Origin of the sequence: Burkholderia sp. MBR-1, assembly GCF_013822785.1 — a bacterium.
Classification (GTDB): domain Bacteria; phylum Pseudomonadota; class Gammaproteobacteria; order Burkholderiales; family Burkholderiaceae; genus Burkholderia; species Burkholderia vietnamiensis.
This window is the reverse complement of record NZ_CP053610.1, coordinates 1-56,966: the sequence shown is the minus strand read 5'-3', so window position 1 is coordinate 56,966 and position 56,966 is coordinate 1. Positions and strand designations below refer to the sequence as shown.

At 69.2% G+C, this 56,966-nt stretch carries 49 protein-coding genes; 13 read left to right on the top strand and 36 right to left on the bottom strand.

Annotated features, from left to right (window positions below):
• Nucleotides 1-154: 154 nt before the first annotated feature.
• The 4 genes from MBR110_RS15170 to MBR110_RS15155 are packed head-to-tail and all read left to right on the top strand — an operon-like array spanning nt 155 to nt 3,792.
• Nucleotides 155-1,195 (top strand): LysR family transcriptional regulator, encoded by a 1,041-nt coding sequence (locus tag MBR110_RS15170; protein ID WP_059668419.1) that lies wholly within the window; start codon nt 155-157, stop codon nt 1,193-1,195.
• Nucleotides 1,192-2,676: an NAD(P)-binding domain-containing protein gene (locus MBR110_RS15165; protein WP_059735662.1), complete on the top strand. Its 1,485-nt coding sequence runs from the start codon at nt 1,192-1,194 to the stop codon at nt 2,674-2,676. The genes MBR110_RS15170 and MBR110_RS15165 overlap by 4 nt, the downstream gene beginning before the upstream one ends.
• A complete protein-coding gene (locus MBR110_RS15160; RefSeq protein WP_011881386.1) occupies nt 2,669-3,199 on the top strand; it encodes a CMD domain-containing protein in 531 nt (176 codons plus the stop codon). The genes MBR110_RS15165 and MBR110_RS15160 overlap by 8 nt, the downstream gene beginning before the upstream one ends.
• Complete coding sequence (locus MBR110_RS15155; RefSeq protein ID WP_034194900.1) at nt 3,196-3,792, top strand: peroxidase-related enzyme; 597 nt, start codon at nt 3,196-3,198, stop codon at nt 3,790-3,792. Before MBR110_RS15160 ends, MBR110_RS15155 begins: the two co-directional genes overlap by 4 nt.
• Nucleotides 3,793-3,846: 54 nt before the next feature.
• Here the strand turns inward: MBR110_RS15155 and MBR110_RS15150 are convergent, their stop codons facing one another.
• The 4 genes from MBR110_RS15150 to MBR110_RS15135 all read right to left on the bottom strand — a co-directional run bounded on the left by MBR110_RS15150 (nt 3,847) and on the right by MBR110_RS15135 (nt 10,278).
• Entirely contained in the window at nt 3,847-6,585 is a 2,739-nt protein-coding gene (locus MBR110_RS15150; RefSeq protein ID WP_059735632.1) for an Hsp70 family protein, read from the bottom strand.
• Nucleotides 6,586-6,590: 5 nt separating this feature from the next.
• Nucleotides 6,591-8,432, bottom strand: coding sequence for an Hsp70 family protein (locus tag MBR110_RS15145; RefSeq protein WP_011881383.1), 1,842 nt, complete (start codon nt 8,430-8,432; stop codon nt 6,591-6,593).
• Nucleotides 8,429-9,046 (bottom strand): DUF2760 domain-containing protein, encoded by a 618-nt coding sequence (locus MBR110_RS15140; protein WP_181709390.1) that lies wholly within the window; start codon nt 9,044-9,046, stop codon nt 8,429-8,431. Before MBR110_RS15140 ends, MBR110_RS15145 begins: the two co-directional genes overlap by 4 nt.
• Nucleotides 9,047-9,930: 884 nt before the next feature.
• Nucleotides 9,931-10,278 (bottom strand): DUF4148 domain-containing protein, encoded by a 348-nt coding sequence (locus MBR110_RS15135; protein ID WP_011881381.1) that lies wholly within the window; start codon nt 10,276-10,278, stop codon nt 9,931-9,933.
• A gap of 226 nt (nt 10,279-10,504) precedes the next feature.
• On the opposite strand from MBR110_RS15135, the gene MBR110_RS15130 reads away from it, so the two are divergent.
• The 3 genes from MBR110_RS15130 (at nt 10,505) to MBR110_RS15120 (ending at nt 13,756) form a co-directional block, all read left to right on the top strand.
• Nucleotides 10,505-11,449 (top strand): LysR family transcriptional regulator, encoded by a 945-nt coding sequence (locus tag MBR110_RS15130; protein ID WP_014724475.1) that lies wholly within the window; start codon nt 10,505-10,507, stop codon nt 11,447-11,449.
• Between the two features lie 93 nt (nt 11,450-11,542).
• Entirely contained in the window at nt 11,543-12,673 is a 1,131-nt protein-coding gene (locus tag MBR110_RS15125) for a DSD1 family PLP-dependent enzyme (RefSeq protein ID WP_059462052.1), read from the top strand.
• Between the two features lie 180 nt (nt 12,674-12,853).
• Nucleotides 12,854-13,756: an ornithine cyclodeaminase family protein gene (locus tag MBR110_RS15120; RefSeq protein ID WP_230948589.1), complete on the top strand. Its 903-nt coding sequence runs from the start codon at nt 12,854-12,856 to the stop codon at nt 13,754-13,756.
• A 310-nt stretch (nt 13,757-14,066) separates the two neighbouring features.
• On the opposite strand, the gene MBR110_RS15115 is transcribed toward MBR110_RS15120, so the two are convergent.
• Nucleotides 14,067-14,684 carry a glutathione S-transferase family protein gene (locus MBR110_RS15115; protein WP_059735626.1) on the bottom strand — a complete coding sequence of 206 codons (618 nt, stop codon included), beginning with the start codon at nt 14,682-14,684 and terminating at the stop codon, nt 14,067-14,069.
• A gap of 101 nt (nt 14,685-14,785) precedes the next feature.
• On the bottom strand, nt 14,786-15,154 hold the full coding sequence (locus tag MBR110_RS15110) for a YciI family protein (RefSeq protein ID WP_014724471.1): 369 nt from the start codon (nt 15,152-15,154) through the stop codon (nt 14,786-14,788).
• A gap of 82 nt (nt 15,155-15,236) precedes the next feature.
• Here MBR110_RS15110 and MBR110_RS15105 point away from each other — a divergent pair, with 82 nt between their 5' ends.
• Nucleotides 15,237-15,704, top strand: a complete 468-nt coding sequence (locus MBR110_RS15105; protein ID WP_041494070.1) for a MarR family winged helix-turn-helix transcriptional regulator — start codon at nt 15,237-15,239, stop codon at nt 15,702-15,704.
• A gap of 95 nt (nt 15,705-15,799) precedes the next feature.
• Here the strand turns inward: MBR110_RS15105 and MBR110_RS15100 are convergent, their stop codons facing one another.
• Nucleotides 15,800-17,011: an MFS transporter gene (locus tag MBR110_RS15100; protein WP_011881374.1), complete on the bottom strand. Its 1,212-nt coding sequence runs from the start codon at nt 17,009-17,011 to the stop codon at nt 15,800-15,802.
• A 70-nt stretch (nt 17,012-17,081) separates the two neighbouring features.
• Between MBR110_RS15100 and MBR110_RS15095 the strand changes: the two genes are divergently transcribed.
• Complete coding sequence (locus tag MBR110_RS15095) at nt 17,082-18,116, top strand: AraC family transcriptional regulator (RefSeq protein WP_014724468.1); 1,035 nt, start codon at nt 17,082-17,084, stop codon at nt 18,114-18,116.
• A gap of 89 nt (nt 18,117-18,205) precedes the next feature.
• Here the strand turns inward: MBR110_RS15095 and MBR110_RS15090 are convergent, their stop codons facing one another.
• Nucleotides 18,206-20,119, bottom strand: a complete 1,914-nt coding sequence (locus MBR110_RS15090) for a DUF3857 domain-containing transglutaminase family protein (RefSeq protein WP_181709389.1) — start codon at nt 20,117-20,119, stop codon at nt 18,206-18,208.
• Between the two features lie 427 nt (nt 20,120-20,546).
• Between MBR110_RS15090 and MBR110_RS15085 the strand changes: the two genes are divergently transcribed.
• Complete coding sequence (locus tag MBR110_RS15085) at nt 20,547-21,410, top strand: crotonase/enoyl-CoA hydratase family protein (protein ID WP_011881371.1); 864 nt, start codon at nt 20,547-20,549, stop codon at nt 21,408-21,410.
• Between the two features lie 54 nt (nt 21,411-21,464).
• Here MBR110_RS15085 and pdeR read toward each other — a convergent pair whose 3' ends face one another.
• The 4 genes from pdeR to MBR110_RS15065 all read right to left on the bottom strand — a co-directional run bounded on the left by pdeR (nt 21,465) and on the right by MBR110_RS15065 (nt 30,054).
• Nucleotides 21,465-23,468, bottom strand: coding sequence for a cyclic di-GMP phosphodiesterase (pdeR, locus tag MBR110_RS15080; RefSeq protein ID WP_046425905.1), 2,004 nt, complete (start codon nt 23,466-23,468; stop codon nt 21,465-21,467).
• A 672-nt stretch (nt 23,469-24,140) separates the two neighbouring features.
• On the bottom strand, nt 24,141-27,785 hold the full coding sequence (locus MBR110_RS15075; RefSeq protein ID WP_181709388.1) for a hydantoinase B/oxoprolinase family protein: 3,645 nt from the start codon (nt 27,783-27,785) through the stop codon (nt 24,141-24,143).
• 117 nt (nt 27,786-27,902) lie between these two features.
• Nucleotides 27,903-29,210 carry an MFS transporter gene (locus tag MBR110_RS15070; RefSeq protein ID WP_059623024.1) on the bottom strand — a complete coding sequence of 436 codons (1,308 nt, stop codon included), beginning with the start codon at nt 29,208-29,210 and terminating at the stop codon, nt 27,903-27,905.
• 70 nt (nt 29,211-29,280) lie between these two features.
• Nucleotides 29,281-30,054: a putative hydro-lyase gene (locus MBR110_RS15065; RefSeq protein ID WP_011881367.1), complete on the bottom strand. Its 774-nt coding sequence runs from the start codon at nt 30,052-30,054 to the stop codon at nt 29,281-29,283.
• 205 nt (nt 30,055-30,259) lie between these two features.
• Between MBR110_RS15065 and MBR110_RS15060 the strand changes: the two genes are divergently transcribed.
• Nucleotides 30,260-31,192: a LysR family transcriptional regulator gene (locus MBR110_RS15060; RefSeq protein WP_011881366.1), complete on the top strand. Its 933-nt coding sequence runs from the start codon at nt 30,260-30,262 to the stop codon at nt 31,190-31,192.
• Nucleotides 31,193-31,355: 163 nt separating this feature from the next.
• On the opposite strand, the gene MBR110_RS15055 is transcribed toward MBR110_RS15060, so the two are convergent.
• Nucleotides 31,356-32,309: a LysR family transcriptional regulator gene (locus MBR110_RS15055; protein ID WP_181709387.1), complete on the bottom strand. Its 954-nt coding sequence runs from the start codon at nt 32,307-32,309 to the stop codon at nt 31,356-31,358.
• A 126-nt stretch (nt 32,310-32,435) separates the two neighbouring features.
• Here MBR110_RS15055 and MBR110_RS15050 point away from each other — a divergent pair, with 126 nt between their 5' ends.
• Nucleotides 32,436-33,455 (top strand): zinc-dependent alcohol dehydrogenase family protein, encoded by a 1,020-nt coding sequence (locus tag MBR110_RS15050; protein ID WP_059668425.1) that lies wholly within the window; start codon nt 32,436-32,438, stop codon nt 33,453-33,455.
• 150 nt (nt 33,456-33,605) lie between these two features.
• Here the strand turns inward: MBR110_RS15050 and MBR110_RS15045 are convergent, their stop codons facing one another.
• Complete coding sequence (locus tag MBR110_RS15045; RefSeq protein ID WP_014724456.1) at nt 33,606-34,754, bottom strand: porin; 1,149 nt, start codon at nt 34,752-34,754, stop codon at nt 33,606-33,608.
• Between the two features lie 208 nt (nt 34,755-34,962).
• Here MBR110_RS15045 and MBR110_RS15040 point away from each other — a divergent pair, with 208 nt between their 5' ends.
• Complete coding sequence (locus MBR110_RS15040; protein ID WP_059739688.1) at nt 34,963-35,577, top strand: LysE family transporter; 615 nt, start codon at nt 34,963-34,965, stop codon at nt 35,575-35,577.
• 43 nt (nt 35,578-35,620) lie between these two features.
• On the opposite strand, the gene MBR110_RS15035 is transcribed toward MBR110_RS15040, so the two are convergent.
• The 22 genes from MBR110_RS15035 to MBR110_RS14930 all read right to left on the bottom strand — a co-directional run bounded on the left by MBR110_RS15035 (nt 35,621) and on the right by MBR110_RS14930 (nt 56,966).
• Nucleotides 35,621-36,412, bottom strand: a complete 792-nt coding sequence (locus MBR110_RS15035; protein WP_059623068.1) for an alpha/beta fold hydrolase — start codon at nt 36,410-36,412, stop codon at nt 35,621-35,623.
• Between the two features lie 81 nt (nt 36,413-36,493).
• A complete protein-coding gene (locus tag MBR110_RS15030) occupies nt 36,494-36,853 on the bottom strand; it encodes a DUF4148 domain-containing protein (RefSeq protein WP_059623070.1) in 360 nt (119 codons plus the stop codon).
• Nucleotides 36,854-37,128: 275 nt separating this feature from the next.
• Entirely contained in the window at nt 37,129-37,656 is a 528-nt protein-coding gene (locus MBR110_RS15025; protein WP_176322037.1) for a cytochrome P460 family protein, read from the bottom strand.
• Complete coding sequence (locus tag MBR110_RS15020; RefSeq protein WP_059623030.1) at nt 37,653-38,696, bottom strand: alpha/beta fold hydrolase; 1,044 nt, start codon at nt 38,694-38,696, stop codon at nt 37,653-37,655. The genes MBR110_RS15025 and MBR110_RS15020 overlap by 4 nt, the downstream gene beginning before the upstream one ends.
• Before the next feature lie 246 nt (nt 38,697-38,942).
• Nucleotides 38,943-40,220, bottom strand: a complete 1,278-nt coding sequence (locus MBR110_RS15015) for an epoxide hydrolase family protein (RefSeq protein ID WP_011881357.1) — start codon at nt 40,218-40,220, stop codon at nt 38,943-38,945.
• A gap of 191 nt (nt 40,221-40,411) precedes the next feature.
• Entirely contained in the window at nt 40,412-41,008 is a 597-nt protein-coding gene (locus tag MBR110_RS15010) for a pyridoxamine 5'-phosphate oxidase family protein (protein WP_059735869.1), read from the bottom strand.
• Nucleotides 41,009-41,098: 90 nt separating this feature from the next.
• On the bottom strand, nt 41,099-41,284 hold the full coding sequence (locus tag MBR110_RS15005; RefSeq protein ID WP_069224512.1) for a hypothetical protein: 186 nt from the start codon (nt 41,282-41,284) through the stop codon (nt 41,099-41,101).
• 10 nt (nt 41,285-41,294) lie between these two features.
• On the bottom strand, nt 41,295-42,494 hold the full coding sequence (locus tag MBR110_RS15000; protein WP_045578268.1) for an aminotransferase-like domain-containing protein: 1,200 nt from the start codon (nt 42,492-42,494) through the stop codon (nt 41,295-41,297).
• A 371-nt stretch (nt 42,495-42,865) separates the two neighbouring features.
• On the bottom strand, nt 42,866-43,054 hold the full coding sequence (locus MBR110_RS14995) for a hypothetical protein (protein ID WP_014724447.1): 189 nt from the start codon (nt 43,052-43,054) through the stop codon (nt 42,866-42,868).
• 60 nt (nt 43,055-43,114) lie between these two features.
• Entirely contained in the window at nt 43,115-44,299 is a 1,185-nt protein-coding gene (locus MBR110_RS14990) for a thiolase family protein (protein WP_011881353.1), read from the bottom strand.
• A gap of 169 nt (nt 44,300-44,468) precedes the next feature.
• Nucleotides 44,469-44,654, bottom strand: coding sequence for a rubredoxin (locus MBR110_RS14985; RefSeq protein WP_011881352.1), 186 nt, complete (start codon nt 44,652-44,654; stop codon nt 44,469-44,471).
• Nucleotides 44,651-45,574, bottom strand: a complete 924-nt coding sequence (locus tag MBR110_RS14980) for an alpha/beta hydrolase (RefSeq protein ID WP_059462061.1) — start codon at nt 45,572-45,574, stop codon at nt 44,651-44,653. The genes MBR110_RS14985 and MBR110_RS14980 overlap by 4 nt, the downstream gene beginning before the upstream one ends.
• A complete protein-coding gene (locus tag MBR110_RS14975; protein WP_011881350.1) occupies nt 45,574-46,671 on the bottom strand; it encodes a fatty acid desaturase in 1,098 nt (365 codons plus the stop codon). Before MBR110_RS14975 ends, MBR110_RS14980 begins: the two co-directional genes overlap by 1 nt.
• Before the next feature lie 13 nt (nt 46,672-46,684).
• Nucleotides 46,685-47,005: an acyl carrier protein gene (locus MBR110_RS14970; RefSeq protein ID WP_011881349.1), complete on the bottom strand. Its 321-nt coding sequence runs from the start codon at nt 47,003-47,005 to the stop codon at nt 46,685-46,687.
• A 55-nt stretch (nt 47,006-47,060) separates the two neighbouring features.
• Complete coding sequence (locus tag MBR110_RS14965) at nt 47,061-48,044, bottom strand: acyl-CoA desaturase (RefSeq protein WP_011881348.1); 984 nt, start codon at nt 48,042-48,044, stop codon at nt 47,061-47,063.
• Nucleotides 48,045-48,069: 25 nt separating this feature from the next.
• Nucleotides 48,070-49,029, bottom strand: a complete 960-nt coding sequence (locus MBR110_RS14960; protein ID WP_034194882.1) for an acyl-CoA desaturase — start codon at nt 49,027-49,029, stop codon at nt 48,070-48,072.
• Between the two features lie 60 nt (nt 49,030-49,089).
• Entirely contained in the window at nt 49,090-50,889 is a 1,800-nt protein-coding gene (locus tag MBR110_RS14955) for a fatty acyl-AMP ligase (RefSeq protein ID WP_258569984.1), read from the bottom strand.
• A 78-nt stretch (nt 50,890-50,967) separates the two neighbouring features.
• Complete coding sequence (locus tag MBR110_RS14950; RefSeq protein WP_011881345.1) at nt 50,968-52,386, bottom strand: MFS transporter; 1,419 nt, start codon at nt 52,384-52,386, stop codon at nt 50,968-50,970.
• A gap of 4 nt (nt 52,387-52,390) precedes the next feature.
• On the bottom strand, nt 52,391-53,308 hold the full coding sequence (locus tag MBR110_RS14945; RefSeq protein WP_176322033.1) for a hypothetical protein: 918 nt from the start codon (nt 53,306-53,308) through the stop codon (nt 52,391-52,393).
• On the bottom strand, nt 53,305-54,309 hold the full coding sequence (locus MBR110_RS14940; protein WP_045578272.1) for an aromatic ring-hydroxylating dioxygenase subunit alpha: 1,005 nt from the start codon (nt 54,307-54,309) through the stop codon (nt 53,305-53,307). Before MBR110_RS14940 ends, MBR110_RS14945 begins: the two co-directional genes overlap by 4 nt.
• 80 nt (nt 54,310-54,389) lie before the next feature.
• The gene (locus MBR110_RS14935; protein WP_059475666.1) at nt 54,390-55,472 is read right to left on the bottom strand and encodes a fatty acid desaturase family protein; all 1,083 of its coding nucleotides are present in this window, start codon (nt 55,470-55,472) and stop codon (nt 54,390-54,392) included.
• Nucleotides 55,473-55,580: 108 nt separating this feature from the next.
• Nucleotides 55,581-56,966, bottom strand: coding sequence for an NAD(P)/FAD-dependent oxidoreductase (locus tag MBR110_RS14930; RefSeq protein WP_175999693.1), 1,386 nt, complete (start codon nt 56,964-56,966; stop codon nt 55,581-55,583).

Sequence of the window (56,966 nt, the reverse complement as noted above, 5' to 3'; positions counted from 1 at the left end):
GCGGCCGTGCGGGACCGGCACGCATGCACGTAATCGAACTCCGCGCGGTGCGCCCGCGCTTCGCACTTTTCGCGCTGTCGATAGCGAAAATCATTATATGAATCACGCATGCTTGCGCTCCTACAATGCGCACATTGCATCATCGGAACGCGCCATGGAGTTGCATCAACTCGAAGCATTTTCGGCGGTCATGTCGGCCGGCAGCGTCACCGGCGCGGGCGAACTGCTCGGCCGTTCGCAGCCGGCCGTCACGCGGCAGATCCAGGAGCTCGAAGCCGATCTCGGCTATGCGCTGTTCGACCGGCACGGCCCCCGCGTCACGCCGACGCGCCGCGCGTTCCTGCTCTACGACGAAGTCGAGCGTTCGCTCGTCGGCCTGCGCGCGATCGAAGCGCGGGCGCGCGCACTCGGCGACGAAACGGCCGAGCCCGTGCGCATCGCGGCCACGCCTTCGCTCGCGGCCGCGCTCGTGCCGGCCGCGCTCGCCGCGCTGCCCGACGGCGCGCACGCGCCGCATTACCAGCTGCGCAGCGAATCGGCCGAACACGTCGTGCACGAAGTGCTGGCAGGCACCGCCGATATCGGCGTCGTCACGTTGCCGATCGCGCATGCCGGGCTCGACGTGCACTGGATCGCGCAAGCCCGTTGCGTCGCCGTGCTGGCCGCGGCCGATCCGCTCGCGACCAAGCCGCGTATCGCACTGCGCGATCTCGCGCGGCGCCGCATCGTGACGGTCGCGAACCGGCACCGGCTGCGCCAGCGCATCGATGCGGCGTTGGCCGCAGCACGTGTCGACGTCCGTGTATTCGTCGAGACCAACGCATCGCTGAATGCCGTGATGGCCGCGCGCGCCGCGCTCGGGATCGCGATCGTCGATCCGGCAACGGGCGTCGCACTGCCGGTCGAAGGCGTCGTCGTACGCCCGCTCGATGCGGACATACCGTTTGCGTTCGGCGTCGCGACGCCGGCCGGCAAGCCGCGCACGGCCGCCGTCGACGCGCTGCTCGACGCGCTGCAGCGCACGACGCGCACACTCCTCGACGGCGTGATCTTTCACGATGCATCTGTGCACGACGCGTGGATGCGCGGCGACCGGCCGCGCACCGACGGCGACGCGCGCCCGGCTTGCGCGACGCGCCCTACCCGATCGACCCGAACCGCGCACGCGCGCGGCGCCCGCAAGGAGGCCGCATGACGGCGACGCCCGACACACTCGCGGCACTGGAAGCACGTGTCGCGCAGGACCTGCGCTGGCTCGACCTGCCCCCGCCGTCGTGGGTGCCGCCGCGCGAGGTCGACGGTGCGCGCGTACTCGACGTCGCGATCGTCGGCGGCGGCATGGCAGGGCTCGCGGCGTCGGCCGAGCTGCGTCTGCTCGGCATCGACAACCAATGCGTGATCGACCGCGCGCCGGCCGGCTACGAAGGCCCGTGGGTCACCTTCGCGCGGATGGAGACGTTGCGCTCGCCAAAGCAGCTCGCCGGCCCCGCGCTCGGGCTCCCCGCACTGACCTTTCGCGCGTGGTTCGAAGCCTGCCACGGCCACGACGCATGGGATGCGCTCTACAAGATCCCGCGCACGCAGTGGATGGACTATCTGCGCTGGTACCGCCGCGTGCTCGACCTGTCGGTGCACAACGACACCACGCTCGTCGCACTGCGCCCGCGTGACGACGGCCTGCTTGCGCTCGACTTGCAAGCGAGCGGCGCAACGCGGACGGTGCTCGCGCGTCACGTCGTACTGGCGACCGGCCGCGACGGACTCGGCGGCCCGTACGTTCCGCCCGTCGCGCAACGCGTGCCGCGCACGCGCTGGGCGCATTCGTCCGAGCCGATCGATTTCGCGGCGCTCGCCAGCAAGCGCGTCGGCGTGGTGGGCGCGGGCGCGTCCGCGTTCGACAATGCCGGTACCGCACTCGAGGCAGGCGCCGCTCGCGTCGACCTGCTGTTCCGTCGCGCGGACATTCCGCGCATCAACAAGCTGACCGGCATCGGCAGCCCGGGCCTCGTGCATGGCTTCGCCGCGCTCGACGACGCGACGAAGTGGCGCTTCATGCACTATGCGCTGACGTCGCAGACACCGCCGCCGCGCGAGAGCGTGCTGCGCGTGTCGCGGCACCCGCACGCGTACTTCCATGCGGCCAGCCCGATCGAAACGCTGGTCGACGCTCATGACGGGCTGCAGGTCGTCACGCCGCGCGGTCGCTACACGGTCGATTTCCTGATCTTCGCGACGGGCTTCCATTCCGATTGGACCACGCGCACGGAATTCGCATCGTTCGGGCCGCATGTGCGGCGCTGGAAGGATCGCTACCAACCGCCGCCCGGCACCTGGCTCGACGAACTCGCCGAGTCGCCCGATCTCGGTCCCGCGTTCGCGTTCCAGGAACGCGAGCGCGGCGCATGCCCAGCCGTCACGCGCATCCACTGCTTCAACAATGCGGCGAGTCTGAGCCACGGCAAGCTGTCCGGCGACATCCCCGCGATCAGCGCGGGCGCGGGACGGCTCGCGCGCGGCATCGCGAGCCGGCTGTTCGACGACGATCGCGACCGCCACTACGACGCGCTCGTCGCGTTCGCCAACGCGGAGCTGCATGGCGACGAATGGCGCGACGCCGACGCGTGGACGGCGCCTTCCACGACACCCGTGACCACCGGAACCCACCACGATGATTGATACCCAACCGCCGGCCGCCGCGCCGGATACGATCGACGCGGTCGCCGGGCTGCGCGACGACAGTCCGGTCGCCGCACTGCGCCGCGCGCGCGAGAAGGTGCTGCGCCATACGCAGTTGAGCGAAGCCGCGCTGTTCGATGCCGCGCTGCCCGATCTTTCGCTCATCGAGCGTCTGCATGCGGCGCGCTACGTCGCGCAGCGATCGAGTGCGCACGCACTCGCCGCGACCTACCACGCGCGGCTGATCGAGGCGGGCGGCACGCCGGACGACATCGCGCGCGCCGACGCCGACGCATTCGATGCGCTGCCGCGCCGTCTGGGTGCGCTGCTCGCGCATGCGCGGCGCCTGACGCTGTCGCCCGTCGACGCACACGCGTCCGATCTCGCCGCACTGAAGTCGGCGGGATTCACGACGGCGGCAATCGTTGCGTTGTCGCAGCTCGTCGCGTTCGTCGCGTATCAGCTGCGCGTCGCGGCGGCGGCCAGCGCGTTGCACACGCGCGTCGCGCGGGAGGCCGCATGACCACGGTCACCTCCCACGGCTTCACGTCCGACACGCTCGGCTGGCGTGCGTGGCTCGATACGGTGCCGCTCGAACGCGCCACCGCGGAGCAGCTCGACGTGCTCGAGGCGAGCCATCCGCACGCAAAGACGTCCGACTATTACCTGCTGCTCGTGCATCAGCCCGAGATCCTGCGGCAACGCTCGGCCGTGTTCAACGCGATCATGTACGGCCCCGGCGGACTGTCGCGCGCGGAGCGGGAACTGGCGAGCACGGTGGTGTCGCGTGTGAATGGCTGCGTGTACTGCGCATCGGTCCATGCGCAACGCTTCACGCAGCTCGCGAAACGCAGCGATTCGATCGAGCAGGTATTTGAAGACCCATCGACGGCGGGGACGAACGCGCGCGAACGCGCGATCGTCCGCTATGCGATCGCGCTAACCGAGCGGCCCGACACGGTGGACGACAGCGACATCGCCGCGCTCGAGGCCGCGGGACTCGCTCATGACGAAATACTCGACCTGTCGCATGCGATCGCGATCTTCGCGTGGGCGAACCGCTTGATGCTGACGCTCGGCGAACCGGTGTTTCCGCAGGCCACGACGAACACTTGACGGTGGCGCTGCTCGCCGGCCGGCGAGCCGTCGATGCGGCGCCCGGCCGTTCGCTCAACCCTCCAGCAGCTTCAACCCCGCCGGCAACGTCTCCCCGAACACGCGCGCCGTGTCCGCTTCATCGAACGCGATCGCTTCGCGCACCATGTCGATCCAGGCGGCCGACGCGTTCGCCGCCGACAGCCGCTTGATCACCGCCGCACGCGTGTCGTCCGGCAGATCGCGTTCGCGATCGCCCGTCATCCGCGCGATCTGCGCGACCGCGAACGCCGCCGGTTCGACCTGCTTCCAGTCGAGCGCGAACAGCGCATCGAGCCAGCGCTGCGCGACGTCGGCCGGCACGACGCTGTGCGCGCTGCCGTAGAACGGCCGCCGCGCACCGATGCGCCCGAGCGCCCACGCGCACAGCGTGCGCTCGGCCGGCTTCTGCAACTGCGCGATCAACCGCTCGCCCAGTTCCACCTTGCGCTCGACCGGCAATCGCTCGAGCGACGCGGACAAGCGCGTCATGTCGGCCGGCCCGACCTTGGCCGGGTCGAACGGCAGCTTGCGGCGCTTGTCGTCGGACGGTTCGAGGAACGCGATCGCGTCGCGCACCTGCGCCTGCGCATCGTCGTCGAGGCCGCCGGCCGCACGCCGCCACAGCGTCCACCATTCGGACCACACCTGCGCGTCGTTCACGTACTGGATCCCGTCGTCGAACAGCGGCCACAGCTGCTCGATGCGCCACGCGTCGAGCGGATGGCCGAAGCCAGGACGCACGCAATAGCCGGCGAGGTTCAGCCACGCGCGCTCGTGATCGGCCGAACGGCGGCGGCGACGCGCACGCGCGAGCAACGCGTCGAACAGCTCGCGCGCGAGCGCGACGTCCCACTCGTCGCGCGGGCCGAGCACCTGCTCCAGTTGCGCGCGCAACCGCCGCGTGTCCTTCGGCTCGACGTTCGCTGCCTTGCCGCCGAACGAGCGGTCGATCAACTCGATCGCCTGATCGAGCCGCGGATGGCGCGCGGGCCCGTCGACATCGCCGGGGCTGGGCGCATCGCCGCGCAGCTGGAATTCGAGCCGCCAGCGCCGCGACGCATCATCGGTCGCGATGCAGTGCATTTCGAGCGTGCCGACCTCGGTCAGCGACGCGGTGAGCTTCACCGGTGTTTCGCGTGCGCCGCCGCCCGCCTGCCGGTCGATGACCGTCGCAATCGGCGGCAGCCGCACGAAGTCGCCGCCGGCGAGTTCGACGAGATCGCCGGGCCGATAGACCGTGTCGGCGACCGTCGACACCAGATGGAACCGCACCGGCTGTCCGAGCTGCAGCGCGAACGTGCGCGCATCGAGCCGGAGCTCGCGGCCTTCGTCGGTGCCGCGCGGCAACAGACACACGCCGCGCGGCGCGGCGGCGGCATCGCCGCCGTCGTCCAGCACGAGGAAATAGCTGCGCGCGGAGCCGCCGCCGATGCGCGGTGCATGCCCGCCGCGCGCGAGCCCATAGGCCACCGCGCCGCGTGCGACCGCCACGTCCGGATGCGCGTTGTGCAGCACGTCGAGCGGCGCGCCGCGCCATGCGCCGAGCGTCTGCGCGAGGCGGCCGGCGAGCGCGTCCGCGCGGAACACGCCGCCGTTGAGCAGCAGCGTGTCGGGCAGCGGCCCCTGCGCGTGGCGATTCAGGAACGCGGCGACGTGGCGCGTGACGGCCGGATCGCTCGCGTACGGCAAGCCGAACTCGACGATCGCGGCGCGCGTGCGGCGCGGCATGTCGTTCGCGTCGACCTGCGGAAAGAAACCGTCGACGACGATCTGCTCGACCTCCGCGCGCGTCAGCTCGGTCGAACGCGCGCCGCCGACGAGCCGGCTGCCCGCGCCGAGCAGCGTCACGGTGACGGACGCCGGCGCAGCGGCGCCGAGCAGCCGCTCCTTGGCCGCGCGGCAGCGTTCGACGAGCTGCGACAGGCTCGCGGCCGACAGCCGCGTGCCGAGCTCGGTCAGGCGCGGCTCGACCAGGCGCGCGAGCGCGAGGTCCATGTTGTCGCCGCCGAGCATCAGGTGATTGCCGACGCCCACGCGCGTGAAGGTCGGTTCGCCGTCGTCGCCCGGTGCGACGTCGACGAGCGTCAGATCGGTCGTGCCGCCGCCGACGTCGCAGATCAGCACGCGCCGCGGCGCGGCGAAGGTAGCGCGCAGCGTCGCGCGCTGACCGTACAGCCAGTCGTAGAATGCGGCCTGCGGCTCTTCCAGCAAGCGCAACGCCGGCAGTTGCGCGCGCCGCGCGGCTTCGACCGTCAACGCACGCGCGCCGTCGTCGAACGACGCGGGCACGGTCAGAATGACGTCCTGCTGCGCGAGCGGCGCATCGGGGAAGTGCGCGTCCCAGGCCGCGCGCACGTGCGCGAGGTAGCTCGCGCTCGCATCGACCGGCGACACCTTGGCGACGCCGTCGGCGCCGCCCCACGGCAGGATCGCCGCGAGCCGGTCCACCGCTGCGTTCGACAGCCAGCTCTTCGCGCTGCTGACGAGCCGGCCCGGCACCTGTGCGCCGAGCGTGCGCGCGTAGCGGCCGATCACGGCCGGCACGGCGTCGGCCGCTTTGCCGGCCGTCCACGGCAGCGCGATCGCGTCGGCCGGCAGTTCGCCGGCCGCCGGGTGATAGCGCACCGACGGCAGCAGCGGCTGCGCAGCCACCGCGCCGGGGCCGACCAGCTGCTCGACGTCGAACACGCGGATCGCGTCGGAGCCGGCCTCGACGTACGCGACGACGGTGTTGCTGGTGCCGAGGTCGATACCGACCGTATAGCGCTTCATCGCGCTCAGGCGGCGCCGCGCACGTCGAACTCGACCTTCCAGCGCTCGCTCGTGCCGCTCGGGATCGCCTCGAGCTCGAGCGTGCCGGCTTCGGTCACGCGCGCATGCAGCTTGACCGGCACGATCTCGCCGACGGTGCGTCCGTCGGCGGGCAGCGTCGCCTGGATTTCCTCGAGCTCCTGCAATTCATCCGGCGACCAGTAGTCGAGCAGCGTGCCGACCTGATCCTGGCGGCGCACCGACGACCCGAAGAAGCGGAACTGCACCGGCTCGCCGACGACGAGGCCGAACTCCTGCGGCGGCAGCGCCGCATCGGTGCCCTCCTCCATCCCGAACGGCGCGACGCACAGCGCCTGCACCGGCGGCTCGAGCCCCGGCACCGCGGGCATCGCCGATTCGATCGCGACGTAGTACGCACGCGCCGTGCCACCGCGAATGCGCACGCCGCGGCCGCGCTTCACGTAGCCGTAGTAGGCCGCGCCGCGCGCGACGGCGAGATCGAGGTCCGCGCCTTCGAGCAGGCGGGCGGCCGGCGCGCCTTCCGCGGCGAGCCAGCCGTTCAGCGTATCGAGCACGCGCTGCGTGAGCAGCGCCGACTTGAACACGCCGCCGTTGAACAGCACCGCGGTCGGATGCAGGAACGTCGCGCCCGCCGGCAGCGTGCGCGCCACGCCGTCGAGCGCGTCGAGCGCCGCGACCTGACGGCCGAGGAACGCCGCCAGATGGCGCGTGATGCCCGCGTCCTGCGCATACGGCAGGCCGAGCTGCGTGAGGCCGACGCGCGCGCGGCTCACCGGCCGCGCCGCCGCATCGACCTGCGGGAAGAAGCCTTCGAGGATCGTCTGCGTGAGTTCCGCGCGCGTCAGTTCGGTGCGGATCGAGCCGCCGATCAGCTTTGAGCCGCGGCTCGGCACGACGAGCGGCACCGCATCCGTCGTCGGGTCGGACAGCAGCGTTTCCTTCGCCGAGCGGCACGCGTAGGTCAGCGCGCGCAGCTGCCACGGATCGGCCTGCGTGCCGTTCTGCGCGAGCTTGCGCGCGACCACGTGCGCGAGCGCGAGGTCCATGTTGTCGCCGCCGAGCAGGATGTGCTCGCCCACCGCGACGCGATGCAGTTCGAGATTGCCGTCGCGTTCGACTACCGCGATCAGTGACAGGTCGGTCGTGCCGCCGCCGACGTCCACGCACAGGATCAGATCGCCGACCTGCACCTGCTTGCGCCAGCCGCCTTCGCTCTTCTGGATCCAGCTGTAGAGCGCCGCCTGCGGCTCCTCGAGCAGCGTCATCCGCGCGTAGCCGGCCGCGCGCGCGGCCTCGGCCGTCAGCTCGCGCGCGGCCGGGTCGAACGACGCGGGGATCGTGACCGTCACGTCCTGATCGGCGAACGGCGCGTCCGGATGCGCGTGGTCCCACGCTTCGCGCAGATGCGTGAGGTAGCGCGTCGAGCTTTCCAGCGGCGACACGCGCGCGACTTCGGGCGGCGCATCGCTCGGCAGGATCGCCGCGCGGCGATCGACGCCGGGGTGGCACAGCCAGCTCTTCGCGCTCGACACCAGCCGAATCGGCGTGCCGGCGCCGCGCGTGCGCGCCATCTCGCCGACCGCGAAATTGCGCGACGCCGTCCACGGCAGCGTCAGGTCGCCCTGCGTGAGCTCGCTCTCGTGCGGCAGATACAGAAACGACGGCAGCAGGTCGCGCGACTCCAGTGCGCCGGGCGCGGTCAGCTGGGCGATCGGCAGCACCTGCTGCACGATTTTCTCGCCGTCGCTCGCGGCGCTGTCGACGTAGGACAGCGCGCAGTGCGTCGTGCCGAGATCGATACCGATCGAATAGCGCGGATCGCTCACAGTTCCACCTCCGCCGGTGCGATCACCGATGCGTCGTGGCTGCCCGTCAGCTTCGGCAGGCGCACGTCGGCCACGCGCCAGCCGCGATGGCTGACGGTGCCCGTGAACGGCGCGGCGCCGACCACGTTGCCAGTCACGCGCACGGCCGTCGCGTCGAAGCCGGCCGGCAGCGTCACGCGCGTGCCTTCGGCTTCGTCGCGTACCGGCACGATCGTGAAGTGTTCGCGCAGCGCGGCGCGGCAACCGTCGTGCACGAGGCGCGCGGCTGCGCCGATGTCGGCGTCCGCATAGCCGGCGATGTCTTCCTCGACGAAATCGATGAAACGCGCATCGCGCTGCAGCAGGCCGAGCAGTTGAAGCGCGGCTTGCGGGCTCGCTTCGCGCAGTTCGGGCGCGGGCGCCTTGGCCGGTGCGGGAGCAGGTGCGGGTGCGGGCGCCGCGGCCGGTGCCGGCGCAACCGGTGCCGGCGCAACCGGTGCCGGTGCGATCGGTGCCGCGGCGCCGTCGCGCACGCGCAGCACGCCGGCCGCGAACTCGCGGTTGCCGAGCACGGAGAAGAACGTGCCGACGGCCAGCGACAGCCGGCCGAAGAAGGACAGGTTGGATTCGGGCATGGGGTGTGGACTCCTGTGGGCTCGCGACGCGGCGAGCAGCTTGCCTGAGCGCCCGGCAGCGGCATGCGCGAAACGCACGCCGCCCGGCCCGGCGCGTAGTTCGGGCGCGCCCTCTCGGGTGCGGAAAACCCGTATTTTGCCCTGTGGCGGGCGAATCGGGCAGAAGTCCGGGGGACGGGACACGGGCGCGATGGCTTTCGCGGCGTGCAGGAATGCGTCGGATGGCCTGCTGCAGGACGTCGGCCGCGATGGCGCGGGGTGTCCGTGCCGGGCCGGGGTGGCGGGTCGCTGGCGGTTGGGATCGGCGTGCGAATGCGTTCGTGGCATGCACGCGCGAGTGCGCGTGATGGCGCATACGCGGCATTGCGGCGACGGCGTCGGTCGTCGCCGAAACCGATGCCGTCGCGGCCGGTCATTCGCGTGAGATCGGCAGCAGAAGATACGCGGGCCGTCGTCGTGCGTATTGCCGACTGGCTACCCATCCGTCGATGCGACGCGCGGGCGCAACCGCGATCGTTGCAGGCCGGCTGCGATTACGCATCGTTCGAACGCGCTTGCGCCGAGCGTTCGTCGGCTCGATGACTCTACGGCGATGGCGATACCGAAGCCGATGCGAGCCGCAAGAGAAACGCGAACGACATGACGCATCGCCTCGCGTCGGGCCCAGCCGACCATGAGCGCGAACCGGCAACCGCGACGGCTCGACAAAACCCGCGTGATTCAATGCGCCGAGCGCGACCATCGATCCCGGCCGCGCAGCGCACCCACGCCCGCCCAACCGATACAAAAACAGCCCGCGATTGCGCTGATCGCAATCGCGGGCCGTCCGGTTCGACGCGGGAGCCCTACGGCCTTCCGCTCGAACCTCGCGTCACTCGTGCTGCTTAGTGACCGCGGTACAGCGACTTCATCTCGTCATTCGCGCGCGGCGCGACGACCTTCGCCGGCTTGCCGGCCGCTGCGGCGCCTTGTGCGTTGTTGCCCACACCGCTGTTGTCGACACCTTGTGCGCGAGCCAGCGCATGTTGCTGATCGACGCGGGCTTGTGCGGCCTGGATGTCGTCCGGATAGTGCGGGTCTTCGCCGACCGCCGGGTTATAACCGGCCTTCTCCAGTTCGATCAGCTCGGCACGCACTTGCGCACGGGTGAGCGGTGCGGTGTTCTGAGCGAAAACGGCGACCGGAGCGGCAAGGGCAGCAGCAACGACAACGGCTTGAATAAGGTTCTTCATGATACGTACCTCCGACTGTGTCTGGTTGTGTGGCTTCGAACACCTCGTTCGTTGCCAATGACTAAAGTTTAGGCACGTGCGCCCTCGAGAGTTATCGGGCTGCGTGGAAGTGATTGTTGCTGGCCGCGGATGGAATCCGGCGTCACAACCGCTGCGCAGCGATGGATTCCGCGCGCCAAGTGCGGTTTAATCGATGCCCGGCCACGCCAGCATCAACGGACATTTCATGCTCGACCTCGAAGATCTTCGGCTCGTTCGCGCGATCGGCGCGTCACGCTCGCTGGCGTCTGCCGCGCGCCTGCTCGACCTCACGCCGCCCGCGGTCACGCTGCGCCTGCAGCGGATGGAGGCGCGGCTCGAGGTCCGGCTCGCGGTGCGGCAGTCGAAAGGCATCGCGCTGACCGACGAAGGGCAGCGGCTGTACCAGGAAGCCGTCGCGATTCTCGAGCGCGTCGAAGCGTTGCCGCTCAGCCTCTCCGGCGATCACGGCGACGTGCAAGGCACGCTGCGCGTCGTCGCGCCGTTCGGCTTCGGGCGCAAGTACGTCGCGCGCATCGTGCGCGACGTGCAGCGTGCGCATCCGAAGCTCGAGATCTCGCTGCATCTGTCGGAGAGCCCGTTGACGAGCGCGTCGGGCGCCGATGTGGTGATCCACGTCGGCAGCCTGAAATCGTCGTCGTGGATCGGCTATCCGCTCGCGCCCAACGAACGCTTCCTGTGCGCAAGCCCCGGTTACGCACGCCGCATCGGCGCACTGAGCCATCCGTCCGACCTCGCCCGCTACGACTGCCTGTGCCTGCGCGAGAACGACGAAGACATCGTCCGCTGGCGCTTCTCGCAAGCCGGCGACGGCGAAGGCGACGCCAGGCGCTCGGCCGTGATCCGCGTGACGGGCGCGCTGTCGTCGAACGACGGCACCGTGATCACCGACTGGGCGCTCGCGGGGCTCGGCATCGTCGAACGCTCCGAATGGGACGTCGCGCCGCTGCTGGCGAGCGGCAAGCTGGTCAGGCTGCTGCCCGACTGGCATCTGCCGCCCGCGCCGGTGACCGCGCTGCTGCCGTCGCGCACGGGCCGTTCCGCGCGACAACGGGTGTTCCTCGAAGCGGCCACGCAATTTCTCGCGCCGCCGCCGTGGCGCGCGAAGGTGCCGCCGCCCGCCCCTCATTAAATTGGTGTTAATGACCGATTTCCGCCGCGTTAAACCCGCGGCGAGTCGAACGCCGTAGAGTGTGTGCGTCGCCAACCATCGAGGCAACGCATCATGGGCATCCCCACCGTCACCACCCCCGCCGCACTGATCGACGTCGATCGGATGCACGCCAACATCGCGCGCTTGCACGCGCATCTGGACGCATTCGGCGTCGCGTTCCGGCCGCACGTGAAGACGACCAAGTGCCAACAGGTCGTGGACGCGCAGATCGCGGCCGGCGCGCGCGGCATCACGGTGTCGACGCTGAAGGAGGCCGAGCAGTTCTTCGCGAGCGGCGTGCGCGACATCGTCTATGCGGTCGGGATGATCCCCGCCCGGCTCCCTCAGGCGCTCGCGCTGCGCCGGCGCGGCTGCGACCTGAAGATCGTCGCCGACAGCCTGCACACCGCGCAGGCGATCGCGGCGTTCGGCCGCGAGCATGGCGAGCGCTTCGAAGTCTGGATCGAGATCGACGTCGACGGTCACCGTTCGGGGATCCGCCCCGACGACGACTTGCTGATCGACGTGGGGCGCACGCTCGCCGATGGCGGCATGACGCTCGGCGGCGTCCTTGCTCACGCCGGCTCGAGCTACGAATACGACACGCACGACGCGCTGGTCGCGATCGCCGAACAGGAGCGCGCGCGCACCGTGCACGCCGCGCAGCGCCTGCGGGCGGCGGGCTTGCCGTGCGACGTCGTCAGCATCGGCTCGACGCCGACCGCGCTGTCCGCGGCGAACCTCGACGGCGTGACGGAAGTCCGCGCGGGCGTGTACGTGATGTTCGACCTCGTGATGCACAACATCGGCGTGTGCGCGCTGTCCGACATCGCGCTGTCGGTGCTGACCACCGTCATCGGCCACCAGGAAGAGAAAGGCTGGGCGATCGTCGATGCGGGCTGGATGGCGATGAGCCGCGATCGCGGCACGCAGCGGCAGGCGCGGGACTTCGGCTACGGTCAGGTGTGCACCGAAGCCGGCGACGCACTCGACGGCTATCTGATGAGTTCGGCGAATCAGGAGCATGGGATCGTGTCGCGCAGCGGCACGCCGGATCCGGATATCGCGAAGCGGTTTCCGATCGGCACCCGCTTGCGGATTCTGCCGAACCACGCGTGCGCGACCGGTGCGCAACATCCGGAATACCGTGCGCTGACGCGCGACGGCGCGACGCAGACGTGGCCGCGTTTCTACGGGTGGTAAAAGCGCCGGCCGTTGCGGCCGTCGCGATTCAACGTCGAGGCAACCGGTTGTTCAACGACAGTCGCCTCATCGAATTCCACTGTGCATCATCTTTCCACAGACTCGCCCGCCATGCCGTCAGACGCCCAGCTCCTGCTTCTCGATCGTGATGCCGTCGGGCCCGCGCTTCAGGCCGAACAGGTGACGGCGGCCGTGCGCGACGCTTTCGTGCTGCACAGTCGGCGCGCCGGGCGCGTCTTCCCGGTGGTGCGCGAAAAGCTCCATACCGGCGGCATATTCGGCATCAAGTCGGGCGACGTCGCACAGCAGGAACTGCTCGGCTTCAAGGCGGCCGGCTTCTGGCCCGGCAACCGAAGCCGCGGCGGCGAGCCGCACCAGGCGACGATCGCGCTGTTCGATCCGGCCACCGGCCGCCCGCTGTGCATCATGGACGGCAATGCGATCACCACCGCGCGCACCGCGGCGGCCGGGGCGCTCGGGCTGCAGACGCTGGCGCGTCCCGACAGCTCGCGCGTCTGCGTATTCGGCACCGGCGTGCAGGCGCGCGCCCAGCTCGACCGGACGCTCGCGCTGCTGCCGCAGCGATGCGCGGTGCAATACGTGAGCGCCGGCGGCGCCCCGGACCCGGCCTTCGAGTCGGCGTTCAGCGCCCGCTGCGACATCCGGGCCGCGCGCGACCGCAACGATGCGGTGGCCGGCAGCGACGTGGTGATCACGGCGACGCCCGGCCGCGGCCCGCTGTTCGACGCCGCCGCGGTGCAGCCGGGCACGCATCTGACCTGCGTCGGCGCCGACACCGCCGGCAAGCGCGAGCTTCCCGAACACCTGTTGGCGCGCGCGCGAATCTTCGTCGACGATCACGAGCAGGCGCGCAGCATCGGCGAATGCCAATGGGCGCCCGAGCTGCCGCGCATCGAGATCGGCGACGTGCTCGCCGGCGTCGTCGCGGTCGATCGTGCGGCGCACGACATCACCGTGTTCGACATGACGGGCCTCGCGCTGCAGGATCTGACCGTCGCGCGCGTCGTCTATCGACAGGCCGTCGAGCACGGCGCAGGCCACCGCGTTCCGTGGCCATGGTGAGCGCCGCCGCGCGCGGCAGGTTGCGTCGCCATGCGGTCATCTCGCGTATGCGTGAGCACGTTTGACTTCGACGATGCGTTGCGGTCCGCAGACGTGGCTCGAAGCGCGCAAACGAGCCCGAGGGATACGACGACCTTCAGCGCGCACCAGGCAAATTGCTTCGACGACGCACCGCCGATCGACATCGCCCGCTCCGCTCACAACCCGTCGATCCCGAGTCGCGCCTTCGGCAGCCCCGCCGAAGTGCCATGACAGCGCGCGCACCGGACCACGCAACCGCTGCGGTCCGTAGCCATCGGCGCGCGCCCCGTCACGCCGCCTGACGCGCCTGCGCGATCCGTTGCGGCGCCTTCGGGCGCGCATAGAGCCGTTCGAGATACGCCTGCAATTGCGGGAACGTATCGAGCAACCGGCATTCGCCGGCCCAGTCGATCAGATAAGCAGTCACGCAATCGGCCACCGACAGCGCATCGCCGACGATGAACTCGCGGCCTTCGAGATGCCGCTCGAGAATCGCGGCCATCGTCACGAAGTCCTCGCGTGCGAGCGCGATGTCGGCCGGCAGACGCTTTTCCGGCGGATAGAGGAACGTGTGGCGCGCGATGCGCCACAGCGGCTGCTCGAGCTCCGTCACCGCGAACATCACCCATCGGTAAGCGTGCGCACGCAGCGCCGGATCCGTGGGCAGCAGCGCCTTCTGCGGATACTTGTCCGCGAGATACAGCACGATCGCGGCCGACTCGGGAATCACCAGATCGCCGTCCACCAGCACCGGCACCTTGCCGGCCGGATTGAGGCGCATGAATTCGGGATGCTTGTGCTCGCCCGCCGGCAGGTTGACCGACACGAATTCGAAATCCGCGTCGAGTTCCTTGAGCCCCCAGAGCGCGCGCTGCGAACGCGTGCCGGCAAATCCGTAAAGCTTCATCGCAATGTCTCCGTCCAGATTGTGTGTCATGTCGCGCGGGCCGCGTCGTGTCCGACCACGGCCGGCGTCGGTCGCGCGCAGCGCGTGCCGCGTACCGCCGCTCACATGCCGGGCACCGGCAGAATCGGCATCACCTCGACCGCCTCGCCGGGAAACAGCGTGAAATGCGGATGACCTTCGAACAGCGCGGCCGCTGCGTCGTGCGACGCGGCGCGCACGATCGTGAACGCGCCGAGCGCATTGGCCGTATCGGCGACGCCGCGCGTGTCGATCCTCTTGGTCTTGCCGAGCGGGCCGCCGAGTTCGACGATCGCATCGCGATGCCGGTCGACCCACGCATGCCACGCGGCCATTCCGTCCCGCTCGCGTGCGCGCCGCTCGTCCTCCGACAGCGCGAGCCACGCCTTCATGGGCGCACTGTCCTTGCTGCCGACGAAAACCGCGAGATACAACTGCTGTCGAGCATCCATGCTTCCTCCGTCCGGTGGCGGGCGCGGCAGGCTGCCGCACCTCGCCCTTGACACAATAGGTTGATATCAACACAATTGCAACATGGCCCGCAATAAAGACCTTCCCTTCGAAACGACGTTGATGGTGCGCGATTGCTGCTTGTGCCTGCACATGCAGCGCGCGGCGCGCAATCTCGCGCGCATCTTCGACGATGTGCTGCGTCCGCTGGATCTCACCAACGGCCAGTTTTCGCTATTGATGTCGCTGAACCGGCCGCAGCCGGCGACGATGAAATCGGTGGCGTCGCTGCTCGCGATGGATCGCACCACGCTGACTGCCGCGCTGAAGCCGCTGGAGCGGCGCGGGCTGCTCACGATCGCTCAGGATCCGGACGACGGGCGTAGCCGTCTGCTCGAACTCACGCCGGCCGGCCGCCAGCTGCTCGCCGACGCGTTTCCGCTGTGGCAGCAAGCGCATGCCGACATCGAGAAGTCGTTCGCACCGGAGCAAGTCGACGTGCTGCGCGACCAGTTGCGCATGCTGTCGGAAGACCCGGCGACGCGCGGCTGAGGCGCGCGTCATAGCTGGTTGATGCAGCGGGTTGATGCAGCGGGTCGATGCTTGCCGCAGCCTGGCGGCAGCGGGCCGATCGGCCCGCGTGCACGTCACTCGGCGAGCGCCGCCGCGACGCCGACGCGCTTCGGCACGCCGGCCACGATCGTCGCGACCGCGACGGCCAGCACCGCGGCCGCGCCGACGAACACACCGCCCGCGCCGTTCGCATCGAACACGACGCCGCCGGCCGCCGCGCCCGTTGCAATCGCGAGCTGGATCGCCGCGACGATCAGCCCGCCCGCGCTTTCCGCTTCGTCCGGCACGGTGCGCGTGACCCACGTCGACCACGCGACCGGCACGCCGCCGAACGCCATCCCCCACAACGCGACGAGCACCGCGTCGAGCATCGGCGCGCGGCCGAGCGCGACCAGCGCGATCGCGAGCACGACCATCAGCGCCGGCATGCCGATCAGCATCGGCCGCAGCCGGTGTTCGAGCACGCGGCCGGCGAGCGACGTGCCGACGAAGTTGGCGATCCCGTAGCCGAGCAGGATCGCCGACAAGCCGTTCACGCCGACGCCGGCAACCTGTTCGAGAAACGGCCGCAAATACGTGAAGAACGCGAAATGCCCGGTGAATACGAGGATCGTCGCGAACATCCCGAGGCCGACGGTCGGCCGGCGCAGCACGTCGACGAGCGTGCGCAGGCGCGTCGTGCCGCTCGGCGGCATCGACGGCAGCGTGGCGGCCTGCGATACGAACGCGACGCCGCCGAGTGCGGCCGCGATCAGGAAGACGTTGCGCCAGCCGATCAGGTGCCCGAAGTAACTGCCCATCGGCGCCGACGCGATCGTCGCGACCGCCACGCCGCTGAAGATGATCGACAGCGCGCGCGGCACCATCGCGGTCGGCACGAGCCGCATCGCGGTGGCGGTCGCCATCGTCCAGAAGCCGCCGAGCGCGATGCCGAGCACCACGCGGCCGATCAGCAGCGTCGTCAGGTTCGGCGCGAACGCGACCGCGAGATTCGACGCGACGAGCAGCACCGAGAACACGAGCAGCACGCGGCGCCGGTCGATGGTGCGCGTGAGCGCGGAGATCAGCAGGCTCGTGACCAGCGCGACCGTCGCCGTGGCCGTGACGGCCTGGCCCGCGACGCCCTCGGTCACGCCGAGGCTGTCGGCCATCGGCGTGAGCAGGCTCGCGGGCAGGAATTCCGCGGTCACGAGGCCGAACACGCCGAGCGTCATCGCGAAGACGGCGCCCCATGCGGGTTCGCGGGGAGCCGCCGGGGCGGCGGCAGAGGAGATTCCGGGATTCATGCGTCGTTCCGAGTCGTCTGGGGAAAGTACCGATGTCGACGTATCGTAAGGAACAACGACAGGACGGTCTATGACATACAATCCGTTCTTATTGATCCATCGTCCGGATTTCGCAATGTCCACTCCGTTGCTCCCACCGACGTCCGACCCGCACGACCTCGTCAGCGAACTGCTGCTCGGGATGCGGCTGAGCGGCGTGCAATACCGCCGGATCCAGGTGGCGCGGCCGTTCGGGCTGAGCTTCGGCCATGCGCCGGGGCGCGCGCAGTTCCATTTCGTCGGGCGCGGACCGGTGCTGCTGCGCGACGCGGACGGCACGACGATGCAGCTCGAGGCCGGCGACGCGGTGCTGCTGCCGCACGGCCGCACGCATGCGCTGTTGTCGGACCGCGATGCGCCGTGCCGCGAGATCGGCGGCTTCGAGGCCGCGAAGATCTGCGACACGGTGGCATCGGTCGGCGTCGGGGCGTGCGCGGCGACGGAGCCGGCCGCCGGCGACGCGCTGATCTTCAGCGCGTGCATGGAACTCGATCTGGGCGGCATGCAGCCGCTCGTCGGCACGATGCCGGCGTTCATGCACGTCGGCACGCTGCTCGCCCGCTACCCGGAAATCCGCCCGATGCTCGACGCGATGGAGCGCGAATCCTGCTCGGAACGCGCGGGCTTCGCGGGCATCCTCGCGCGGCTCGCGGACGTGGTCGCCGCGTTCATCGTGCGCGGCTGGGTCGAGTGCGGCTGCGGCGACGCCACCGGATGGGTGCAGGCGCTGCGCGAGCCGAAGCTCGGCCGCGCGATCGTCGCATTGCATCGCGATCCGGGGCGCAACTGGAGCGTCGCGGAACTGGCCGCCGCCGCCGGCGTGTCGCGCTCGGTGTTCGCCGAGCGGTTTCTCGCCGCCACCGGGATGACGCCGGTGCGCTACCTGACCGAGCTGAGGATGCGGCTCGCCGCGCAGTGGATCGCGCGCGACCGCGACACCATCGAGACGGTCGCGTACCGGCTCGGTTACGGATCGCTCGCCGCGTTCAGCCGCGCGTTCAAGCGCGTGGTCGGCCGGCCGCCCGGTGCGGTGCGTGCGGAGGGCGATGCGCGGGCGGAGGTTTAGGGGGAGTGGTTCGGTCGATGCGGCGGGGCTGGGTTTGGTTGCCGCGGCGTTGGTTTCGACCGCGCCTCCCATCACACCGCACTCGACGCTCACCGTTGCCCGACCCGCACGACGATCTGCGCCTGCGTATCGCGTTCGATGCGCTCCAGCGAACCGCGCAACGCCGCGAACACTTCAGGTGAACAGACCTGTGTGCCGAACGCCGCCGTCATCCGGCGCGTGACCTGCACGATGCGCGCGACCGGGTCGAACACGTAATGCGACGTGAAGTCGACGAAGCGTCCGTGCACGATCGTGTCGACCGGCAGGTCCGTCAGCGCCGCGCCGGCCGGCAGCGCGATCTGGCCGGTCTCGTCGAACGTGCCGCCGATGCAGGTCCATGGTTGCGTGCGCATCGGTTCGGCGAGCCACCCGTCGATCTGCGTCGCGATGCCGCCCGTGACGCTCGACAACGCCGGCACCGCGGTCGTGCCGTCCGGCCACACGAAATGATCGAGCGTGCCGGCAAACGTCACGTCGAACGGGCCGTCCGTCGCGCGGCGATCGCTCGTCTCGATCTGCGCGCGGCCGCGCAGCCCGGTTTGCCGCAGGCGTTCGTTCGCGAGCTGGCCGATCCGCTCGGCCGGCGCACGGTGAAACAGGTTGCGCTCGAGCTCGGCCGTCCAGCCGTCGTCTTCGACGAATGCGTGGAACGGCGCGGCGCCCGCCTGCGCCGCATCGATCGCGAGCCGCGCGGTGCGGCGCCGCGGCTGCGTGGCCGGCGTGCGCGACAGCACGCCGCTGTCGACCAGCAGCGCCGGCCGGTCCATCACGATCGGCGGCAGGTAGCCGAACGCGATGCCGGCCGTCGTCGTATCGGCGTACAGGCCGAGCTCGGGCAGCCACGTGATCGCATGATTGATCGCGCCGCCGCCGTAACCGGGCACCGACGGCAGCGTGTACACCGCGCCGAGGTTGATCAGCACCGGCTCGCTGCGGATGCCGACCGCCGCGAGCAACGCGCCGAATAGCGCGACGTGGTCCTTGCAGTCGCCGTAGCGGTTGCGCAGGATGTCGGTCACGCGATGCGGCGCGGCGGCCGTCTCGCCGAGAAAGATCGCGACGTAACGCACGTTCGCCTGCACCCAGTCGTACAGGATGCGCGCCTTGTCGCGCACGCCGTCGGCATCGGCGGTGAGCGCGCGCGCCAGTTGCACGACGGCCGGATCGTGCGCGCCCGCATCGACGGCCGCGTTGCGATACCGCGCGGCGAACGCCGCGTAGTCCGGCAGCGTCGACACCACGAGCCGGTCGCCGTAAGTTTGATAACCGACCGAGCCGCTCTCGATCCGCTCGTACGGCCCATGCCGATAATCGAACGCGTAGCGCGTGCGGCCGTTCGCGGTCACCGGCGGCAACGCGACGTAGCCGCGCGCGTCCGCGTGCAGCGGCATGTCGGCCGGCACGTCGAAGATCAGCCGCTGATGCTCCACCGGCTCGCGCGACGGTTCGACGTAGTAGCCGAAGTAGCCCGCGTTGACCGGCTTCGTGCGTGACTTGCGGAATGCGATGCGGGTGCGCGAGCCGGCCTCGACGCCGGGAAACACCACCGTGCGCAGCAGCCCGTCCTGAAACGTCGGCGCGCCGGCCGAGCGCGGCTCCTGCACGTCGCGGATGCCGTCGGCGCCGACCGGATGCGCGACGCCGTCGCGATCGATCGTCTCGGCCGCGACCAGTTCGACCTTCTCCAGATTCTTGTCGTACCAGACGTAGCGCTGCGCAATCGCATCGATGCCGCTCGCGTCGTTGGCGCGCAGCGTCGAATCGTCGTCCTCGTCGAGCGAGCCGTCGCGCTGGATCACGAATACGTGGACATCGTCGACGAGCGTGACGGGCGCCGCGTCGCTCGTGTCGGCGGCGGGCACGGGGCGCGCGGCGGTCAGCGCGACGGCGGCGACCGCCGCCGCCCATGCAAAGGCGCGACGCGGCCCGCTGCCGGACCGGCGGAAGGGAAATCGCACCACGTCGAAGCGCTCCAACGCGTGGGGGTTCGGGTCAGAAATTCGGCCGGCGTATCGGCGCCGGCTGCAACGAGCGCGAGCCGATGAGGTCGGCTCGCTCGGTTCGCTCAGCCAGTGTGTTCGCCGTACCGCCCAGCGTCAACCCGCCCGGCATTCGCTCGCCCCGCACGAAACCACCCTGCCCGTTGCCGCCGCCGCGCGGCAAGCGCACATGCGCCGCACCATCCCTCCCTCTCCACTCGCGCGATCACATCGCTCGCCGCGTGCGCGGCTCGCGTAAGTGCCCAACTCGTGCGTTGTTCCCCGCATTTCGGCATTTGTGCGCGCGCAACAATGGCGGTGCCTCGCGACCGGCGCCGTCCGGGGGCATGTTTTTCCGCGACGCCGGCCGCGGCGCTTTCCGAAGAACCACATCTCACGAGGACATACCATGCAACTCCAATCCCATCCGGCGTGCCGTCCGTTCCATGAAGCAGGCGAACTCACGCAATTGACCGCGTTCTACGAAGAAGGCCGCAACGTCATGTGGATGATGCTGCGATCGGAGCCGCGTCCGTGCTTCAACCAACAGCTCGTCACGGACATCATCCACCTCGCGCGCGTCGCACGCGATTCGGGCCTGCCGTTCGACTTCTGGGTGACGGGCTCGCTCGTCCCCGAGCTGTTCAACGTCGGCGGCGACCTGAGCTTCTTCGTCGACGCGATCCGCAGCGGCAGACGCGATCAGCTGATGGCCTATGCGCGCTCGTGCATCGACGGCGTGTACGAGATCTACACGGGCTTCGGCACCGGCGCGATCTCGATCGCGATGATCGAAGGCAGCGCGCTGGGCGGCGGCTTCGAGGCCGCGCTCGCGCATCACTACATCCTCGCGCAAAAGGGCGTGAAGCTCGGCTTCCCCGAGATCGCGTTCAACCTGTTCCCGGGCATGGGCGGCTATTCGCTCGTCGCGCGCAAGGCGGACCGCGGCCTCGCGGAGACGCTGATCGCGTCGGGCGAGGCGCATGCGGCCGAGTGGTACGAGGATCGCGGGCTCGTGGACGAGACGTTCGACGCGGGCGACGCGTACGTCACGACACGCACCTTCATCGACGTGGTCAAGCCGAAGCTGAACGGCATCCGGGCGATGCTGCGCGCGCGTGAGCGCGTGTTCCAGCTCACGCGTTCCGAGCTGATGGACATCACCGAGCAATGGGTTCACGCGGCGTTCACGATCGAGCCGAAGGACCTCGCCTACATGGAACGCCTGGTGATGCTGCAGAACCGGCGCGTGTCGAAGCTGCGCACGGTGTAACGGAAGCGGAGCGCGCCGCCGCGTCGCGGCGGCGCGCCCGCGATGCGGACACGCTCAGGCGATCAGCCTGAGCTTTCTCGTTTCGGCGAGCCACGCCTCGAAGGCCTGGGCCGGCATCGGCCGCGCATAGTAGAAACCCTGCGCGCGGTCGACGTCGATCTGCTTCAGGAACTCGGCCTCCGCGCGCGTCTCGACGCCCTCGGCGACCACCGAGAAGCTCAGCGCCCGCGCGAGCGACACGACCGAGCTCACCAGCGCCTGCGAGCGCGTGTTGCGATCGATGCCGGTGATGAAACTGCGATCGAGCTTGATCGAATCGAGCGGCAGCCGCGACAACTGCGACAGCGACGAATAGCCGGTGCCGAAATCGTCGAGGTGAATCTGCGCGCCGAGCTGGCGGAACTGCTTCATCAGCCCGTGCGCCGCGTTCTCGTCCTCGATGAAGCTGCTCTCGGTCAGCTCGACGTCGACGAGGCTCGGCTTCAGTCCGGCGCTGTCGAGGATGGACGCGAACTGATCGACCACGTTCATGTCCTGCAACTGCCGCGCGGACACGTTCACTGCGATCCGCACGCCGAGCCCCTGCGCCTTCCATGCAGCGGCCTGCGCGGCCGCGGTGCGCATCACCCAGCGCCCGAGCGGCGCGATCAGCCCCGACTCCTCCGCGAAGCGGATGAACTCGACCGGCGCGACGAGCCCGCGATCGGGCGACTGCCAGCGGATCAGCGCCTCGACGCTGCGCACGTCGCCGGTGGCGATGTCGACGACCGGCTGGTAATGCAGCACGAACTGCTCGTCCTCGAGCGCCTTGCGCAGGTTGGTGTCGAGCCACATGTACTTCGCGACCTTCTGGTTCATCTCCAGCGAGAACACGCGGTACGTGTGCTTGCCTTCTTCCTTCGCGACGTACATCGCGGTGTCGGCGCTGCGGATCAGCGTCTCGAGCGAATCGCCGTGCTGCGGATACATCGCGATGCCGATCGAGCAACTCGTGTAGACCTCCACGAGCCCCAGATGGATCGGCGTGCGCAGCCGCTCGAGGATGATCTGTGCGGTCGCCTCGAGCAGCGGCCGCGTGCCGTGCTCGAACAGCACGAGGAACTCGTCGCCGCCGAGCCGCGCCAGCGTCGCGCCCGACGGCAGGCAGCCGCCGATCACGGCCGACACGTCCTGCAGCAGCCGGTCGCCGGTGATGTGCCCGTAGTGGTCGTTGACGCGCTTGAAGTTGTCGAGATCCAGGAACAGGATGCCGACCTGGCCGCGCACGTCGCTGCGATCGGCCGCGAGCGCGATGCGGATGCGCTCGCTGATCGCATGGCGGTTCGGCAGCCCGGTCAGCACGTCGGTATTCGCGAGCTCGGTGAGCCGCTGCTGCGCGTTGCGCTCCTCGGTGATGTCGATGCCCGAGCAGATCAGGTACTGCTCGTCGACGCCGCTGCCGCTCTGCACGAACTTGTTGCGGAACTGGAACAGGCGCGGCCCGTTGACCGTGTTGATGTAGCGCTCGACCGCGAACGGCCGGTTGCTCGCGAAAAAGCCCGTGATGTTGTGGCGCGACTGCTCGCCCTGCTCGGCGCTCATGAACAGCTCGAACGCGCTGCGGCCGATCACGTCGACTTCGCGCTTGCCCGTCACTTCCTCGCACAGACGGTTGAAGCGCTGCACCATGCCGTTGCGGTCGAGAATCACGACGAGCGAATTCACTTCGGACACGACCTGCTCGGCGAATGCGAGCCCGTGGGCGAGGTCGGCCGCGACGGACTCGGTATCCGAGTAGGCGGACGCGGTGCCGGCCCAGTTGGCGGTGTCGACCTTGCGGCCGACGAGGTGCAGGCTCACCGGATCGCCGAACAACGCGAGTTCGAGCACGAGGTGCGACGTGACGCCGGTGAGCGCGCGGATGCGCGCGGCCTGCTCGCCGGTCAGCGCGACGGCGACATTGGTACAGCCGCGCTGCGCGGCCAGTTCGAGTGCATTGCTGTCGCTACCGAGGCGCCAGCATGGGCTGCGCGTACCGAGATGCGCTTCGAGCACCGCGCAATCGTTTTCGTCATCCATCGACACGCCCCGATCCAGAAAAAACGCATAGTGTAGACGGAGGCGAGCCATCTGCCATCGGTCGCTGCAGGTGCACCGTGCATGCGCGGCGGCGCAGTCGTGACGACAGGGACAGCGGCCCTCGTTCCGTACGTGTTTTCAACCAATGCGACCCGGCATTCGCGCTCGACGCGCGCAGGATTATTCAAACGAATGATGTAACCCATCTTATCAAATGACGATGCGGATTGACACTCACATTTGACGGCGAGTGTCAAGGAATCACGCAATGATTGACAACGATTTTCCATGAATGCGCGCCGCATCGCGCCCGCGACTTGCGCGGGCGTCGAAGCACGTGGTGGGGGCCGTCGGGAAGCCGCGTCCGGCGGGCTTTTGCGGCGCAGCGGACGAGCGCGGCAATCGAGCGGCGGTCACGTGCCCAGCCGGGGTCGGAACGCAATGCGGATTAGCGCTTGAAGCCGTATTTTTATTGCCGTACGCATCAGAATGCATGCGTATTGGCGCATATTAATTCCGGTGCCGTTGCGGCGTTCCATCGGACGAATCGCATCCATATCGGCACGCGGGCGGCCACGCGACGCGCGGTGGAACCGGTACTAATACAGCGAGGCGCCCCGCCCGCGCGGAAAATCGCACGCCGCGCATACGGCCGCGCGGCGCGCGTCATGCCTATTCGCCGTCGACGAAGCCGTAACCGCCGCCGCCCGGCGTTTCGACGACGAACACGTCGCCGGCCGCCATCTGCGCGCGGCCGATATGCGCGAGCGTCTCGACGGTGCCGTCGGCGCGCTCGATCGTGTTGCGCCCGAGCGCGCCCGCTTGGCCGCCCGCCGCGCCGAACGGCGCATGGATCCGGTTGTTCGACAGGATCGATGCGGTCATCGGCTCGAGGAAGCGGATCCGCCGCACCGCACCGTCGCCGCCGCGCCAGCGCCCGCGCCCGCCGGAATCGGCGCGCAGCCGGTGCGACTCGAGCCGCACCGGGTAGCGCCATTCGAGCACCTCCGGATCGGTCAGCCGCGAGTTCGTCATGTGGGTCTGCACCGCGCCCACGCCGGCGAAGCCGTCGCCGGCACCGCTGCCGCCCGCGATGGTCTCGTAGTACTGGTAGCGCGCGTTGCCGAACGTGAAGTTGTTCATCGTCCCCTGGCTCGACGCGACGCAGCCGAGCGCGCCGTACAGCGCATTGGTGATCGCCGACGACGTCTCGACGTTGCCCGACACGACGGCCGCCGGATACTCGGGATTGAGCATCGAGCGCGCCGGCACGATCACGTCGAGCGGCTTCAGGCAGCCGGCGTTCAGCGGAATGTCGTCGCCGACCAGCGTGCGGAACACGTACAGCACCGCGGCCATGCAGACGGCCTTCGGCGCGTTGAAGTTGTTGTCGAGCTGCGCGGACGTGCCGCTGAAGTCGATCCGCGCACTGCGCGCCGCGCGGTCGACGCGGATCGCGACGCGAATCTCCGCGCCGTTGTCGAGCGGATAGCGATAGGCGCCGTCCTGCAGCGCGCCGATCACGCGTCGCACCGCCTCTTCCGCGTTGTCCTGCACGTGCGCCATGAACGCGACCACCACGTCGCGACCGAACTGCGCGACCATCCGCCGCAGCTCGTCGACGCCCTTCTGGTTCGCCGCGATCTGCGCGCGCAGGTCGGCCATGTTCTGCTCGACGTTGCGCGCCGGATAGCGGCCCGACGCGAGCAGCGCGCGCGTCTCGGCGTCGCGCAGTACGCCCGCCGACACGAGCTGCCAGTTGTCGATCAGCACGCCTTCTTCGTCGATGTGGGTCGAATCGGGCGGCATCGAGCCGGGCGTGGTGCCGCCGATGTCCGCGTGGTGGCCGCGCGAGCCGACGTAGAACAGCGGCGTGTCGGCGTCGTCCGCGAACACCGGCGTGATCACCGTGACGTCGGGCAGATGCGTGCCGCCGTGATACGGATCGTTCAGCATGAACACGTCGCCGTCGCGCATGCGGCCGCGGTTGCGCTCGATCACCGTGCGGATGCTCTCGCCCATCGAGCCCAGATGCACGGGCATGTGCGGCGCGTTCGCGATCAGGTTGCCGGCGCCGTCGAAGATCGCGCACGAGAAGTCGAGCCGCTCCTTGATGTTCACCGAATACGCGGTGTTCTGCAGCCGCAGCCCCATCTGCTCGGCGATCGACATGAACAGGTTGTTGAAGATCTCGAGCCGCACCGGATCGGCCTCGGTGCCGAGCGAGCGGCGCACCGGCAGCGGCGTCGTGCGGGTCAGCACGAGGTTGCCCTGCGCGGTCATCTGCGCGCGCCAGCCCGGCTCCACGACCGTCGTGCCGTTGCGCTCGGCGACGATCGCCGGGCCGTCGATCGTGTCGCCGGCCAGCAGCGCGTCGCGCACGTAGAGCGCCGCATCGTGCCAGCGGCCGCCCGAATAAAACCGCACGGTGTCGTGCACGGGCACGCTCGCCGCCGCGTCGCGCGGCGCGAGCGGCGCGACGTCGACCGGCGCATCGGAGCGACCGATCGCCTCGACCGACGCCAGCTCGGCCACCAGCGGCGTGCCGGGCATCAGGAACGCATAGCGCTGCCGGTACGCGGCCTCGAACGCCTGCTGCATCGCGGCGACGCTGCCGGCCGGCACGTCGAGCGCCGAATCGGTGCCCTGGTAGCGCAGGTGCACGCGCCGCTCGGTGGCGATGCGCTCGGGCGCCACGCCCTGCTCGAGCAGCGCGCCGATCGCGTCGTCGGCCAAGCGGTCGAGCGCCGCGTTCAGCGCCGGCAGCGACGCGTCGGACAACACGGCTTCGATCGCGGCCTCGCGCATCGCGGTCTGGTCGGCGAGCCCCATCCCGTAGGCGGACAGCACGCCCGCGAGCGGGTGCGCGAACACCTGCGTCATCCCGAGCGCGTCGGCCACGCCGCACGCGTGCTGGCCGCCCGCGCCGCCGAAGGTCGTCAGCACGTAGCGCGACACGTCGTGGCCGCGCTGCACGGAAATCTTCTTGATCGCGTTCGCCATGCTGCCGATCGCGATCTCCAGGAAGCCTTCGGCGAGCGCCTCGGGCGTCTCGCGCCGGCCAGTCGCCGCGTGGATTTCGTCGGCGAGCGCGGCGAACTTCGCGACGACGCCGTCGCGATCGAGCGGCTGGTCCGCGTTCGGGCCGAACACGCGCGGGAAGTGCTCGGGCTGGATCTTGCCGAGCATCACGTTGCAGTCGGTCACCGTCAGCGGGCCGCCGCGCCGGTATGCGGCCGGCCCGGGGTTCGCGCCGGCCGATTCCGGCCCGACGCGCAGCCGCGCGCCGTCGAAGCCGAGCACCGAGCCGCCGCCGGCCGCGACCGTGTGGATGCTCATCATCGGCGCGCGCATCCGCACGCCGGCCACCTGCGTGTCGAACACGCGCTCGAACTCGCCGTGGTAGTGCGACACGTCGGTCGACGTGCCGCCCATGTCGAAGCCGATCACGCGCTCGAAGCCGGCCGCGCGCGCGGCGCGCGCCATCCCGACGATGCCGCCGGCCGGCCCCGACAGGATCGCGTCCTTGCCCTGGAACGCGTCGGCGCGCGTGAGGCCGCCGCTGCTCTGCATGAACTGCAGGTTCACGCCGGGCATCTCGTGCGCGACCTGCTCGACGTAGCGGCGCAGGATCGGCGACAGGTATGCGTCGACCACGGTCGTGTCGCCGCGCGGCACCATCTTCATCAGCGGCGACACCTCGTGCGACACCGACACCTGCGTGAAGCCGATCCGGCGCGCCAGCAGCGCGAGCGCGCGCTCGTGCGCGGTGTGCCGGTAGCCGTGGATCAGCACGATCGCCAGCGCGCGCACGCCGGTATCGAACACGCTGCGCAGCGCGGCTTCGGCGCCGTGCAGGTCGAGCGGCACGACGACGTCGCCGTGCGCGCCGATCCGCTCGTCGATCTCGACGACCGTCTCGTACAGCGCGTCGGGCAGCACGATGTCGAGATCGAACAGCCGCGGCCGGTTCTGATACGCGATGCGCAGCACGTCGCGAAAGCCGCGGGTCGTCGCGAGCGCGGTGCGCTCGCCGTTGCGCTCGAGCAGCGCGTTGGTCGCGACCGTGGTGCCCATCTTCACCATCTCGACGCGCTCGGGCGTGATCGGCTCGCCGTCGGCGAGGCCGAGCAGATGGCGGATGCCGGCCACCGCTGCGTCGCGATACTGCTCGGGGTTTTCCGACAGCAGCTTGTGCGTGACGAGCGTGCCGTCCGGGCGGCGCGCGACGATGTCGGTGAACGTGCCGCCGCGGTCGATCCAGAATTGCCAGCGCGCGGCGTCGGAGGAAACGGGGGAAGTGTGTCGGTCGGTCATGGCGTTGAAGTCGATGCGTCGTTGAAGCGGAGGACGAGCGCCGCCGCACGGCGCGCGTCGCGCGCCGCGGGTGGGCTTCGATGAACGTGGGAAGGTGAAGCGGCGGGCGCGGTGCGCTTACGCGGCGTCGAGTTCGCGGCCGCGCGTTTCGGGCAGCGTCAGCGCGGCGACGATCAACACGCCGTACGCGGCGACCGCGAAGATGCCGATGCTCGCGCCGAGCCCGTAGTGCTTCGACAGCGCGCCGATCAGGAACGGAAACAGCGCGCCGACTGCGCGGCCGACGTTGTAGCAGAAGCCCTGCCCCGAGCCGCGCACGCGGGTCGGGAACAGCTCGGTGAGGAACGCACCCATCCCGGAGAAGATGCCCGACGCGAAGAAGCCGAGCGGAAAGCCGAGCCACAGCATCGACGTGTTCGTCAGATGCAGCGCCGGCGACGTGTAGGCGAATGCGATCACCATCGAGCCGAGCGCGAACAGGATGAAGTTCGGCTTGCGGCCGAGACGGTCGGTCAGGTAGGCGCTCGTCAGATAGCCGATCCACGAGCCGACGATGATCGTCGCGAGATAGCCGCCCGTGCCCATCACGGTCAGGTGCCGCTCGGTCTTCAGGAACGTCGGCAGCCACGTCGTGATCGCGTAATAGCCACCCTGCGCGCCGGTGGTCAGCAGCGCCGCGCGCAGCGTGGTCGACAGCAGCTTCGGCGCGAAGATTTCGGTGAGGCGCGGCGCATCGGTCGCGCGCTGCGCGGCCTTCTCCTTTTCGTAGACGTCCGGCTCCTTCACGTAGCGACGGATCACGACCACCAGCAGCGCGGGCGCGAGGCCGACGAGGAACAGCGCACGCCATGCCTGCTCGGCCGGCAGCACCGAGAACAGCAGCGCATACAGCAGCGCCGCCAGGCCCCAGCCGATCGCCCAGCCCGACTGCACGAGCCCGACCGCCTTGCCGCGGTCGCGCGCGCGGATCACTTCGCCGATCAGCACCGCGCCGGCCGTCCATTCGCCGCCGAAGCCGAAGCCCATCAGCGCGCGCGCCGCGAGCAGCTGCGAGTAGTTCTGCGCGAGCCCGCACATTGCGGTGAACACCGCGAACCACAGCACGGTCAGCTGCAGCGTGCGCACGCGGCCGATCCGGTCCGACAGGATGCCCGCGAGCCAGCCGCCGAGCGCCGATGCGAGCAGCGTCATCGTGCCGATGAAGCCGGCGTCCGCGAGCGAAATGCCCCACGTCGCGACGAGCGTCGGGATCACGAACGACAGCATCTGCGTGTCCATCCCGTCGAGCATGTAGCCGACCTTGCAGCTCCAGAACGCGCGGCGCTCGCGCGGCTGCGCGTGCGCATACCATCCGAACAGGCCGTTGTCGTTGCGTGCGGGGCCCGTCGGATCGGCGGCGGGCGCCGCGAGCGTCTTGCTTTCCATGGTGAAGCTCCTGTCGAAGTGTGCGGTTCGGTCGATGCGCGTCGGGTAAGTCGCGCCGGCGGACGCCGGCTCAGAACACCGCGAGCGACGCGTTCGTCATGTCGGTGATCAGCATGTAGCCGGGCGTATGCGCGATCGCGAGCGGCAGCTTCGCTTCCATCAGCGCGGTTTGCGGCGTCACGCCGCACGCCCAGAACACCGGCAGCTCGTCGTCGCGCACCGTCACCGCGTCGCCGAAATCGGGCGCGCCGAGATCGGCGATGCCCAACGCCCGCGGATGGCCGATATGGATGGGCGCGCCGTGCACGCCGGGAAAGCGGCTCGTGATCTGCACCGCGCGAATCGCGTCGGCGCCGCGCAGCGGGCGCATCGACACGACCAGCTGGCCGCCGAAGATGCCCGCCCGGCGGTTCGGAATCGACGTGCGGTACATCGGCACGTTGCGGCCTTCTTCGATATGGCGCAGCGCGATCCCTTCGCGTGCGAGCATGTCCTCGAACGAGAACGAGCAGCCGATCGCGAACACGACGAAATCGTCGCGCCACAGCGCTTCGAGCGAATCGACGCGCTCGGTCAGCCGGCCGTCGCGGTACACGTTGTAGCTCGGCACGTCGGTGCGCACGTCGAGATCCGCGCCGAGCACGTCGACCCGGAACGCGCCCGGCTCGCCGACACCCAGCAGCGGACACGCCTTCGGATTCGCATGACAGAAGCGCAGGAAATCGTGCGCATGCGCGTTCGGCAGGATGGCGAGGTTCGCCTGCGCGAACGGCCCGCACTGGCCGGCCGTCGGGCCGCGGAACGCGCCGCTGCGTACGGACCGGCGGAATTCTGAAGGGGTCATGTAGGTGCTCTGAAGATCGGTCGGTGGTCGGGATGACGCGCTTGCGTCAGCGGATACGGCGAAGAATAGGAAAGAAAAAATTGGCCGGCCAACGAGTTTTTTTGCTGCCGGTGTATAGAATTCCTTAACGCGTATCGGGGTCTTCCCCGATCCCGTTCAGTTTTCTTCACCGGCAAGCTGCGCGTCCCACGTCCACCGATCGCCCATGAACACGCGCTTTCTCGAAACCTTCGTCACGCTCGCGAAGCTGCGCAGCTTCCGCACCACGGCGGCTGCGCTGCATGCGACGCCGGCCGCGATCTCGCAGCGCGTGAAGGCGCTCGAGGACGAGTTGCAGACGGTGCTCGTCGACCGCGACAGCCGCGAATTCCGCCTCACCGCGCACGGCGAATACCTGCTCGGCTATGCGAAGGCCGTCGTCGCCGCGACGCAGGAGCTGCAGGCTGCCGCGGCCGGCGACAGCGCGTTGCGCGGCAAGCTGCGGCTCGGCGTGATCGAGACGGTCGTGCACAGCTGGCTGCCGCACTACCTGCGCCGGCTCGCCGCCGACTATCCGCAACTGGAGGTCGACCTGACCGTCGACGTCAGCGTCGTGCTGCAGCGCCGGCTGATGGCCGGCGAGCTCGATCTGATCATTCGGGTGGAAGGCAGCGACGAGCCGTCGGTGGTGTGCGACGCGCTCGCGAACTATCCGGTGCGCTGGATCGCCCGCGCGGGGCTGCTGCCGAACACGCGCACGGGCCTCGCGCGGCAGGTGCTGCGTCAGCCGATCCTGACCTACGGGCGCGGGACCGCGCCGCATCGCGCCCTCGAGGACATCGTGCGCACGCTCGCGCACGCGCACGGCGTGCCGCTGTCGGAGACGCGCATCACCGGCTCGCCGTCGATCTCGGTCATCGTGCAGCTGGTGCGCGACGGGTTCGGCGTCGCGGCGATTCCGGTGCTGTTCGTCGATGCGCTGATCGAGCGCGGCGAGGTGGTCGAGCTGCCGCTGCAGCCGTTGCCGCCGTCGATCGTGGTGTCGATGTCACGGCGCGCGGATGCGCCGAAGTTCGTGCACGGCGCGTCGATCGCCGCGCGCGCCGCGTGTCATGAGTATTGCGGGAACAGCAACCGGTTGCTGGTGGAAGCGCTGTGACGCGGTGACGGGTCACTGCTCTTGCGCTCAACGAGGTCGGGCATCGCCGGATACGAGCCGGTTGCCGCAACCGCCATGCGCGGCCATCCGCGTACGCCCACGCGCTTTCGCCGATAGCCGAATGCTCGCGCCCGTGCGTCGTGCTGGCGTACCTGCGCCGTGGCTACCGCGTGCGGCTCGCGCGTCGCGGCGCGCGTTCTCCGTCGGCGTCGTCGGACGCGAGCATCTGCGGAATCTCGTCGACGAGCGCATCGACGACGACACGCACCTTCGACGGTACGTGGCGCGACGCCGGCCGCACCGCGAACACCTCCGCGCCCGACACGGTGTCGCTGTCCATCACGAGCGCGAGGCGCCCGTCGCGCACGTACGGCGCCATCAGCCAGCACGGCAGCCAGGCGAGGCCCGCGCCGGCGGCGGCCGCGTCGGCGATCGCCAGCAGGTCGTCCAGCCGCAGGCGGCCGGCCGGGCGATGCTCCCGCACCGTGCCGTCGGCGCCGATGACGCGCCACGGCGACGGCTGCCCGCCGCGCGAATACGCGATGCCGACGTGCGACGCGAGTTCGTCGAGCCCCGACGGCCTGCCGTGCCGCGACAGATACGCCGGCGATGCGCAGATGCCCATCCGCTGCACGCCGAGCTTCCGGCCGACGAGCGCGCTCGTATCGGCCAGCTCGCCGATGCGCACCGCCACGTCGAAACCGTCGTTGACGAGATCGGCGATGCGATCGCTGAACGACAGATCGACTTCGAGCTTCGGATACCGCTCGACCAGACGCCGCACCACGGGCGCCACGCACTGCCGGCCGAACAGCACGGGCACGCTGATGCGCACGCGTCCGGCCGGCTCACGGCGGCCCGCGTCGAGTGCCGCCTCCGTTTCGCCCAGCTCCGCCAACAGCCGGCGACACTGCTCGTAATAGATGAGCCCTTCGTCGGTGAGCCCGAGCTGGCGTGTCGTGCGTCGCAGCAGGCGCGCGCCGAGACGCTGTTCGAGCCGCGCGACGACCTTCGCGACGGCCGAGCGCGTCTTGCCGGCGCGCAGCGCCGCCGCCGCGAAACTGCCCGATTCCACCACGTCGACAAATTCCGCGACGCCTCTCAGTCGTTCGTCCATGCGGCTCCGCTCCGATGCGATGACGGGTTGTGTCCGCGCCGGCACCAATCGTCGGCCGAATTCTCGCCAATGCGTCCCCGTGCGCGACACTATGATAGTCCCGACTATCTCGAAAAAGGAGTCGACATGCACGCATGGCAAGTCAAACCGGGCGACGGCATTGCCGGGCTACGCCGCATCGACGCGACCGCGCGCGCCGTCGGGCCGACCGACGTCGTCGTGAAGATCCACTCGGCCTCATTGAACTATCGCGACCTGATGTTCGCGCGCGGCGACTATCTCGGCATCGGCACCGACGCGCTGATCCCCGTCGCCGACGGCGCCGGCGAAGTCGTCGAAACGGGCCGCGACGTCACCCGCTTCAAGCCGGGCGACCGCGTGATCAACAGCTACTTTCCGCGCTGGATCGACGGGCCGCCGACGCCGCACAAGGTATCGGGTTCACCGGGCGCGCAATTCGACGGCGTGCTCGCGGAACGGTTCGTGTCCGACGAAGCCGCGCTCGTCGCGATTCCGCCACATCTGGACTACGACGAAGCGGCGACGCTGTCGTGTGCGGGCATCACCGCGTGGAACGCACTGTTCGTCGACGGCGGGCTGCGGCCCGGCGCGACCGTCGTGCTGCTCGGCACCGGCGGGGTGTCGATCGTCGCGCTGCAGCTCGCGCACGCGGCCGGGCTGCGCACGATCGTCACGTCGTCGAGCGACGCGAAGCTCGAGCGCGCCCGCGCACTCGGTGCGGACGCAACCATCAACTACCGGGCGATACCCGACTGGCAGCACGAAGTCCTGCGGCTCACCGGCGGCGACGGTGCGGATCTGGTCGTCGAAGTCGGCGGCCGCGATACGCTGCCGCGCTCGGTGGCCGCGACGAAGATCGGCGGCACCGTGTCGGTGATCGGCGGCCTCAGCAGCTTCGGCGGTCCGGAGCTCGGGCTGCTGTCGCTGATCGGCGGCTTCCGGCGGCTGCACGGCTTGATGGTCGGCAGCCGCGCGATGCTCGACGACGTCGTGCGCGTGGTCGACGCGCAACGGATCAAGCCGGTGGTCGATCGCGTGTTCGGCTTCGACGAAGCGCCGCACGCGTACGCGTACCTGCAGTCCGGGCAGCACTTCGGCAAGGTGGTGATTCGCGTCGCGTCGTAAGGCGTGACGGTGCGGGCAGCCGTGGCAACCGTCGTCCGTCCGATCGTCGCGGTCGGCGCGATCGCGGCCGCGCCGGCCGCGCCCACGCCCAAAGCAAAACGCGGCGCCCTCGGGCGCCGCGTTTCGTTTCATGCGTCGTGCACGCTGCCGTCAGAACATCTGACGCAGGCCGATCGCGGCGCCGACGTTGTTGGTCCGGCCGATCTGGTCGACCTTGCCCGTCAGCCGGTTCGTCGCGCCCGGGTAATCGGCCGCGAACGCGCCGTTGCCGCGCGCGAAGTCGACCGTACCGTACACCTCGGTGTGCTTCGACAGCGAGTACTCGGCCAGCACGGTCGCCGAGTAGTTGATGCCGGAGCCGAGCGTGCCGTCGAGCCGCTCCGCGTTGCGCGCGTGGCCGTAGTAGCCAGCGACCGTGATCAGCAGCGGCGCGGTGGCCTGCCAGTTCGCGCCGACGTAGAACGTGTCGTCGATCCGGTTCGGGCTGCTTCCGTTGAGCGTCGGTGCGCCCGACTGCTGCATGTTGAAGTCGGTCGTGCCGGTCTTGTCCTGGCCATGCAGCCAGCCCGCGAGCAGGCGCACGGTCGGCGTGATCTGGTACGCGCCGCTCAGGTGCAGGAAGCTCACCTTTGCGCCGTTGACCGCGCTGCCGTTCAGCGACGACACCGAGGTCTGCTGATAGCCGGCGTTGACCGATGCAGGCCCTTGCGCATAGGTCAGTTCGACGCCGTAGGTGCTGTCGAGGCCCATCGCGCCGGCATGATTGCCGAAGCCGTAGATCGCATCGACGCTGAAGCCGCGGTACGCGAACTTGTACTTGACCGAGTTCTGCACGGTCAGGAAGTTGCCGATCCCGTTGTAGGCCCAGCTGTCCTGCCAGTAATCGCCGACGGTCATCGGGTCGAAGATGTCGCCCATCGTGTCGTACACCGGAGCGTACTGGTTACCGAACGTCAGCGCGCCGTAGCGGTCGCTCGACAGCCCGACGTACGCCTGCCGGCTGAACAGCGTGTTCGCGACGTGCAGCTTGCCGTCGCCGAGTTCGAAGCCGTTCTCGAGACGGAAGATCGCGGCCAGGCCGCCGCCGAGATCCTCACTGCCGCGCAAGCCCCAGCGGCTGTGCGTTTCCGGGCCGACCGTCATGCCGATCAGGTCCTTGCCGTCGGGTGCGGCATTCGTCTGATAACGGATGGCCGTATCGACGAGGCCGTACAACGTGACCGAACTCTGCGCGAACGCGGAAGGTGCTGCAATAGCGAAAATCGCGCCGATACCGGCGGGAACGACGATACGTCTCATGAAAGGCCTCCCTGAGCAAATTAATTTTGTAAGCACTCCGACAGCATTTGCGCGCGTGGCCGGAACTGCGACCCGGAGAATAATCGGTCATATACGCGACACCTATTGCTGTTTCTGGATTGGACCTTTCCAACTTCGTCAACAATCGCGCAGATCGTCGGGCGGCATTCTGTAAGATGAAAGCCCGCTCCGATTCGCCGCCCATCCCATGTCGACCGCCGCCACCGCCCTGCTGCCGCTCGCCGGCGTCCTGCTGCTGAGTGTCGCCAGCCCGGGACCGAACTTCGTCATCGTCACGTCGACCGCGCTCGCCCAGCGCCGCGCCGGCGTGATGACCGCGCTAGGCCTCGCCGCCGCGTCCGGCAGCTGGGCCGCGATCGCGATCGGCGGCCTGAGCCTGCTCGTGACCCACGTTGCATGGGCGCACACGGCGCTGCGGCTCGCGGGCGCCCTCTATCTGATCTGGCTCGGTCTGAAAATGGTGCTGGCCGCCGGCCAGCCGGCAGCGCCCGCCGCGCCCGCAACGGCGGGCGGCTGGCAGGCCGCGAGAAAAGGCTATGTGGTCAGCATGACGAACCCGAAGGCCGTCGCGTTCTACGGCAGCATCTTCGCGTTGATGGTCCCGGCCCAGGCGCCGGCATGGTTCGACGGCGCGGTCGTCGCGCTGTCGATCGCGATCTCCGGCACCTGGTACGGCGCGATGGCGCTGCTCGCGTCGCACCCGGCGGTGCGCCGCCTGCTGGTCGCGCGCAAGGCCGCGCTCGATACGACGGCCGGGCTGCTGCTGATGGGGGTCGGCGGGAAGATGCTGGCCGGGCGCTGAGCGGCCGCACGATCGCGCGGCGGCACGCTCGGCGCCGCGTCATTCATCGTGCATCGTGCTGCGCGCGCTCGGCGGCCGCGATGATCGCATCGGCCACCGCCTTCGGCTGGCTCAGCATCGCGACGTGGCTCGCGCGCACGTGCGTGACCGTCGCGCCGATCCGCTTCGCCATCGCGTCCTGCAGCTTCGGATCGATCATCCGGTCCTGCGTCGCGACGACGAACGACGACGGCTTCGCATGCCACGCGGCGCGCGTCACCTTCTCCGAAATGCAGCCTCCGTACCACGGCCCCTGCGTCGCCGCGACCACGCGCTGCTGCGCGGGCGACAGGTCCGGCGCGAAGTCCTGCGCGATCGCGCGGTCCGACAGCGTCGTGAAGCCGGCCGCGTCCTTGCGCAGCTCGCCGGCCCACGCGGGCGCGGGCAGCCCCTGCGTGACGTCGGCGATCGACTGGCCGTCGTCCGGCGCAAACGCGGCGACGTAGACGAGCGACTTCACCTTGGCGTCGTTGCCCGCCTCGCTGATCACGACGCCGGCCCACGAATGGCCGACCAGCACGACCGGTCCGGTCTGCGCGTCGATGGCGCGCCGGGTCGCGGCCGTGTCGTCGGCGAGCGAACTCAGCGGATTCTGTACCGCGACCACATGCAGGCCGCGCGCTTCGAGCAGCGGAATCACGCGGCTCCAGCTCGAGCCGTCGGCGAACGCGCCGTGCGCGAGCACGACGTTGGTTCCTTTCAAGTCCTGCTTCGGTGCCGCGTGCGCCGCGACCGCGCCGGACAGTCCTGCCAGCACCGCCGCGGACAGCAGCAGCCGTTTCGTCATACCCAACATCGTCATGCTCCTTTGCTTCGTGTCGTCGACTGGATGAAGTGCGGTGATGTCGCGCCGGCGTGACGCAGGCGCGGCCGCGCATCACGAATGCGCGTACAGATCGTCGGTGTCCGGGCGCGGGTTGCGAGCAGCGCGTGCCGCGTGCGTGTCGGCTGCTTCGTAGCGGGCGGCCGGCGCGAGCGCGGCGGTCTGGTCGTCCTGCGACTTCGACGGGCCGTTCTGGTCGGAGCGTGCGACCTGCTGCGCGGCCAGCACGCGCTGCGCGGCTTCGATGTCGTCCGGGTAATGCGCTTCGCTGCCTGCCGGGTTGTATCCGGCGTGCTCGAGGCGGATCAGCTCGGCGCGCACGTCGGCGCGCGTGAGACCTTGGCCGGGAGCGGCGAACGACAACGCGGGGATGGCGGCGAGGACGGCGACGGCGAGGATTCGGGCGGCTTTCATGGTGTTCTCCTTGAACAAGGTGGGTCGGTCGATCATGGGGGCGGCGATCCTGCGCGTGCCACCGAACGCTTGCTGCATGTCGACAGTAGAACCCGCTCACGTATCCGGCATGTTTCCGAAACCCCCGTGCCGTGCAAGCAGACGTTTCCACGACGGCGCCCGATACAGTGCGATACAAAACGGTCGGACGACGCATCGCGCGCCACGATGAAAAAAGGCGTGCCGCGCGCGGCACGCCTTCGTCGAACTGCGCCCACCGGGCGCGACGGGTCGCGTCAAGGCGCGAGCCGCGTGAACACGTGGTCGTGGTTCTTCACGCGCGCCTGATGACACGCGAAGCACGTCTGGTGCTGCCCGAGATCGGCCGGCACGCCGTTTATGAAGCGCCCGAAACCCCAGCCACCGGTCGCCGCATAGCGCCGCGAATCCTTCACCATCACCTGCACGGTCGTCGCCTGGCCGGGCACCGTGGCCGGCGCGAACTCGTCCGACTGCTTGCGCTTGTACGCGAGCTTCACGAGGATCGTGCCGTCCGGGAACGGCAGCGTCGAACGCTCGAGCGCGCGCATCGCGACGGGGTTGCCGAGCACCACGCGCAGCTCGTCGAGCGGCGCCGCTTCCTCGGCCGGCGCGACCATCTCCCACTTGCGGTAGCCGGGCGGAATCGTCACGCCGTAGAGCGGCGACGCGGCCGGCTTCGGCTGCTCGGCGAACGCGAACGGGCCGCTGGCGATGGCCAGCAGCACGCCCGCCGCCAGCGTGCGATGCACCGCGTGACGCGCCGCCGCACGCGCGCGCGTCACAGGTGCTCCACGTGCAGGATCGCCTCGGCGAACGCCTGCGGCGCTTCCTGCGGCAGGTTGTGGCCGATGCCGCCGGTGATCGTCCGGTGCTGGTACTTGCCGGTGAACTTCTTCGCATACGCGGCCGGTTGCGGATGCGGCGCGCCGTTCGCGTCGCCCTCCATCGTGATGGTCGGCACCGCGATCGTCGGGCCGGCCGCGAGGCGTCGCTCGATGTCGTCGTATTGCGCCTCGCCCTGCGCGAGCCCGAGCCGCCAGCGATAGTTGTGGATCACGACGGCGACGTGGTCGGGGTTGTCGAACGCGGCCGCGCTGCGCGCGAACGTCTCGTCGGAGAACTTCCACTGCGGCGACGCGAGCTGCCAGATCAGCTTGTTGAACGCGTCGCGGTTCTGCGCGTAGCCGAGCGCGCCGCGCTCGGTCGCGAAGTAGAACTGATACCACCACTGCAGCTCGGCCTGCGGCGGCAACGGCTTCTCGTTCGCGGCCTGGCTGCCGATCAGATAGCCGCTCACCGACACCAGCGCCTTCACGCGCTGCGGCCACAGCGCCGCGATGACGTCGGCCGTGCGCGCGCCCCAGTCGTAGCCGCCGAACACCGCGCGGTCGATCTTCAGCGCGTCCATCAGCGCGACGACGTCGACGGCCGTCACCGCCTGCTGCCCGTTGCGCATCGTGTCGGCCGAGCGGAACGTCGTCGATCCGTAGCCGCGCAGATACGGAACGATCACGCGATAGCCGGCCGCCGTCAGCCGCGGCGCGACGTCCGCGTAACTGTAGATGTCGTACGGCCAGCCGTGCAGCAGGAACACGACGGGGCCGCTCTTCGGGCCGAGATCCGCATACCCGACGTTCAGCAGGCCCGCGTCGATCTGGTGGATCGTGCCGAGCGACGCGGTGCCGGCCGCACCGCTCGCCGCCGATGCATCGGGCGCGGGTTGCGCCTGCGCCGGCGAGCCGAAGCCGAGATCCGCGAGGGTCAGGCTGGCGAGGGTCGTACCGAGCAGCAGGCGGCGACGGGTATTGACGGTTTCAGACATGACTCGTTCTCCAGGGTCGATCGCTAAGAAAAGAGCCCGCGCGGGCGGGCATCCGGAACGGTGTTGGGAGCGGGCCGCGGTCGGGCCGAACGCTTGACCGACGTTATATCCGAGCGGCCGCGACGGTTTGTATCCCAACGTATCTGCAATTGCGGATGACACAAGGCGATTCAAAATTGCGGGCGCCGCGGCACGATGCGGGCCGCACGGGCGGCCCGCCGACGTCGAGGCCGGCAGCCGCCGCGCTCAAGCGCGCCGCAACGGCCGGAATCCGGCGCGCACCTCGCGGGCGAACAGCTCCGGCTCCTCCCATGCCGCGAAGTGGCCGCCCTTGTCGACTTCGTTGAAGTAGATCAGGTCGTGATACGCGCGCTCGGCCCAGCTCCGCGGCGCCTGATAGATCTCGCCGGGGAACACGGTGATCGCGGCCGGCAGCGAGAGGTCCACCGCATTGAAGTTGTTGGAGTGATCCTCCCAGTAGATCTGAGCGGAGGACGTCGCCGAGTTGGTCAGCCAGTACAGCGAAATGTCGTCGAGAATCTCGTCGCGCGGGATCGACCGTTCGGGCACGCCGCCGCTGTAGGTCCACTGCGAGATCTTGTCGTACATCCACGCGGCCTGCCCCGACGGCGAATCGGCGAGCGCATAGCCGACCGTCTGCGGACGCGTGACCATCATCGCCGAATAGCCGGTGTTGTCGCGATAGAACGTCGCGAGCTGCTCGTAGGCGGCCCGCTCCTTCGCCGACAGCGACGCCGGCGCCGGCGCGTCGGTCTGCAGCAGCGCCGCGATGTCGGGCGGAACCGTCGCCGGCATGTTCACGTGAATCCCGACGAGCCCCTGCACGCGCTGCATCGCCATCCGGTGCGAGATCACCGAGCCGCAGTCGCCGCCCTGCGACACGAAGCGCGTGTAGCCGAGGCGCGCCATCAGTTCACCCCAGGCGCGCGCGATGTGGTCGGAGCCCCAGCCGGGCTTCGCCGGATGGCCCGAGAAGCCGAAGCCCGGCAGCGACGGCACGACGACGTGAAATGCATCGTCGGCGCTCGCGCCGTGCGCGGTCGGGTCGGTCAGCGGGCCGATCGCCTTCACCAGCTCGAACACCGAGCCCGGCCAGCCGTGCGTCATGATCATCGGCAGCGCGTTCGCGTGCCGCGACCGCACGTGGATGAAGTGGATGTCGAGCCCGTCGATCTCGGTGATGAACATCGGGAAGCCGTTCAGCCGCGCTTCGCCCTTGCGCCAGTCGTAGTCGCTGCCCCAGTACTGCAGCAGCGCCTGCATGCGCGCGAGCCGCACGCCCTGCGATTCGTCGGCGACCGTCTCGCGGCCGGGCCAGCGCGTCGCCGCGATGCGGCGGCGCAGGTCGGTCAGCGCCCGCTCGGGAATGCGAGCGGTAAACGGCCGTATGCCGGTGTTGCCCGTGGCCGCGTGCAGCGCGGTGGGCAGCATCGCCGATACGCCGGCTGCCATGGAGGACGCCAGCAGATGGCGACGCAGCGGGGAAAAAGGTGTGGAAGACATCGTTCGGCATCTCCTTTCTTGAAGTGGAAAGTGAACATGCCGCGCGCGCCGGCGCGCCGTCTGTCGAGCGGGCGCACGCGGTCGTGCGGCGTCGCCCATTTGAAAGGTCCGATGTATCGCGAGTTTGTCCGGTACGTATGCGTTTGTAGCCGTGCGCCGCGCGGCGCGGTCAAGGTGCGGTCAAGGTGCGGTCAAGGTGCGACCCAGCGCCCGTCGTAGCCGTCGTCGTGCAGCTCGAACAGCGCACGGCGATGGCCGCTGCGCGCGAGGTCGAGCCAGTCGATGCGCGTCACGGCGACGTCGAGCACGCAGAAGTTCGCGTAGCCGTCGGCGGCGGATGCCGTGCTGGGAGCCGGCGCGACATGCGCGTGCCCGGGCGCGTCGATCGGCGTGCCGGGCCGCAGCGGCGCGCGATACAACAGCAGCGTATGCGGACGGCTCGACGCCCAGATCGCGCGGCGCCGCGCGTCGTCGTCGCAGATCGACGCGATGCCTTCGACACGGATCTGCACGAGCACATCGAGATCGGCCGCGACGATCGCGATGCGCGGATCGCGGCGCAGCTCCGCGACCTTGTCCGAACGTGCATCGGTGTGGAACGACAGCCGCTGCTCCGCACGGCTCGCCTGTCGCAGCACGACGGTGCGCACCTTCGGCGCACCGTCGACGCCGAGCGTCGCGGCCTGCACCATCGTGAACGGCGAGCGCTGCGGCCCGACGCCGGATTCGAGGCAGGACCACAGACGGTCGTAGACGTGCGCGAGCGAGTCGGCAGCTGGAACGGACATGATGGCGCGGCGCGGTTGAGGAATTCGATCGCGCCAGCTTAACCGATCCGCCGGCGCGCTTCCCGCGTGAGCCGCGGTGCGCCGGGCGGCTCAGTTGTAGCCGCGCACCACGGTCGCCGCGGTCGTGTCGCCCGGCTCCGCGGCGAAGCGGCCGAGCACGTCCGCGACGTACTGCGGCCCTGCGCCGATCTGCGACGACCGATGCGCGGCCGGCCCGATAGCGGCGACGACCGGCGCGGCGCCGGTCGATCCGACGCCGTCGGTGACGATGCTCATCGAGGCCGCCTCACGCGGCGAGCGCCGCGCGATACGCGCGCACGAGGCGCGCGACGCCTTCCCGGATCGCGTCGACGTCCGGCGCGGCGAACGACAGGCGCAGCGATGCGGCGTCGACGTGGTCCGCGAAGAACGCCTTGCCCGGCACGAACACGACCTGGTTCGCGATGGCGCGTTGCAGCAGCGCGTCGGACGACACGTCGCCGAGCCGCGCCCACACGAACATTCCGCCTTCGGGGCGATGGAAGGCGATCGCCGCGCCGAAACCGTCGCGCAGTGCGTCGCACAGCGCGTCGCATTTGCGCCGGTAGGCGGCCGTGATGCGCGGCAGATGGCGTTCGAGCGCACCGTCGGCCAGATACTCGGCGGCGGTCGCCTGCGTCCACGGCGTGCTGCACAGGTCGACCGTCTGCTTCGCGATCACGCAACGCCGCGCGATCTCGGGCGGCGCGATGGTCCAGCCGACGCGCAGCCCCGGCGCGACGATCTTCGACAGGCTCGCGAAGTGCACGATCCAGTCGCGTGCGCCGTCGACTTCGCTCGCGAGCGCCAGCATGGACGGCACCGCTTCGCCCGCGAAGCGCAGATCGCCGTACGGATCGTCCTCGACGATCAGGAAACGGTATTGCACCGCGAGACGCAGCAGCTTCATGCGCCGCTCGCGGCTGAGCGTCGCACCGGTCGGGTTCGCGAAGGTCGGGACGGTGTACAGCAGCTTCGGCCGCGCAATCGCGCCGGCTTCGAGCTGCGACGCGAGGCGTTCGACGTCGAGGCCATGGCCGTCGACGGGAATCGTCACGACGTGCGCTTGTTGCAGACGCAGCGCCGCGAGCGTCGCCGGGTATGCCGGCTGTTCGGTCAGCACGACGTCGCCGGGCGCGACCATCACGCGCAGCAGCAGGTCGAGGCCCTGCTGCGAGCCGGTCGTGACGAGCAGCTCGGCCGGCGTGCAGGCCACGTTGCGGCGCGCCATCAATGCGATCAGCTGCTGCTTCAGTTCGGCGAGGCCGTCGGTCGGGCCGTATTGCAGGCAGCGGACCGGCTGCGCGTATGCACGCTCGGCGGCCGCGTTCAGGCCGTCGACGTCGAACAGCTCGCTGGCCGGGTAGCCGCCCGCGAACGAGATCATTCCCGGCTCGGACAGGTATTTGAACAGCTCGCGGATCGGCGAACCGGCGGGATTCTGGAAGGAAGGCGTGAACGCGTACATGTCGTCGTGAGCTGGATGGCGGCGACGGCCGGGATAGCCGCCGGGGCCGCGCGCCGCGGCGCGCGTGGCGCACGCCGCGGGGAATTCGAGCCACGATTGTCGACAGTCATTAACGCTGCGGCAAACGATATCTACGCACTAGGTCTTGCGGTTTGGTCATCAATTGGCGCGCGGCGAACGCGCGCCTTGCGGCGTTGCGAAGCGAGGCCCGGCCGCTCTGACGGACGTGTGCGGCCGGCCGTCGGGCAAGCTGCCACCGGCGACGCCACGGCCGGCCGGGCCACGGCGCGAGTTCGCCGCATCGTCAGCGGTACGCACCACGACGCAGCATCGGCAAGGCGCGCCGTGGCCCGGCCGCCCGCAAGCGCGCGCTATCCGTGCGGCGGCGCTATGCCGTCGCGGACATAGCAGGCAATCGCCTCGAGCATGCCGAGGTCGAGGTCCTGCACGCGGTCGGCCCCGAAATGGGCCAACCATTTGCGCGCAAGCTCGGCATGCGCCGTCGTATGCCCGGTCGCGGCAAGGGCACTCAGGTCTTCCAGTGCTGAACGCTCGTCCATGTCTTCTCCGTGATCCTGATGGTCCGGACGCTGCCGGCCGTCGTCGGGGCCGGGCTGCCGTCAGACGGCTTCGAGCGCGAGAGCGATGCCCTGGCCGCCGCCGATGCACAAGGTCACGATGCCGCGCTTGATGCCGTCGCGGCGCATCGAATGTGCAAGACGGGTGGTCAGGACGGCACCGGTCGCGCCGATCGCGTGACCGTGCGCGATCGCGCCGCCTTCGACGTTGATCCGCTCTTCGTCGATGCCGAGCTCGCGCGCGACCGCGATCGGCACGGCGGCAAAGGCCTCGTTGATCTCGAACCGCTCCACGTCGTTCATCGACCACCCGGCACGCGCGAGCGCCATCTTCACTGCCGGCACCGGCCCGAGTCCGAACAGGCCCGGCTCGACCGCCCCCACGCCGTACGAGACGAGCGTGGCGATCGGCTCGATGCCGCGCGTCTCGGCATAACGCCGCTCGGCCACGATCATCGCCGCCGCACCGCTGTTCAGGCCGGGCGCATTGCCGGCGGTGATGGTGCCGTCAGCGCGAAATGCGGGCTTCAGCCTCGCAAGCGACTCGAAGTTCGTGTCCGGGCGCGGCTGCTCGTCGCGCTCGAATCGGACGGTCTGCTTGCGCCCCGCGACCTCGACCGCCACCAGTTCGGCGTCGAATGCCCCACGCGCCTGCGCGTCGGCGAAGCGCCGTTGCGAACGTTCCGCCCAGCGGTCCTGCTGCTCGCGCGTGATCCCCTTCATCGCGACGAGGTCTTCCGTGTGCCATCCCGAATGCAGGTTGGAGAACGCATCGACGAGGCCATCCACGAGCATGCTGTCGGCGATCTCGGCATTGCCCATCCGATAGCCCCAACGGCCGCCGCCGAGCAGATACGGCGCGCCGTCCATGTTCTCCATTCCGCCTGCCGCCGCAACCTCGCCGAAGCCGAGCCAGATGTCCTGCGCCGCATTCGCGATGGCCTGCGCACCGGAGCCGCACACGCGATTGACCGTCAGCGCGGGCACGGTCACGGGAATGCCGCCCGCGACGGCCGCCTGACGCGCGGGATTCATCTTGTTGCCGGCCTGCACGACGTTGCCCATCACGACCGACGCCAGCTCCGCCGGATCGATCTCGCTGCGACGCACCGCTTCGCGCAACGCGGCCGCGCCGAGCGCCGTCGCCGCAACGTCCTTCAACGTGCCGCCGAACGCGCCGATTGGCGTCCGGACGGGACTGCAGATCACTACCTGTCGAGCAACCATTTCAACACTCCATTCAAAGCCCGCTTCATGCGGGACGGATGCCGCCCCAACTCGACGCGGCGCTTGCGGGAAAGGAACGCCTGCATTCGCATGCCCGGCACGTTCGTAAAGCGCTCTCGTGTGCCGACGCACGCACCGATGGCGGGGCGACGCGCGCCCCGCCATCGCGTCAGATCGAGACCATTTCGAAATCCTCCTTGCCGACGCCGCACTCGGGACACTTCCATTTGGCCGGAATGTCTTCCCAGCGCGTGCCCGGTGCAATGCCGTCTTCCGGCGCACCGTGCCGTTCCGAATAAATCCAGCCGCACACCAGACACATCAGCGTGCGCATCTCTACCGCCGTCGTGCTCATCTCGCCATCTCTCCCAGGTTCGACGTCTGTCGCGTCACGAATTCGCGCACCTGCTCGCGTACCCTCGCATCCGACAGGATGCGGCCGTGCCCCGCACCCGGCGCCGGCCACAGCGTCGCGTCCGGCAGTCCGGCCACGACGCGCTGCGCCTCGCCGTACGGCACCACCGAATCGGCCGGGTCGTGCACCACCAATACCGGGACGTCGAGCGACGCGCCGCGCGCGAGCAGATCCCAGTGACTGACCGGCACGCCGTTGCGCAGCTGCAGCTCCGCATAGATGCGCTCGACCACCGGACGCGGAAATGCCATGTCGCGGCTGGCCCAGCGCTCCAGCACCTCGGTCAGCCCGCTGGTCGGGGCGATCAGCACGAGGCAGCGCAACGACGCGCGGCGCGAGCGCTCGGCCAGCGCCGAGACGGCCGCGATCGAGCCGAGCGAATGCGCAATCACCACCTGCGCGCCTTCGATCGCATCCAGCACCGCACCCGTCGCGCGGGTGAACTGCGTCATCGTCGTATGCTTGCCCGGCGAACGGCCATGCGCGGGCGCGTCGAACGCGGCCACCGAGAAGCCGAGCGACTGCATCGGCTTCACGAAGCTCAGCATGCTGCTGCTGTCGGTGCCCCAGCCATGCACGAGCAGCACGCGCGATGCGCCGCCCTCCCAGTGATAGGCGCGGTCGATGTCCGCGTTGCCGTCGATGGACGCCTCCTTCGCACCGAGCGGCACGCGGTCGCTGACGGGCAGCCCGTAGCCGCGCGTGAAGCCGAACGTGTCGGCCGCCCGGCGCCCCGCGGCGTGCGGCGCGAAGGTCGTCAGCACGCGCAGCGCGCGACGGCCGAGCCGAACGCGCCACGACGGCTTCCGGGCCTTGCGCCGCGCGAGCGGCGAGACGTCGGTAGGGTTCGCTGCCGCCATCACCGGCCCTCCGCCGCCGCACGCGCGCCGACCGGCACGGCCTCCCGGGACAGGCTGCGGTAGTAACCCGACTCGGTGTCGTAGAAATGGCAGTGACCGATCACGTGCCACAGATCGCCGAAGGAGAAATCCTTTTCGCGGATCATTCCCGGAAACGCCTGCTTGAGCGCCGCCTGCGCCTTCGGCAGGTTGTAGAACGGCACGATCGGTGCGACGTGGTGCGCCGTATGCACCGAGATGTTGTGCGTCATGAAGTGCAGCCACTTCGGATACCGGTAGTCGGTCGTCACCAGCAGGCGGCTGGCGTTCGGCGTCCAGTGCTGCGACGGCAGGAACGGGATCTCGTCCGACGTGTGATGCATCAGCGTCGTGGCGCTGAACCACGCATGAATCATCAACCAGGGCACGACGAAGTACAGGAACAGGCCGGTGATGCCGGTGAAGTAGATGAGCGCCGGGAAATAGAGCGCGGACGCGAACAGGACGAACGCGATCGAGCGTTTCACGTCGCGCCGCATCTCGCGCTTCGGATAGAAGCCCGGACGGAAGCCCGATTCCTTCCAGTAGCTCACCGTGCCGGCCCAGAACAGCCACTTGCGGGTGCCGGCGTACTCGAGCCGCTTCAACAGCGGCATGCGATCGTAAAGCGGCGCGGGAATCGGCCGCCAGTCGGTATCGAGCTCGAGGTTGTTGGTATTCGCGTGGTGCAGGTTGTGCGTGTGGCGCCACGCGTGAAACGGATACAGCAGCGGCAGAAGCGACAGGTGCCCGATCGCCAGGTTGAACCATCGGACGCGCGAAAACGAGTTGTGCCCGCAATCGTGCGCGATGCAATGCAGCCCCCAGCCGCCCAGGCCGGCCAGCAGCCACAGCGGAACGTAGAACAACCAGTGCGGCGCGTAAGCGATGCCGACGAGCGCGCCGATATACGCCGCATAGCTCACCACGAAGCCGAGAATGCCGCGCCATACGCGCGGCTCGTAGAGGGATTTCGGAATCGCATCGGTCAGCCGCACGCCCTCGAGCGACTTCGACTTCTGCATGAATTCGTCGAAACGCGCCGGCGGCGCGCTGGGGACCGTATAGGTTTTCGCCATGTCGATCTCCCGCTTACGCCGCTTGCAGACCGAGCTCGGTCGACAGGTGGCGCGCCAGCTCGTCGATGCTGTTGTGTTCGAACAGCAGCGCCGGGGACAGCCGCTGCTCGACCACCTTCTCCAGATCGCCCGACACCTGCACGGCGACGATCGAATCGAGCCCGTACTCGTCGAAGCGCTTGGCGGGATCGATCGCGGCGCGCTCGAGCTTCAGCTGCTTGGCGAGCCGGTCGATCAACCAGTTGCGGATCGACGCTTCGGTGAGCGGCCCGACATCGGCGGCCACCGCCTTCTTGCGGCCGAACAGGCCGCCCAGGATTCCAGCTTGAGACATGATGACTAATCCTTCCGTACGAGGGAGATGAACTGAATGACGACGGCAACTAGCTTCAATACGGCTGCTTGGCGAGCTTGCGGATCGCCGCCGGCGTCGGCTGACGCAGATCGCGCACGATGCCGAGCTTGCCGAGCGTCCACAGCACCCAGGCGCTCAGATCCGGCTCGTACCACTTCACCGAATGGCGGTATGACGCGGGGAATGCGTGGTGGTTGTTCTGCAGGCCTTCGCCGAACGTGAATACGGCGACCGTCCAGTTGTTCGCGCTGTTGTCCCCGGTCTTGAACGGCCGGCCGCCGAACATGTGGCATACGGACCCCACGCACCACGCGGCCTGGTTGGCCACGAAGATGCGCGCCAATCCGCCGAACAGCAGGCCGTTCCATGCACCGAGCCACGAGCCGGCGACGGCGCCGCCGATCGCGGCCGGCAGCACGAGGCCGAGCACGATCCACCAGGCGTAGGTGCGGTGATAGAAGAACAGGCGGCGATCGCGCAGCACGTCGGGCGCGAAGAAGGTCCAGCCCGAGACGTCGGGGGCCAGCATCCACGGCATGTGCGCATACCAGAGGCCGCGCAGCTTCGCGAACAGGCCCTTGCCGGCCAGATTCGGCGAATGCGGATCGCCTTGCTGATCGCTGTACAGGTGATGTCGGCGGTGCGTCGTCACCCAGAACATGATCGGTCCTTGCGCGGCCATCGACCCGCAGATCAGCAGCAGCCCTTCGAACCACTTCGACGTGCGGAACGTCTTGTGCGCGAGATACCGATGGAAGCCCATCGTGATCCCGCCCATGTGCAGAAAATAGAACACCGCGAACAGCACGAGATCGGTGGCGGCGAACTCGCCCAGCACGAGCTGGCGCACGGCCAGCGCGAAGCCGGCCAGCGGCACCAGCATCACGGCCAGGGCGGTCAGGCGTTTGACGCGCGCCCCGCTGCCCAGCAGCGGCGAAACACCGGGGATCTGCCCGTCGGCGGCCGACAGCCCGCCTGCGGCAGTCACGCCGGGTGCAACCTGAATCGACGAATTCATAGGAATCTCCAGACGCTAAACAGGATTACGGCGAAATTGAAGGAGCCGTCGCGCGGCGCTTGGGCGCATAGCGCACCTCCGTGACGAGCCCCAGCGCGTCGAGCAGGCGGATGACCCAGGCGGAAGGATCGAGCTGCCAGAACGCGTGATCGTTGTTGGCGAAGGCCGGCTGTGCGTGATGGTTGTTGTGCCACGCGCCGCCCACCGAGACGATCGCGAGCAGGCCCAGATTGCGGCTGTGGTCGCGCGTCGCGTGCGGGCGGGTGCCGATGGTGTGGCACAGCGAATTGACGGCCCAGGTCGACTGATCGAGCAGGAAGATCCGTGCGAGCCCGCCCCACAGGAAACCGCCGACGGCGCCGGTCAAGGCCTGCCCGGCCGGCGCGAGCAACGCGCCCGCCAGCGCGGGCAGCGCGAGGCCGAGCAGCACCCACCACCCATAGCGCAGATTGAGATTGACGATCAGGCGGTCGCGCAGCAGGTCCGCGGCATACGCGCTCCAGTTCTCGCGGCGCACGCTGAACAGCCAGCCCACGTGACCGTGCCAAAGGCCCGCGAGCCGGCTCGGTTGGCCGTGGCGGTTCGCGCGCGGCAGCGGCGAATGAGGATCGCCGTCCTGATCGGTGAACGCGTGGTGCATGCGGTGCGTCGCGGCCCAGAACAGGATCGGCCCCTGGGCGGCCATGCTGCCGAATACGCCGAGCATCACGGTGACGATCGGCCGTCCCTTGAACGCACGGTGTGAGAAGTAACGGTGCATGCCTGTTTCGACGCCGATCGCGGTCGAGAAATACATCACCGCGAGCAGGATGAAGTCGGTGGCGCGCACGCCGTATGTCCACGTGTAGGCAATCGCGAGCACGAAACCGAGCGCGGGAACGCCGACGGTCAGATAAGCGAGCCGGCGCGCGCGCGAGTCGGTGTCGGCGTCGGCCGCACGGGCGGTCGCGGGTGTTCGCGACGACGAGAGATCTGCTTCAGCCATGACTGGCTCCGAAGAAAGACAGCGACAATGGAAATCGGGAATGCGGAAGCGGCGAACGGCTCAGGCGCGGGCCTCGAGCGTGCTCAGGCTGCCTTGCTGGAACGCCTGCTTGCACGCTTGCCTGCGCACCTTGCCGCTGGTCGTGAGCGGAATCGCGCCCATCGGCCCCAGGTGCACGACCGCCGGCGCCACGCCGTGATCGCGCGTGACCGCCAGCGTGATCGCCGCTCGCACCTCGCCCATTTGCTCGGGGCTCAGACGCCGCGAGCGCTTGAGCTCCGCAACGATGACGAGCGACTCCCGCGGGCCGCCGTCGATCGAAAACGCCACCACGCCGTTGGTTCGGATCGCATCGTGCGCGGCCTGCACCGATCCTTCGATGTCGGTCGGATAGAGGTTGCGCCCGGCGACGATCACGACGTCCTTGATCCGGCCCGTGACGAACAGCTCGCCGTGGTTCAGAAAGCCGAGATCGCCGGTGCGGAGGTAGCGCGCCGAATCGGCGTCGCCGCGTTCGTCGCAGACCGCCGCCGCGAACACGTCGTCGCTGTCCGCGCGGCCGAGATAGCCGGCAGCGACGTTCGGACCGCTGAACCAGATTTCGCCGATGCTGCGCTCCGGCAGCACGCGCTTCGTCGCAGGATCGACGATCAGCAGCCGATGGCCGGCCGCCACGGGCCCGCAGCCCACCAGCGTCGTGCGCCCGAGCAGGTCGGATTGCGCGTCGTGCGGCACGCACTGGCCGCGGGCGAGCGCCTCCTTGTCGACGTCGATCAGCGTGATCGGCGAACAGCCGGGCTTGCCGGACACGTAGAGCGTCGCCTCCGCCATTCCGTAGCACGGCACCACGGCGCGGCGCTCGAAGCCATGCTGGCCGAAGCGCGCGGCGAAGCGCTCGAGCGTCGCGTGGCTCACCGGCTCCGCGCCGCAGAACACGTGCTGCAGCGAGCCGAGATCGAGCGTGGCGGCTTCTTCGTCGCTGATGTGGTCGACGCACAGGTCGAATGCGAAATTCGGCGCGACGCTGGTGGTCACGCGGTAGTCGCTGATCGCCTTGAGCCAGCGATACGGACGCTGAACGAAATGCTGCGGCGACAGGATCACGAGCGGAAAGCCGCTGAACACCGCGAGCAGCAGCGCGCCCATCAGGCCCATGTCGTGATACGGCGGCAGCCACGTGCAGCCGACGCGCTCCGGATCGGCGCCGAGCCGCTCGGCGATCACCGCGCAGTTGCTGACGAGATTCCGGTGCGTGACGACGACGCCCTTCGGCTCGCCCGTCGATCCCGACGTGTACTGCAGCAGCGCCGGCCGCTCCAGATCGAGGCCCTGCTCCAGCACGCGCCCGAAGTCGTGCGCCGATGCGTCGATGGCGTCGAAGGCATGCTCGTCGATCGTCAGCAACGCCGGCGCGACGCGCGCGCCGTCGTGCAGCCGGTCGAGCTCCTGTTGCAGCGAGCGATGCTGCTTGCCGGCGATCACCACGTCGGGACGGGCGTCGCGGCAGATCGACGCGAAACGCGCCACGGCGCGGGAGCCGGCCGGCGGAAACGAAGGCACCGCGGTGGCGCCCGCCAGCAGGATTCCGAACAGCGCCGCGACGTAACCGAGACCGGGTTCCAGCACCAGCAATACGCGGCGTTCGTGCAGCGCGTGCTGCACGAGCAGATCGCGCACGTGGGCCGCAGCGGCGGCGAACTGGCCGTAGGGCCAGCTCGCGACGTCGTCCTCGCCGTCGCGCAGAAAATGGAACGCGACACGCTCCGGCGTGTGCTCGGCACGCTCGCGAAGCACATGGAGCAGCGACGAGGTCGTGCGCTCCGCCAGCAGAGCGGAGGGAGGAATGCTACCGGCCATCATGAGACCCTCGGATAATCGGTTTCGTATTGTTTCGGTCAAATCGTCATGCCCGGCGCCGGGCCGAACACGGCGCCGCCCTCAACGCGCCGCCGCGGAGGCGAGCACGCGCGGTCGCGTATCCACCGGCGCGCACAGGATCGCCGTCGCCAGCGCGAGCGCGATCTGCAGGTAACAGAGCGTGTGGAATTCGGCGAGCCGCGTGATCGCATTGCCGGTGATGGCGACCGTCAGCGCCACGCCGAACACCGATCCCATCTGGCGTATCGCCTGATTCACGGCCGAGCCGACGCCGAACCGCGCGGGCGGCAGATGCGCAACCGCGGCAGCCGACAATGAAGGCATGACCATCCCGACGCCCAGCCCGGTCAGCAGCGCGCCCGGCAGCCAGGCATGCAGATAGTCGGGCGTGACGCCGGGCACCAGCGCGAACCACAGGCTTGCCGCCATGGAGATCAGGCTTCCCGTCACCAGCAGAAGCCGGTGCCCCGCGCGCGCCGCGAACCGGCCGCAGACGATCGCCGTCGGCACGACGAGCAGCGGCCCTGGGGTGCCGGCCAGCCCGGCGCGCGTCAGCGAGTACGACCAGACGCCCGTGGTGAACAGAAACGTCTGGAAGAACATCATCGCGAAGCCGATCGCGAAGCACAGCGACGCCAGATTGATGTAGCGGTAAGTGCGATCCTGGAACAACGACAGATCGATCGCCGGCGCACGGGCCGTGCGCGCCCACGCGACGAACGCGGCCAGCATCGCGAGCCCGCCCGCGATCGCGAGCGCCACCTTCGGCGACGCCCAGCCAAGCGCTTCCGATTGCACCAGCCCGAACGCGATCGCGCCGACGCCGACGATCAGCAGGACGACGCCGACCAGATCGAGCGGCGCGCCCCGCTCGGGGTCACGCGACTCGTCGAGCACGCGCCATCCTTGCCAGAGCGCGAGCGCGCCGAGCGGCAGATTGAGAAAGAACGCCCACGGCCAGCCGAAGCGATCGACCAGGAACGAGCCGACGCTCGGCCCCAATGCGCCGGCCACGCCGCTGACCGCGCCCCACAGGCTCACGGCGATCGCCCGTTTGGTGACGGGGAACGCCGCCAGCAGGATCGACAGCGAGGCAGGCAGCAACAGCGCCGCGCCCGCGCCCTGCACCGCGCGCATCATCCACAGCATCTCGATGCGCGAGGCGATCCCGCAGCCGAACGATCCGCCGACGAACATCGCGAGCCCGAGCAGGAACATCCGCTTGCGCCCGCACAGGTCGGCCAGGCGGCCGGCCGGCACGAGCAACGCGGCGAACACCAGCGTGTAGGCGTTCAGCACCCACGACAGGCCGCCCGAATCAGCGCCGGGAAACGCCCGTCGCAACGCGGGAAACGCCGCGTAGAGCACGGTGACGTCGATCGAAACCAGAAACACCGCCACGCTCGCGATCCAGAAAACCGGCCACGGCGAAATCGAATTCGGCTGCGCCTGCGAAGCGGGCACGCTGGGTGCGCTCATGGCCTTATACCTCGCGAAGCTGGGCGCGCGTCACGCCGTCGCCCGATGCGGATTCGGGTTCGGCGTCCGCTTCGAAATACGACGGGTCGAGAAACGGCAGCGTCCGTGCCCGCATCCGCGCCTGGAACAGCGCGACGACCGGCCACGGGCGCATCGCCATTGCCATGCTCCTGACGTTGCGCTCGTCTTCCCAGCAGATGACATTGGCTACTTCCAACGGCAGCCCGCCGACCTCGCCGGTCCACAGGCTCAGCGTCGTCGCACCTGCCGACAGACGCGGCCCGCTCGCGCGCCCGCCATAGACCGCGATCGAATGGCCGCACACGCGCTCGACGTCGGCGCGCCCGCGTATCGGCTTGCAAGCCACCGGGCTGGTCAGAAACATCTCGTCGGTGATGCCGAACGGCAGCTTGGCATCCAGCACTTCGTCGTCGGGAATCGGCGGCAACGCGGTGTTGACCTCGGCGGGCAATACCCACGCATCGACGTCGACCAGATCCCGGCTCGCGTCATACAGCGCGCGCCGGACCGGCGCCGGAAACGAGCCGAGGAAAATGTCGACCTCGATGCGCGTGCCGGATCTGCGCGCCACCGTCACGCCGCGAATCTGGCGGTCCTCGAAGCGGCCGTGCCATTCGCGCCCGCCGATGTCCGCGCCACGCCACGCGTGTTGCGGCTCGATCGCGGCAAAGACGCCCGCGGCGGCCGCTGCGAGTTGCTCGACCCGCTCGCGACCGAGGATTTCGCCGAACATCATCGGATGATGCAAGGCGACCTCGTCCGGCGCCGACATCCCGAGTTCCTGCAGCAACTCGCCCACATAGAGCGTCCGTTCCGGCTCGTTCATCGTCGCGCCCGCCTCTGCCGTCATCGTGGTTTGTTCGGGTGCGCCCGGCAGGCGCGCCGTTGCCGCGGCCGTCATACCGTCGCTCGAATGGATGCGCGCGCACCCATTCGCTCCAGGATCCGTCGTGCGGCGAATGCCGGCCGGTCGAGCTGGATGTCGATCATCGGCGCCGTGGGGCTCCAGTTCGCCTGCAGGCTCTCCGCGACGTCCTTGTCCTCCATCACGGTCGCGAACACCTCCTTCGCGGTGAACTCGGTAAACCGCTCGTTGTCGACGTCGAAGTCGCGGTGCATGCCCACGAACACGTGGGTGGTGGTGTCGGTGGCGGGCGTGAAGATCGTCGTCGTATAGACGTGGAAGATCCGGCCGCTGGCATCGTCGCAGGCGTGCGCTCGCGTTTCGACCCGCGTGTTGCCGATGGGCCAGTAGAGCACTTCCTGGAAGCGATCGATGTAGTCGAGCTTCAGGATATGGGTATAGAGCGGCGGCGTCTTCTCGCGGCGCAAGTAGCGGCGCACGCGGACTTCGTCCTCGCCGATCACGATTTCCGGCGGCGTCTCGACGATGTCGAGCGAGCCGAGCGTCTTCGCGTGCACGAACGCGGCGTGTGAAATATCGAGGATGTTGTCGATCCCGAACAGGTAGCTGCACGCGATCGTGCAATAGCTCATCGTTCCGGCGAGCTCGGGCGCCGAGCAGACCCAATGGTTCGGAATCGCCGCCTCGTCGGCCTGGTCGGGGTCGCCGGTCCACAGCCAGATGAAGCCGTATTTCTCGACGGCGGGGAACGCGCGCACGCGCGCGCCCTTCGGGATCGTGCTCTGACTCGGAATGCCGACGCACGCGCCGGAACAGTCGTACCTGAGCCCGTGGTACCAGCACTGGAGTTCGTCGCCGACCACGCGCCCGCGGGACAACGGAACCTGTCGGTGCGGGCATCGATCCTCGAGCGCGACGACCTGGTCCGCCAGGGTTCGATACATGACGACCTTATGGTTCAGGATCGTCCGGGCAAAGGGCTCGCGCTGGACTTCCGCGGAGAGTGCTGCTGCATACCACGCATTCTCGATAAACATGATTCCTCTCTTTGCTACATGGGCGACGTGGCGGCACACCCGACCCGCGTGCGGGTCGGTGTGCGGCTTGCGGATCGTTGCTACTTGCGCATGACGGCGATCAACGCATCGGCGTCCGGCGCGTCCATCGATGCCGCCTCGCGGTCGAGATGCCCCTGCGCCATCCGCTCGAGGAATTCGTCGGTCGACGACTGCAGATTGACGCAGGGATACTGGAAACGGCCCGTCGTATACCGAAGCGCGCCGAAGAAGGACGGCTCGACCGGCGCGCGTGCCGCGGCGAGCAGCCCCTGCGACATCAGATACTTGTGGAGCGCCGGCAGCCGGTAGCACGGCACAGCCGGATACTGATGGTGTTCGAGATGGAAGTTGCTGCCGAAGAACAGCGCGGTGTAGATCGGCGACGTATAGCTGCGGCTGTCGCGATAACGCCCCGGCACGGTATCCGTGTGCTCGATGTACGCGCGGATGGTGCTGAACACGTAGACGCCGATATACGGAATCAGCATGACCGTGAAGCCCAGCCACAACGACCGATGCCAGATGAATCCGTAGGCCGTCACCGCACACAGGTTCAGTGCAATGTTGATCCGCGAGATCCAGCGCATTTCGCGCTCGCTGAACGGCAGCCGCGTGTTCTCCGGCCACGGAAGGCCAGCGGCCATGCGTACGGCGTTCTTCGTATAGATCCGTACGCCCCGGGAGCGCGCGAGAAAGAAGCGCGACCAGAAGGTGCGGTACTGCGAATAGATCTGGACATCGGGGTCGATGTCCTGACCGGTGTAGCGATGGTGCTTCCAGTGAGTCATGCTGAAACCCACGATCAGGAAGCCCGGCACCAGCGACGAGCAGATGAGCGCCAGCGCGGCGCTCACGTACTTGTTGCGATGCAGGTTGGTGTGCATGCCCTCGTGGCCGACGAAGGTCAGCAGGTGCATGCCGTGGCCCGCGATCACGCCGAGGACGAGCGCCATCGCCACACGGGCCGGCGCCGACGCCGGGATATCGACGACGGCGAACGCCACCGCGGCCGGAATCAGGAAGAATGCGAGCGCGTGCGCCACATAGAGGATCGTCGCGACGGAGCTGATCTGGTGGAAGTGTCGCGGCAGCTTGAGCCGCGAAAATGCAGCATTGCCGTCCAACGTGGCTTCGATGGTCATGGAATGGCTCCTCGGCTTACTCGACATGGGACCGGTGACAGGCAGAACTGCCCCGCCACGGCTTGCATACGCGTGATCGAAACGACCACGCGCCGTCGTTCCGTGCGCTCATATCGACGCTCTCGCGCAAACGTCGCGATCGCCACCGGCGGTCACCGGCGCGAGATCGTCCGACTCGCATGCCTGCGCCCACCTCGCGTGCGCCTCGTCGGCGAGACGCTGGCGCAACGCCATCTCGGCGCGGATCGTCTCGCCTCGCGTCGACATGTCGATCAGCGGCTGAATGACGCCGGTTTCACCGCCGGCAATGGCCTCGTCCGCCCATTTCCTGATATCGCTGGGATCGAACACCGCAAACGGCGAACATCGGCGATTCTGCGAAGCCAGCAAGCGCGCCTGCAGCACCGGGTCGGCCGTCAGCTTGCCGAACAGGATCCGGCTGAGCGGATTGTTGTGGCCGAGTGCGCCGCGGCCGCGCGAGTATTCGAACAGGTCGATCGACGTCGCGTCGCGCTGGCGCCAGTAGCATTCCAGCGCGCGGTCGTCGTCCTCGACGATGGCCTGGCCGAGTGCGCGCGCATCGCGAAGTGCGTCGGTGATGCCGAATCCGGGGGACGGATCCATGAACAGGCCCGCGTCGCCCACCAATGCCCAGCCGCGTCCGGCAGCCTGACGGAAGAAGAAGCGCAGCTTCAATGCGCCGAGCACCTTGCTCACCGGCTCACCGGTAATCAGCGGCGCCGTATGGCGGTTGCCCTTAAGCGTTTCGGTCAGCTTCTCGAGCGCGCGGCCCTTCCACTGCGGCAACTGCGTTTTCGGGAACGCCACCCCGATCAGCAGAAGATCGCGGTTGGTCGGAAACACGAAGACGATGTCGTCGCCGAACGTGCAGTTCATCGCCCCGCCCAGATAGCGCGGATCCGTGTCGAACCAGTCGGGACGCGGCCAGTACGCCCAGTACATCGCGCGCGGGCAGTCATAGCCGTGGTACTCCTCGGCGCCGACGAGCTCGGCCGTCGTCGAGTGCGGGCCGTCCGCGCCCACCACGATCCGCGCGCGGATCTCCTCGCGCACGCCGTCATGTTCGACCACGGCGCCCGTCACGCGCTCGCCGTCGCGCAACAGGCCGACCAGCCGGGTCCGGGCCCGCACCTCGGCCCCCGACGCGCGGGCCTCCTCCAGCAACAGGGCATCGAGATCCATGCGGCGCGGGCACGAGCAGCGCCCGCCGACCGGGTACTCGACGCGGCCCGTCACGTCGTCGTTTCCGTACATCATGCTGGGCACCGGGGGCGCGAAGCGGCGCACCTTGTCGCCGAGCTCGAGCTCGTCCAGCAACGCCATGCCGTAGGGAGAAATCCAGTGGGTGGACAACGGTTGATCGCTCGGCAGATGGTTCGCATCGATCGCCAGCACGCGCTTGCCGGCGCGCGCCAGATGAATCGCGAGCGTGGCGCCCGCACAGCGGGCGCCTATGATGAGGGTGTCTAGCAC

Excerpts from the sequence above, each read along its gene's own strand:
- MBR110_RS14955 (WP_258569984.1), bottom strand. The coding sequence starts at position 50,889 with ATGATGGCCGGTAGCATTCCTCCCTCCGCTCTGCTGGCGGAGCGCACG.
- MBR110_RS15020 (WP_059623030.1), bottom strand. The coding sequence starts at position 38,696 with ATGTCTGAAACCGTCAATACCCGTCGCCGCCTGCTGCTCGGTACGACC.
- MBR110_RS15135 (WP_011881381.1), bottom strand. The coding sequence starts at position 10,278 with ATGAAGAACCTTATTCAAGCCGTTGTCGTTGCTGCTGCCCTTGCCGCT.
- MBR110_RS15030 (WP_059623070.1), bottom strand. The coding sequence starts at position 36,853 with ATGAAAGCCGCCCGAATCCTCGCCGTCGCCGTCCTCGCCGCCATCCCC.
- MBR110_RS15005 (WP_069224512.1), bottom strand. The coding sequence starts at position 41,284 with ATGAGCATCGTCACCGACGGCGTCGGATCGACCGGCGCCGCGCCGGTC.
- MBR110_RS14970 (WP_011881349.1), bottom strand. The coding sequence starts at position 47,005 with ATGTCTCAAGCTGGAATCCTGGGCGGCCTGTTCGGCCGCAAGAAGGCG.
- MBR110_RS15040 (WP_059739688.1), top strand. The coding sequence starts at position 34,963 with ATGTCGACCGCCGCCACCGCCCTGCTGCCGCTCGCCGGCGTCCTGCTG.
- MBR110_RS14950 (WP_011881345.1), bottom strand. The coding sequence starts at position 52,386 with ATGAGCGCACCCAGCGTGCCCGCTTCGCAGGCGCAGCCGAATTCGATT.
- MBR110_RS14935 (WP_059475666.1), bottom strand. The coding sequence starts at position 55,472 with ATGACCATCGAAGCCACGTTGGACGGCAATGCTGCATTTTCGCGGCTC.
- MBR110_RS15010 (WP_059735869.1), bottom strand. The coding sequence starts at position 41,008 with ATGTCCGTTCCAGCTGCCGACTCGCTCGCGCACGTCTACGACCGTCTG.
- MBR110_RS15100 (WP_011881374.1), bottom strand. The coding sequence starts at position 17,011 with ATGAATCCCGGAATCTCCTCTGCCGCCGCCCCGGCGGCTCCCCGCGAA.
- MBR110_RS15095 (WP_014724468.1), top strand. The coding sequence starts at position 17,082 with ATGACATACAATCCGTTCTTATTGATCCATCGTCCGGATTTCGCAATG.
- MBR110_RS14960 (WP_034194882.1), bottom strand. The coding sequence starts at position 49,029 with ATGGCTGAAGCAGATCTCTCGTCGTCGCGAACACCCGCGACCGCCCGT.
- MBR110_RS15165 (WP_059735662.1), top strand. The coding sequence starts at position 1,192 with ATGACGGCGACGCCCGACACACTCGCGGCACTGGAAGCACGTGTCGCG.
- MBR110_RS15070 (WP_059623024.1), bottom strand. The coding sequence starts at position 29,210 with ATGGAAAGCAAGACGCTCGCGGCGCCCGCCGCCGATCCGACGGGCCCC.
- MBR110_RS14975 (WP_011881350.1), bottom strand. The coding sequence starts at position 46,671 with ATGGCGAAAACCTATACGGTCCCCAGCGCGCCGCCGGCGCGTTTCGAC.
- MBR110_RS15045 (WP_014724456.1), bottom strand. The coding sequence starts at position 34,754 with ATGAGACGTATCGTCGTTCCCGCCGGTATCGGCGCGATTTTCGCTATT.
- MBR110_RS15125 (WP_059462052.1), top strand. The coding sequence starts at position 11,543 with ATGGGCATCCCCACCGTCACCACCCCCGCCGCACTGATCGACGTCGAT.
- MBR110_RS15065 (WP_011881367.1), bottom strand. The coding sequence starts at position 30,054 with ATGACCCCTTCAGAATTCCGCCGGTCCGTACGCAGCGGCGCGTTCCGC.
- MBR110_RS15160 (WP_011881386.1), top strand. The coding sequence starts at position 2,669 with ATGATTGATACCCAACCGCCGGCCGCCGCGCCGGATACGATCGACGCG.
- MBR110_RS15055 (WP_181709387.1), bottom strand. The coding sequence starts at position 32,309 with ATGGACGAACGACTGAGAGGCGTCGCGGAATTTGTCGACGTGGTGGAA.
- MBR110_RS14990 (WP_011881353.1), bottom strand. The coding sequence starts at position 44,299 with ATGGTTGCTCGACAGGTAGTGATCTGCAGTCCCGTCCGGACGCCAATC.
- MBR110_RS15105 (WP_041494070.1), top strand. The coding sequence starts at position 15,237 with ATGGCCCGCAATAAAGACCTTCCCTTCGAAACGACGTTGATGGTGCGC.
- MBR110_RS15075 (WP_181709388.1), bottom strand. The coding sequence starts at position 27,785 with ATGACCGACCGACACACTTCCCCCGTTTCCTCCGACGCCGCGCGCTGG.
- MBR110_RS14940 (WP_045578272.1), bottom strand. The coding sequence starts at position 54,309 with ATGTTTATCGAGAATGCGTGGTATGCAGCAGCACTCTCCGCGGAAGTC.
- MBR110_RS15050 (WP_059668425.1), top strand. The coding sequence starts at position 32,436 with ATGCACGCATGGCAAGTCAAACCGGGCGACGGCATTGCCGGGCTACGC.
- MBR110_RS15150 (WP_059735632.1), bottom strand. The coding sequence starts at position 6,585 with ATGAAGCGCTATACGGTCGGTATCGACCTCGGCACCAGCAACACCGTC.
- MBR110_RS15115 (WP_059735626.1), bottom strand. The coding sequence starts at position 14,684 with ATGAAGCTTTACGGATTTGCCGGCACGCGTTCGCAGCGCGCGCTCTGG.
- MBR110_RS15015 (WP_011881357.1), bottom strand. The coding sequence starts at position 40,220 with ATGTCTTCCACACCTTTTTCCCCGCTGCGTCGCCATCTGCTGGCGTCC.
- MBR110_RS15140 (WP_181709390.1), bottom strand. The coding sequence starts at position 9,046 with ATGCCCGAATCCAACCTGTCCTTCTTCGGCCGGCTGTCGCTGGCCGTC.
- MBR110_RS15130 (WP_014724475.1), top strand. The coding sequence starts at position 10,505 with ATGCTCGACCTCGAAGATCTTCGGCTCGTTCGCGCGATCGGCGCGTCA.
- MBR110_RS15085 (WP_011881371.1), top strand. The coding sequence starts at position 20,547 with ATGCAACTCCAATCCCATCCGGCGTGCCGTCCGTTCCATGAAGCAGGC.
- MBR110_RS14985 (WP_011881352.1), bottom strand. The coding sequence starts at position 44,654 with ATGAGCACGACGGCGGTAGAGATGCGCACGCTGATGTGTCTGGTGTGC.
- MBR110_RS15000 (WP_045578268.1), bottom strand. The coding sequence starts at position 42,494 with ATGTACGCGTTCACGCCTTCCTTCCAGAATCCCGCCGGTTCGCCGATC.
- MBR110_RS15060 (WP_011881366.1), top strand. The coding sequence starts at position 30,260 with ATGAACACGCGCTTTCTCGAAACCTTCGTCACGCTCGCGAAGCTGCGC.
- MBR110_RS14980 (WP_059462061.1), bottom strand. The coding sequence starts at position 45,574 with ATGGCGGCAGCGAACCCTACCGACGTCTCGCCGCTCGCGCGGCGCAAG.
- MBR110_RS14965 (WP_011881348.1), bottom strand. The coding sequence starts at position 48,044 with ATGAATTCGTCGATTCAGGTTGCACCCGGCGTGACTGCCGCAGGCGGG.
- MBR110_RS15170 (WP_059668419.1), top strand. The coding sequence starts at position 155 with ATGGAGTTGCATCAACTCGAAGCATTTTCGGCGGTCATGTCGGCCGGC.
- MBR110_RS15110 (WP_014724471.1), bottom strand. The coding sequence starts at position 15,154 with ATGGATGCTCGACAGCAGTTGTATCTCGCGGTTTTCGTCGGCAGCAAG.
- MBR110_RS15155 (WP_034194900.1), top strand. The coding sequence starts at position 3,196 with ATGACCACGGTCACCTCCCACGGCTTCACGTCCGACACGCTCGGCTGG.
- MBR110_RS14945 (WP_176322033.1), bottom strand. The coding sequence starts at position 53,308 with ATGACGGCCGCGGCAACGGCGCGCCTGCCGGGCGCACCCGAACAAACC.
- pdeR (WP_046425905.1), bottom strand. The coding sequence starts at position 23,468 with ATGGATGACGAAAACGATTGCGCGGTGCTCGAAGCGCATCTCGGTACG.
- MBR110_RS15035 (WP_059623068.1), bottom strand. The coding sequence starts at position 36,412 with ATGTTGGGTATGACGAAACGGCTGCTGCTGTCCGCGGCGGTGCTGGCA.
- MBR110_RS14995 (WP_014724447.1), bottom strand. The coding sequence starts at position 43,054 with ATGGACGAGCGTTCAGCACTGGAAGACCTGAGTGCCCTTGCCGCGACC.